At 38.4% G+C, this 57,671-nt stretch carries 52 protein-coding genes and 1 riboswitch (2 of these 53 cut by a window edge); of the genes, 32 read left to right on the forward strand and 20 right to left on the reverse strand.

Translation table 11 applies throughout. The annotated features are described in order from the left end of the window. The 11 genes from ACTJJF_RS17725 to ACTJJF_RS17775 form a co-directional block, all read left to right on the forward strand. Window positions 1–539: the 3' portion of a TetR/AcrR family transcriptional regulator gene (locus tag ACTJJF_RS17725; RefSeq protein ID WP_312299060.1), read on the forward strand. It extends 91 nt beyond the left edge of the window; the window shows 539 of its 630 coding nt (coding positions 92–630); its start codon lies beyond the left edge, outside the window; it ends in the stop codon at window positions 537–539. 103 nt (window positions 540–642) lie between these two features. Next, on the forward strand, window positions 643–1,638 hold the full coding sequence (locus tag ACTJJF_RS17730) for an outer membrane protein assembly factor BamD (RefSeq protein WP_123843727.1): 996 nt from the start codon (window positions 643–645) through the stop codon (window positions 1,636–1,638). Window positions 1,639–1,680: 42 nt separating this feature from the next. After that, entirely contained in the window at window positions 1,681–2,004 is a 324-nt protein-coding gene (locus ACTJJF_RS17735; RefSeq protein WP_027372958.1) for a DNA-directed RNA polymerase subunit omega, read from the forward strand. Between the two features lie 122 nt (window positions 2,005–2,126). Beyond that, window positions 2,127–3,332, forward strand: coding sequence for a bifunctional phosphopantothenoylcysteine decarboxylase/phosphopantothenate--cysteine ligase CoaBC (gene coaBC, locus ACTJJF_RS17740; RefSeq protein WP_440700508.1), 1,206 nt, complete (start codon window positions 2,127–2,129; stop codon window positions 3,330–3,332). A gap of 113 nt (window positions 3,333–3,445) precedes the next feature. Further along, window positions 3,446–4,351, forward strand: coding sequence for a DUF4835 family protein (locus tag ACTJJF_RS17745; protein WP_312299054.1), 906 nt, complete (start codon window positions 3,446–3,448; stop codon window positions 4,349–4,351). A 274-nt stretch (window positions 4,352–4,625) separates the two neighbouring features. After that, window positions 4,626–6,275: a DNA repair protein RecN gene (locus ACTJJF_RS17750; protein ID WP_312299053.1), complete on the forward strand. Its 1,650-nt coding sequence runs from the start codon at window positions 4,626–4,628 to the stop codon at window positions 6,273–6,275. Between the two features lie 116 nt (window positions 6,276–6,391). Further along, a complete protein-coding gene (locus ACTJJF_RS17755; protein WP_440700509.1) occupies window positions 6,392–7,858 on the forward strand; it encodes a DUF5687 family protein in 1,467 nt (488 codons plus the stop codon). A gap of 3 nt (window positions 7,859–7,861) precedes the next feature. Continuing rightward, window positions 7,862–8,581, forward strand: a complete 720-nt coding sequence (locus tag ACTJJF_RS17760) for an ABC transporter ATP-binding protein (protein WP_440700510.1) — start codon at window positions 7,862–7,864, stop codon at window positions 8,579–8,581. Between the two features lie 136 nt (window positions 8,582–8,717). Further along, entirely contained in the window at window positions 8,718–9,278 is a 561-nt protein-coding gene (locus ACTJJF_RS17765) for an RNA polymerase sigma factor (RefSeq protein ID WP_440700511.1), read from the forward strand. After that, window positions 9,265–9,876, forward strand: coding sequence for a hypothetical protein (locus ACTJJF_RS17770; protein WP_440700512.1), 612 nt, complete (start codon window positions 9,265–9,267; stop codon window positions 9,874–9,876). Before ACTJJF_RS17765 ends, ACTJJF_RS17770 begins: the two co-directional genes overlap by 14 nt. Window positions 9,877–9,907: 31 nt before the next feature. Beyond that, complete coding sequence (locus tag ACTJJF_RS17775) at window positions 9,908–10,945, forward strand: porin family protein (RefSeq protein ID WP_440700513.1); 1,038 nt, start codon at window positions 9,908–9,910, stop codon at window positions 10,943–10,945. 83 nt (window positions 10,946–11,028) lie between these two features. Here the strand turns inward: ACTJJF_RS17775 and fumC are convergent, their stop codons facing one another. Further along, window positions 11,029–12,423 carry a class II fumarate hydratase gene (gene fumC / locus ACTJJF_RS17780; RefSeq protein ID WP_440700514.1) on the reverse strand — a complete coding sequence of 465 codons (1,395 nt, stop codon included), beginning with the start codon at window positions 12,421–12,423 and terminating at the stop codon, window positions 11,029–11,031. 138 nt (window positions 12,424–12,561) lie between these two features. Between fumC and ACTJJF_RS17785 the strand changes: the two genes are divergently transcribed. Beyond that, window positions 12,562–14,169, forward strand: a complete 1,608-nt coding sequence (locus tag ACTJJF_RS17785) for a fumarate hydratase (RefSeq protein WP_440700515.1) — start codon at window positions 12,562–12,564, stop codon at window positions 14,167–14,169. 93 nt (window positions 14,170–14,262) lie between these two features. Continuing rightward, on the forward strand, window positions 14,263–14,547 hold the full coding sequence (locus ACTJJF_RS17790; protein ID WP_174715423.1) for a hypothetical protein: 285 nt from the start codon (window positions 14,263–14,265) through the stop codon (window positions 14,545–14,547). 202 nt (window positions 14,548–14,749) lie between these two features. On the opposite strand, the gene ACTJJF_RS17795 is transcribed toward ACTJJF_RS17790, so the two are convergent. Continuing rightward, window positions 14,750–15,622, reverse strand: coding sequence for a helix-turn-helix domain-containing protein (locus ACTJJF_RS17795; RefSeq protein ID WP_312299035.1), 873 nt, complete (start codon window positions 15,620–15,622; stop codon window positions 14,750–14,752). Window positions 15,623–15,776: 154 nt separating this feature from the next. Between ACTJJF_RS17795 and ACTJJF_RS17800 the strand changes: the two genes are divergently transcribed. The 8 genes from ACTJJF_RS17800 to scpA all read left to right on the forward strand — a co-directional run bounded on the left by ACTJJF_RS17800 (window position 15,777) and on the right by scpA (window position 30,339). Continuing rightward, complete coding sequence (locus ACTJJF_RS17800; RefSeq protein ID WP_440700516.1) at window positions 15,777–16,829, forward strand: T9SS type A sorting domain-containing protein; 1,053 nt, start codon at window positions 15,777–15,779, stop codon at window positions 16,827–16,829. Window positions 16,830–17,028: 199 nt separating this feature from the next. Next, window positions 17,029–19,863, forward strand: a complete 2,835-nt coding sequence (locus ACTJJF_RS17805; RefSeq protein WP_440700517.1) for an alpha-amylase family glycosyl hydrolase — start codon at window positions 17,029–17,031, stop codon at window positions 19,861–19,863. A 97-nt stretch (window positions 19,864–19,960) separates the two neighbouring features. Continuing rightward, a riboswitch (SAM riboswitch) is annotated at window positions 19,961–20,066 on the forward strand. A gap of 78 nt (window positions 20,067–20,144) precedes the next feature. Next, window positions 20,145–22,613, forward strand: a complete 2,469-nt coding sequence (locus ACTJJF_RS17810; protein ID WP_440700518.1) for a TonB-dependent receptor plug domain-containing protein — start codon at window positions 20,145–20,147, stop codon at window positions 22,611–22,613. A 7-nt stretch (window positions 22,614–22,620) separates the two neighbouring features. Next, window positions 22,621–23,928, forward strand: a complete 1,308-nt coding sequence (locus ACTJJF_RS17815) for an APC family permease (protein WP_440700519.1) — start codon at window positions 22,621–22,623, stop codon at window positions 23,926–23,928. 113 nt (window positions 23,929–24,041) lie between these two features. Continuing rightward, window positions 24,042–25,127 (forward strand): peptide chain release factor 1, encoded by a 1,086-nt coding sequence (gene prfA / locus ACTJJF_RS17820; RefSeq protein WP_065400860.1) that lies wholly within the window; start codon window positions 24,042–24,044, stop codon window positions 25,125–25,127. A gap of 77 nt (window positions 25,128–25,204) precedes the next feature. Continuing rightward, window positions 25,205–25,882, forward strand: a complete 678-nt coding sequence (locus ACTJJF_RS17825; RefSeq protein WP_440700520.1) for a hypothetical protein — start codon at window positions 25,205–25,207, stop codon at window positions 25,880–25,882. Between the two features lie 91 nt (window positions 25,883–25,973). Further along, on the forward strand, window positions 25,974–28,076 hold the full coding sequence (locus ACTJJF_RS17830) for a prolyl oligopeptidase family serine peptidase (RefSeq protein ID WP_409514637.1): 2,103 nt from the start codon (window positions 25,974–25,976) through the stop codon (window positions 28,074–28,076). Window positions 28,077–28,215: 139 nt separating this feature from the next. After that, on the forward strand, window positions 28,216–30,339 hold the full coding sequence (gene scpA, locus ACTJJF_RS17835; RefSeq protein WP_440700521.1) for a methylmalonyl-CoA mutase: 2,124 nt from the start codon (window positions 28,216–28,218) through the stop codon (window positions 30,337–30,339). A 76-nt stretch (window positions 30,340–30,415) separates the two neighbouring features. On the opposite strand, the gene ACTJJF_RS17840 is transcribed toward scpA, so the two are convergent. Continuing rightward, complete coding sequence (locus ACTJJF_RS17840; RefSeq protein WP_440700522.1) at window positions 30,416–31,261, reverse strand: hypothetical protein; 846 nt, start codon at window positions 31,259–31,261, stop codon at window positions 30,416–30,418. A 435-nt stretch (window positions 31,262–31,696) separates the two neighbouring features. Between ACTJJF_RS17840 and ACTJJF_RS17845 the strand changes: the two genes are divergently transcribed. The 5 genes from ACTJJF_RS17845 to ACTJJF_RS17865 all read left to right on the forward strand — a co-directional run bounded on the left by ACTJJF_RS17845 (window position 31,697) and on the right by ACTJJF_RS17865 (window position 35,775). Further along, window positions 31,697–32,449: a hypothetical protein gene (locus ACTJJF_RS17845; RefSeq protein ID WP_440700523.1), complete on the forward strand. Its 753-nt coding sequence runs from the start codon at window positions 31,697–31,699 to the stop codon at window positions 32,447–32,449. A gap of 15 nt (window positions 32,450–32,464) precedes the next feature. Continuing rightward, the gene (locus ACTJJF_RS17850; protein ID WP_440700524.1) at window positions 32,465–33,856 is read left to right on the forward strand and encodes an RtcB family protein; all 1,392 of its coding nucleotides are present in this window, start codon (window positions 32,465–32,467) and stop codon (window positions 33,854–33,856) included. A 165-nt stretch (window positions 33,857–34,021) separates the two neighbouring features. Beyond that, the gene (locus ACTJJF_RS17855) at window positions 34,022–34,567 is read left to right on the forward strand and encodes a nucleotidyltransferase domain-containing protein (RefSeq protein WP_440700525.1); all 546 of its coding nucleotides are present in this window, start codon (window positions 34,022–34,024) and stop codon (window positions 34,565–34,567) included. Window position 34,568: 1 nt separating this feature from the next. After that, on the forward strand, window positions 34,569–35,267 hold the full coding sequence (prfH, locus tag ACTJJF_RS17860; RefSeq protein ID WP_312299006.1) for a peptide chain release factor H: 699 nt from the start codon (window positions 34,569–34,571) through the stop codon (window positions 35,265–35,267). Further along, on the forward strand, window positions 35,254–35,775 hold the full coding sequence (locus tag ACTJJF_RS17865) for a hypothetical protein (RefSeq protein ID WP_440700526.1): 522 nt from the start codon (window positions 35,254–35,256) through the stop codon (window positions 35,773–35,775). The genes prfH and ACTJJF_RS17865 overlap by 14 nt, the downstream gene beginning before the upstream one ends. Window positions 35,776–35,865: 90 nt before the next feature. Here ACTJJF_RS17865 and ACTJJF_RS17870 read toward each other — a convergent pair whose 3' ends face one another. Continuing rightward, the gene (locus tag ACTJJF_RS17870) at window positions 35,866–36,153 is read right to left on the reverse strand and encodes a c-type cytochrome (RefSeq protein ID WP_440700527.1); all 288 of its coding nucleotides are present in this window, start codon (window positions 36,151–36,153) and stop codon (window positions 35,866–35,868) included. 24 nt (window positions 36,154–36,177) lie between these two features. Continuing rightward, window positions 36,178–36,471 (reverse strand): cytochrome C, encoded by a 294-nt coding sequence (locus tag ACTJJF_RS17875; RefSeq protein WP_440700528.1) that lies wholly within the window; start codon window positions 36,469–36,471, stop codon window positions 36,178–36,180. Window positions 36,472–36,668: 197 nt separating this feature from the next. Between ACTJJF_RS17875 and meaB the strand changes: the two genes are divergently transcribed. After that, window positions 36,669–37,661, forward strand: a complete 993-nt coding sequence (meaB, locus tag ACTJJF_RS17880; protein WP_440700529.1) for a methylmalonyl Co-A mutase-associated GTPase MeaB — start codon at window positions 36,669–36,671, stop codon at window positions 37,659–37,661. On the opposite strand, the gene ACTJJF_RS17885 is transcribed toward meaB, so the two are convergent. After that, window positions 37,658–38,206 carry a DUF4251 domain-containing protein gene (locus ACTJJF_RS17885; RefSeq protein ID WP_440700530.1) on the reverse strand — a complete coding sequence of 183 codons (549 nt, stop codon included), beginning with the start codon at window positions 38,204–38,206 and terminating at the stop codon, window positions 37,658–37,660. The genes meaB and ACTJJF_RS17885 overlap by 4 nt on opposite strands. 106 nt (window positions 38,207–38,312) lie before the next feature. Here ACTJJF_RS17885 and ACTJJF_RS17890 point away from each other — a divergent pair, with 106 nt between their 5' ends. Together ACTJJF_RS17890 and ACTJJF_RS17895 are read left to right on the forward strand one after the other, a co-directional pair. After that, a complete protein-coding gene (locus ACTJJF_RS17890) occupies window positions 38,313–39,119 on the forward strand; it encodes a M48 family metallopeptidase (protein ID WP_065400874.1) in 807 nt (268 codons plus the stop codon). Between the two features lie 87 nt (window positions 39,120–39,206). Beyond that, on the forward strand, window positions 39,207–39,518 hold the full coding sequence (locus tag ACTJJF_RS17895) for a hypothetical protein (RefSeq protein ID WP_167032387.1): 312 nt from the start codon (window positions 39,207–39,209) through the stop codon (window positions 39,516–39,518). 41 nt (window positions 39,519–39,559) lie between these two features. Here ACTJJF_RS17895 and ACTJJF_RS17900 read toward each other — a convergent pair whose 3' ends face one another. From ACTJJF_RS17900 to ACTJJF_RS17950, 11 genes are all read right to left on the reverse strand, one after another. Beyond that, window positions 39,560–40,171 (reverse strand): outer membrane beta-barrel protein, encoded by a 612-nt coding sequence (locus tag ACTJJF_RS17900; protein ID WP_312298986.1) that lies wholly within the window; start codon window positions 40,169–40,171, stop codon window positions 39,560–39,562. Then, window positions 40,155–40,964 (reverse strand): ABC transporter ATP-binding protein, encoded by an 810-nt coding sequence (locus ACTJJF_RS17905; protein ID WP_312298984.1) that lies wholly within the window; start codon window positions 40,962–40,964, stop codon window positions 40,155–40,157. The genes ACTJJF_RS17900 and ACTJJF_RS17905 overlap by 17 nt, the downstream gene beginning before the upstream one ends. Then, the gene (locus tag ACTJJF_RS17910; RefSeq protein ID WP_312298982.1) at window positions 40,964–41,716 is read right to left on the reverse strand and encodes an MlaE family ABC transporter permease; all 753 of its coding nucleotides are present in this window, start codon (window positions 41,714–41,716) and stop codon (window positions 40,964–40,966) included. Before ACTJJF_RS17910 ends, ACTJJF_RS17905 begins: the two co-directional genes overlap by 1 nt. Window positions 41,717–41,819: 103 nt before the next feature. After that, window positions 41,820–43,190, reverse strand: a complete 1,371-nt coding sequence (locus ACTJJF_RS17915; protein ID WP_312298980.1) for an exopolysaccharide biosynthesis polyprenyl glycosylphosphotransferase — start codon at window positions 43,188–43,190, stop codon at window positions 41,820–41,822. 42 nt (window positions 43,191–43,232) lie between these two features. After that, entirely contained in the window at window positions 43,233–43,862 is a 630-nt protein-coding gene (locus ACTJJF_RS17920) for a 7-carboxy-7-deazaguanine synthase QueE (protein WP_440700531.1), read from the reverse strand. A gap of 7 nt (window positions 43,863–43,869) precedes the next feature. Next, entirely contained in the window at window positions 43,870–44,754 is an 885-nt protein-coding gene (locus ACTJJF_RS17925) for a bifunctional 5,10-methylenetetrahydrofolate dehydrogenase/5,10-methenyltetrahydrofolate cyclohydrolase (protein WP_212649851.1), read from the reverse strand. Between the two features lie 52 nt (window positions 44,755–44,806). Beyond that, on the reverse strand, window positions 44,807–46,447 hold the full coding sequence (gene pgi, locus ACTJJF_RS17930; protein WP_440700532.1) for a glucose-6-phosphate isomerase: 1,641 nt from the start codon (window positions 46,445–46,447) through the stop codon (window positions 44,807–44,809). A 202-nt stretch (window positions 46,448–46,649) separates the two neighbouring features. Then, on the reverse strand, window positions 46,650–47,255 hold the full coding sequence (locus ACTJJF_RS17935) for a hypothetical protein (RefSeq protein ID WP_312298967.1): 606 nt from the start codon (window positions 47,253–47,255) through the stop codon (window positions 46,650–46,652). After that, window positions 47,245–47,754, reverse strand: a complete 510-nt coding sequence (locus tag ACTJJF_RS17940; protein ID WP_440700533.1) for an RNA polymerase sigma factor — start codon at window positions 47,752–47,754, stop codon at window positions 47,245–47,247. Before ACTJJF_RS17940 ends, ACTJJF_RS17935 begins: the two co-directional genes overlap by 11 nt. A gap of 24 nt (window positions 47,755–47,778) precedes the next feature. Next, a complete protein-coding gene (locus tag ACTJJF_RS17945; protein ID WP_312298962.1) occupies window positions 47,779–48,654 on the reverse strand; it encodes a TraB/GumN family protein in 876 nt (291 codons plus the stop codon). A gap of 174 nt (window positions 48,655–48,828) precedes the next feature. Continuing rightward, complete coding sequence (locus ACTJJF_RS17950; RefSeq protein ID WP_440700534.1) at window positions 48,829–49,719, reverse strand: DUF4349 domain-containing protein; 891 nt, start codon at window positions 49,717–49,719, stop codon at window positions 48,829–48,831. A gap of 208 nt (window positions 49,720–49,927) precedes the next feature. Between ACTJJF_RS17950 and ACTJJF_RS17955 the strand changes: the two genes are divergently transcribed. Continuing rightward, window positions 49,928–51,286: an acyl-CoA dehydrogenase family protein gene (locus ACTJJF_RS17955; RefSeq protein WP_440700535.1), complete on the forward strand. Its 1,359-nt coding sequence runs from the start codon at window positions 49,928–49,930 to the stop codon at window positions 51,284–51,286. Between the two features lie 38 nt (window positions 51,287–51,324). Here ACTJJF_RS17955 and ACTJJF_RS17960 read toward each other — a convergent pair whose 3' ends face one another. Next, window positions 51,325–51,702 carry a MauE/DoxX family redox-associated membrane protein gene (locus tag ACTJJF_RS17960; RefSeq protein WP_312298952.1) on the reverse strand — a complete coding sequence of 126 codons (378 nt, stop codon included), beginning with the start codon at window positions 51,700–51,702 and terminating at the stop codon, window positions 51,325–51,327. A 155-nt stretch (window positions 51,703–51,857) separates the two neighbouring features. Between ACTJJF_RS17960 and ACTJJF_RS17965 the strand changes: the two genes are divergently transcribed. Further along, on the forward strand, window positions 51,858–52,106 hold the full coding sequence (locus ACTJJF_RS17965; RefSeq protein WP_440700536.1) for a bacteriocin-like protein: 249 nt from the start codon (window positions 51,858–51,860) through the stop codon (window positions 52,104–52,106). A gap of 138 nt (window positions 52,107–52,244) precedes the next feature. Here ACTJJF_RS17965 and ACTJJF_RS17970 read toward each other — a convergent pair whose 3' ends face one another. Together ACTJJF_RS17970 and lon are read right to left on the reverse strand one after the other, a co-directional pair. After that, window positions 52,245–53,357, reverse strand: a complete 1,113-nt coding sequence (locus ACTJJF_RS17970) for an AI-2E family transporter (protein ID WP_440700537.1) — start codon at window positions 53,355–53,357, stop codon at window positions 52,245–52,247. Window positions 53,358–53,564: 207 nt separating this feature from the next. Further along, a complete protein-coding gene (gene lon, locus ACTJJF_RS17975; RefSeq protein ID WP_440700538.1) occupies window positions 53,565–55,970 on the reverse strand; it encodes an endopeptidase La in 2,406 nt (801 codons plus the stop codon). A gap of 260 nt (window positions 55,971–56,230) precedes the next feature. Here lon and ACTJJF_RS17980 point away from each other — a divergent pair, with 260 nt between their 5' ends. Then, window positions 56,231–57,671, forward strand: the 5' portion of a protein-coding gene (locus tag ACTJJF_RS17980) for a peptidylprolyl isomerase (RefSeq protein WP_440700539.1). Its footprint extends 713 nt past the window's final position; the window shows 1,441 of its 2,154 coding nt (coding positions 1–1,441); its start codon is at window positions 56,231–56,233; its stop codon lies off the right edge, out of view.

Genomic DNA, 57,671 nt, shown 5'->3' on the forward strand with positions numbered 1-57,671 from the left:
GGGATATCTGTTCCAAAGCAAATATTAATGTCGCCATGATCTCTTATTACTTCGGTTCTAAAGAGAAAATGATGTCTTACCTTTATCAGTACAGGGTTCTGAAGACCAGAGAAAACTTTTCAGAATTTGCGGATACCATTAAAGATGGAAAGCCTGAAATGCAGATGCGTGAAATGATCAAATACATCGTTTCCCAGCTGTTCAAATACAATTATTTCCATGGATTTGTGACCCAGGAACTTCGCCATACAGAAAACCTGAAAGATGAACTGCTGGATTTTTATCAGTTATTTGTAAAAAAACTGGATGAAGTCATTAAAAAAGGTGTCGCCTCCGGAGTTTTTACCTTCACTCCAAAGCCTGAAGATATTCTCACCATGATTATTGGTTCCACATTATTTGTGATCAGGAATAAAAACTTTTATGAGCTTTACGTTCCCAGTAAAAATGAAGAGACCTACAACAAAGAAGCGGAAAAAAAGGTGAGAATGAATCTTTTATTAAGTGTTTTTGCCATTTTGGGATACGCTGCAGACTAAAATTACGTTAAATATTCATAAAAAAAAATCTATTGACAAAAAAGTTATATTTTTGCAAATTAGTAAATCGGCTGTATAATCCGAAAACTGTTGAATTTTTTATATGAAAAAATATATTTTAGGTCTTTTTGCTGTAGCAGTGATTGCGTCTTGTGTAAGCCAGCAGGAAAGAGCAATGAGAAGTGCAGACAAAGATTTTATCTTAAAAGCGGCTAATGAAAACTTTGCTAAGAAAAAATGGAAAAATGCATTGGCACTTTATGACAGACTTGCTAATCTTGTAGCAGGAACAGATGATTTTCCTAATGTAGGCTTCAATACCGCATATGCCAACTATTATGACAAAAGTTATAAGCTGGCCGGTCATCAGTTTAAGAATTTTGCAGTGAATTTCCCAAAAGATCCGAGAGCAGAAGAAGCAGCTTATATGTCTGCATTGTGCTACTATGAAGGGTCTATGGATTATAATCTGGACCAGTCCAGTACCGAATTGGCTATTAATGAGCTTCAGGATTTCCTTACCAATTATCCGAATTCTGAAAGATCTAAAAATATCTCCCAGCTTATTGATGAGCTGGCTTATAAACTAGAATTTAAAGCATACGAAAACGGACGTCAGTACTTTAAAATGGGGGACTACAAAGCAGCAGGCGTAGCATTGGAAAATGTACTGGAAGACTTCCCAAGTACAAAACTTCGTCCGAAGATCTATGATTATATCATGAAATCCCGTTACGAGCTGGCGATGAAATCTGTTTATAATCTTAAGGAAGAGCGTATTGAAAGTGCCTTAACCTATACAAAACTGGTAGAGAAAGAACTGCCAAATACAGAATATTCAAAATCTGCTGTAGATCTCAGAGGAAAACTGGAGAAAGAAAAACAGAATTTTGCTGTGGTGAAGAAGCAGACAGAAGAAAGAATGGCTGCGTTAAATGCAAAACAGAAAAAACAGGCCGAAAAATTAGCTGAAGCCAATAAAACCGAACAGCAGATCAAAGATCAGATCAGTCATGAAAAGCAGGCAAAGCAGATGCAGAGGGATAGTGCAGCGCTTAAGACCCCTCCTCCTGCAGCGACTTTCAAAATTCAAAGATAATTCGTAAATTTGCCATCTTAAAATAAAAATAATTTTCTCAAAATGAGTGTAAAAGATACAAAAGCAGAAGTAAATACTATTACTTACGACAAAGATAAGATTGAAGATAAAGTAGGTTCAATCTATGAAGCTATTGTTATCATGGGAAAGAGAGCAGAGCAGATCAATGCGGAGATCCGTACGGAACTTCACAACAAATTGGATGAATTTGCCGTTCACAATTCTACATTAGAAGAGGTTTTCGAAAACAGAGAACAGATTGAGATCTCTAAACATTACGAAAAACTTCCAAAGCCAACTTCAATTGCTATCGAAGAATGGTTAAATGAAGATATCTATTTCAGAAAAACAGAAGACAGAAAGTAATCATCTGTGTTTTTTATAAACAAAGGTCATAAAGGAATGAAGTTCTTTTATGACCTTTGCTGTTTTAAAGCCTGATTGTGGGAAAAAATAAGTATTTTAGTATTTCAAAAAATTAAAACTAAATGAGTGTTTCCGGTAAAAAAATACTGATCGCCGTTTCCGGAGGAATTGCAGCTTACAAAATTCATTTTCTGATAAGGGATTTTGTGAAAAAAGGAGCAGAAGTACAGGTAATAATGACACCCGATTCAGAACATTTTGTAACAAAACTGAGTTTGTCTACCTTGTCTAAAAAGCCTGTTTATTCAGACTTTTATGGTGATAACGGAACCTGGAACAGTCATGTGGAGCTTGCATTATGGGCTGATGTGATGATTGTAGCTCCTTGTACGGCAAACACCCTGTCTAAAATGGTTCACGGTGCTTGCGATAATCTGGTAATTGCTACTTATATGTCTGCGAAATGTCCGGTTTTCATCGCACCGGCGATGGATTTGGATATGTATGCACATCCCTCTACAAAGAAAAATCTGGAACTGGCAGCAAGTTTCGGCCATATCATAATCCCGGCAGAAAGCGGAGAATTGGCAAGCGGTCTCATCGGACAGGGAAGAATGGCAGAGCCCACCACTATTTTTGCTACTGTTGAACGATTTTTTGCTGAAAGTGTACAGACCAGAAGCCTTGAAGGAAAAACTGTTTTAATTACAGCAGGACCCACTTATGAAGCGATTGATCCTGTAAGGTTTATCGGGAATCATTCTTCCGGAAAAATGGGCTTTTCCCTTGCTGAAGAGGCTTCAAAGAGAGGAGCAAAGGTGATTCTTATTTCAGGGCCAAGCGTCCAGACTCTAAACGATCCCAATGTGGAATTGTATAAAGTGACTTCCGCCAAAGAAATGCTGGCGAAAGTATTTGAGTTTTACGACAGAATCGATATCGGAATTGCAAGTGCAGCCGTAGCAGATTATGCACCGAAAGAAGTAGCCAAAGAAAAAATCAAGAAAAATGACGATAACCTTACCATTGAACTGGTAAAGAATCCGGATATCCTTAAAACAATGGGCGAAAAGAAAACCCATCAGTTTCTGGTCGGATTTGCCCTGGAAACCCAGAATGAGGAAGAAAATGCAAAAGGAAAACTGGAAAAGAAAAATCTGGATATGATTGTCCTGAACTCCCTGCGGGATGAAGGTGCCGGATTTAAAAATGATACCAACAAAATCAAGATATTTACCAAAACAGAAAAGAAAGAATTCGACCTGAAATCTAAAGATGATGTAGCCCGTGATATTCTCAATTTTGTTGAGTCTCAACTTTTAAAATAATTTTAATAAATTTCCGTTCTCAATTTTTAATAGACAGTGAAATCGTGAGAAAGGTAAATATCTATGAATACATTGCGATTACAGAGGTCATTTAAAAAACAATAAGTCTCCATATGAAAAAAATTATAAGTTTATTTTTTCTGTTTTTTCTGTATACTCAAAGTTTTTCTCAGGAATTGCTTGCTACAGTTCAGGTAAATTCCCAGCAGATAGGAGGAAGTAATCAGCAGGCCTTTAAAGCACTGGAAAAAAGTCTCAGAGATTTCATTAATAACACCAGCTGGACTGGGAAAAAACTTCAGAATTTTGAAAAAATAAAATGTGGATTTGCCATTGTTATTTCAGAAAGAGACGTGAACAAATTCAAAGGGTCTATCGTTGTTCAGGCAGTACGCCCTGTTTACAACACCAACTATGAAACTCCTCTTCTGAACCTTCAGGACCAGAGGTTTGCCTTTGAATATATTGAAAATGAAAACCTTATCTTCAATGAAAGACAGTTTTCAGGTAAAAACCTTACAGATGTGATCAGCTTCTACATTTACCTTATTCTGGGCTATGATGCAGACAGCTTTCAATCGATGGGAGGTACACAATGGTTTGCAAAAGCTCAGCAAATCGCTCAGAATTCACAGAACAGAAACTATGAAGGGTGGAATACCATCAATGAGCCGAGAAGCCGTACCATCCTGATCAATGAAATTATCAACCCGAACTGGAGCCAGCTACGCTCTACAATGTATACCTATCACAGAGCCGGATTGGATAATCTTTTCAATCAAGATCAGACTGCAGGCAAAAAAGTGATCTTTGATGCCCTGATGCAGTTGAAAATGTATGAAAACTCCTTTCAGCAGGCATTCTTTTTCAATCTTTTTATGGATACCAAAAGTGATGAGATCTTCAATATTTTCAATTCCGGAAATAACGGTGGCTTAATGCTTAACGATTTAAAGCAGACCATGATCATCCTTTCTCCGAAAAACATTGATAATAAATGGAATAAATGGAAGGTCTAGGATCTATGGATGATAACAGAAAATGTTTTCAGTTACGGCTATAATTTTAAAGTAACCCTTAAGGGCCTTCAATAGCTGTAAGGCTTTTTTGAACCGGAATTGAGATAACATGAATGATTTGCTGTAAAAGCGATTGTCATTTCAGGATTGGTGAAAGGGGATTCCTCTTTCAATAGAGGTATTTAAAAAATTTAATAGGATTGCCATACCCTGACTATTGAATACTGATTTCTAAAGTTCTATATTTGCATTTAAAGTAATCCGTCATTTATCAATGCTTTCGAGAATTTACATTAAAAATTTTGCTCTGATTGATACCCTTGATGTATCATTGAAAAATGGTTTACAGGTCATAACCGGTGAAACAGGAGCAGGAAAATCTATCATTTTAGGAGCACTTCGCCTGATTTTAGGCGAAAGAGCTGATGTAAAATCCATTGCGAAAGCAGAAGAAAAGAGCGTGGTGGAAACTGAGTTTAATCTTAACAATCAGTTTAAGAAATTTTTCATCGAAAACGATCTGGATTACGAGCATCAGACCATTATCAGAAGGGAAATTCTTCCTTCAGGAAAATCAAGGGCATTTATCAACGATGTTCCGGTGACGCTGGATGTTCTCCGGGAACTTTCTTCCCAGCTGATCGATATCCATTCGCAGTTTGAAACCTCCAATCTTTTTACCTCAGAATATCAGTTTAAAATTATTGACGGACTTTCCGAAAATAAAAAGATCATCGAAGAATATCAGCAGGAATTTTCTGACTTTCAGAATCTGAAGGTCCTTCTTAAAAAGTTGAAGGTACAGCTTTCAGAAGCCAATAAAGAAAGTGACTATAAAGAATTTCTACTCAATGAGCTGGAAGAACTGAAGCTTGATGATATAGATTTTGAAGATATTAAAAACCAGCTTTCCATTCAGGAAAATGCAGGCATGATCTCCGAAAATGTAGGGCAGATCTTGTCCCGCTTCCATCAGGAGGAAATCGGAATTCTTTCTTTCTTTAATGAAGCTAAAGCCAAACTTTCGAAGATTTCCGGGGTTTCTGCCAGCTTTGCAGAACTTGATCAAAGACTGGAAACCTCCTTTGTGGAATTAAAAGATATCATTTCCGAGTTGGAACATGAGGCTGAACGGGTTGAGATCAATCCTGAAAATTTACTATATCTTACAGATCTTAATAATAAAATCAATGCCTTATTCCTGAAGCATAATGTTTCGGATCTTGATGAACTGATAGACATCAGAAACCAGTTGGCCGGTGATCAGAAAGGAGCATCCGAGCTGGAATTACAGATTACAGAAACAGAAGAAAATATAACTGAAAAAGAAAAACAGTTACAGGTTCTTGCTGAAAAACTATCAAAAAACCGTAAAAAAAATATTCCTGTTTTTATAAAAAAAGCAGAAGGTCTTCTTAAAAAACTGGGGCTTGAGAAAGCAAAAGTAGATATAGAACTGCAGGATGCTCAGGAGTTCAACCCATTTGGAAAAGAGAATATTCAACTGTTATTTCAGGCCAATTCCGGGTTCCCGTTAAAGCCGATTCAGACTGCCATTTCAGGAGGTGAAAGATCAAGAGTAATGCTTGCTGTAAAGAAGATCATTGCAGAAAGTGATGAGCTTCCTACCCTTATTTTAGATGAGATTGACACCGGAGTTTCCGGTAAAGTAGCTGAGGAGATCGGAAATCTGATGCGTGAAATGTCTGAAGATATGCAGCTGATCGTGATTTCTCACCTGGCACAGGTGGCTGCAAAAGGAAATGACAACTATAAAGTAGTGAAGCAGGACATTGCAGGAAGAACACAATCTACCATCATCCCTTTAAATGATGAAGAAAAGCTGAATGAAATTGCACAGCTCCTTTCCGGAAGTAAGATAACGGAAGCAGCTTTGGCGCAGGCGAAAGAGCTTATAGGATAGAACCTAAACTGTAAACTTTCAATGATTACCGTATATATTCTTTGTTGATGGAATCATATTCGTGAGAAATTTGTAACGTTTTTAGCATTATACTTACTAATGTAGAAAACTAACATATGTTTCTGAAGTTCCTCAGGCTTGAAATCAAAAGCTTTTTCCGTGGCAGTTCTTTAGGGATCAATCTCGCCATGAAAATTTTCCGTTTTATAGGAATTCTTTATTTCATGGGATGTCTTGTAGGTGGTGCTTTTATTGTCTTTTTCTATGTACAGGAAGAATTGCATCAGGATCCTTTAAAGCTGGTGTCAAAATTCATGATCGTGGCATGGATTATTGATCTTATGGTGAAATACCTCTGGCAGGAAATTCCCACACAGAATATAAAGCCATTTCTTACGCTGAATATCAGAAAAAATACACTGGTCAATTATATGCTGATCAAAACTTTTCTTTCAGCATTCAGCTGGCTAAGCTCACTTTTCTTTATTACCTTTTCTGCCATTGCATTATTCAACGGATATAGCATTTCAGGCGTATTGGTATGGCTGACAGGAATTCTCTCGTTGCTTTATCTGAATAACTTTATCAATATTTTCTTTAACGGGAAAGAAATTCTGGCCACTGTAGTCGGAATATGTTTTTTGAGCATCGGGGCTCTGGCTTATTATAATATTGTTCCCGTTCTGTTTTACTCCGGATCAGTTTTCTACAGCTTTTATGAGAAACCTTATTATGCTTTGATTCCGGTTGCTTTATTTGCCGGTTTATGGGCTTTGTGCTTCAGGTATCTACGGAAAGAATTCTATCTGGATCAGGGACTTGAAGCCAAAAAAACCGTAGGAAAAACAGAAAATATTGCTTTTTTAAATAAGTACGGTGCTATCGGGACATTTATCAACAATGATATTAAAATGTTGAAACGTAACAAAGTCACGAAAGGAATCTTGCTGGGGAGCTTTATGTTTCTGTTTTACGGACTCTTAATGCTCACTTCACCTTTGTATAAAACACCGGCCATGATTATGGTGATGGGGCTTTTCGTTACAGGAGGCTTTCAGTTTTTATTCGGGCAGAGAGTTCCGGCCTTTGACAGCTCCTACTATCCTCTGATGATGACGTTGAATGTACCCTACAAAGAATATCTGAAGGCCAAATGGTGGCTGATGAATATAATAACAGGAGCCTCTATGATTATTGCTTTGTTCTATACATATTTTGGCTGGGAATTATATATTACCTTTCTAGCGGCAGGAGTATATAATATCGGGGTGAATTCTCAGTTTACGCTCTGGTCGGGAGCATTCAATAAAACCCAGATTGACCTTAATTCAAAAGAAAAAAGACTTGGCCAGAAAGGAAGCTTCAATATGGTTGCTTTGCTTCTGCTGATCCCTAAAATGTTACTTCCAATGGGCGTTTTTGCTTTGGCAAAATATTTCTTCGGAATTACAACAGGAGTGGTAAGTATTGCCATTATAGGACTTGCAGGCTTTTTGTTGAGAGAAAAGATCTTTGATATTATCGTAAAACATTATAAAAAAGAAAAATACAGCACATTGGATGCTTTTAAAAATAAAGAATAAGCCATGATCAGTATAAATAATCTATCCAAAACATACGGAACAGCAACGGTTCTGAAAATTGAACATCTTGAAATTCCAAACGGCGAAACCTTTGGCCTCGTAGGAAATAACGGGGCAGGCAAGACCACTCTTTTCAGCCTGATGCTGGATCTGATACAGGCTACAACAGGATTTGTAAGCATTGACGGCATAAAAGTCAGTGAATCTGAAGCCTGGAAAAATAAAGTTTCAGCCTTTGTAGACGATACCTTTCTCATTGGTTACCTGACACCAGAAGAATATTTCTATTTTATTGGTGAGCTGAGAGGTCAGAACAAAGCTTCCGTAGATGAATTTCTGAAACCTTTTCATGATTTTTTTAATGGAGAGATCCTTATATCTGGGAAGTATATCCGTGACCTTTCAAAAGGAAATCAGAAAAAAGTAGGTATTGTAGGGGCCATCATCGGAAACCCGGAAATCATTATTCTTGATGAACCTTTTGCCAATCTCGACCCGTCTACCCAGATCAAACTGAAAAATCTGATCCGGGAATTGTCTAAGCAGGATGGGGTGACCTTTCTGATCTCGAGTCACGACCTGTCTCATACCACAGAGGTTTGTAACAGAATTGTGGTGGTAAACAAAGGACAGATGGTAAAGGATATCCGGACCAACCCTGAAACGCTGAAAGATCTGGAACAGTACTTTGCAGATCAGGTTTCCGGATCAGAAATCGGATAAATAAAAGTATAGAGAGGTAGGAAAGCTTTGTTTTTTCTGCCTTTTTTAATGAATAGAACAGCTTTAGAGTAAAAAAATATTTTTTTGTGTAACCTTTTTCAATTTTTATTGTCTTTAGATTAGAAACAGCATTAGAATGAAACTTTTGTTCGGAAATAAAAAGGATGATCTGCTAAGCCGCCTGAAGAAACAGGATCCGGCAGCACAGAAACTTTTCTATGATCAGAATGTGAAAAAATTTCTGAGTATAAGCAAAAGCTATGTCAGTGACGGGTATCAGGCTGAAGATTGTCTCATTAAAGCATTCTGTAAAATCTTTAAACATATAGAAAGCTTCAGGGGAGAATCAAACCTGGAGAGTTGGGCAAGACGGATTGTTGTAAACGAATGCCTGAATTTTATCAAAAGCCATAAAACGGTATTCTATCTGGATGAGATCAATCAGTCTTTTCATGAGGATTTTCACGAGCCGGACATTGATTTTGATTTTAATGCGCAGGAACTGCTGGATCAGCTGCCGGATGCGTACAGGATGGTTTTCAATCTTTATGTGCTGGAAGAGTATTCCCATCAGGAAATTGCCGATACTTTGCAGATCTCAACGGCGGTGAGCAAAACACAATTGTTCCGGGCAAAGGAAAAATTAAGAAAGATTTACTTTCAACAACAAAAAAAAATGAAAAATGAACACATCTAAAGATAACCTTGAGTTCCAGATCAAAAAACAGATCGATGAACGGGAAATTGCCCCTTCACGGGATCTTTGGTCTGAAATTGAGCTTCAGAATACAATGAATGCCCAATCTAAATTTAAAATAAACCGGTTGCTGATGGCAGCGTGCCTGATATTAACTTTCAGCCTCGGAACCGTTCTGTATTTCCTTAGCGGAACTTCTGAAACCCAGCCGCAGATCGTAGAAACAGCTGTACATTCAATTGATCAGCAACATATTATAAAAGAACCTGCACAGAATAACGTTGCTCTGACGAATAAGAAAAACGGAAAAAAAGAAGTGAAAAAAATAACTTCTCCACAGGAAACAGAAACCATTTCCGCACTGGCTATTGACGAAAAGAAAGTGATCCTTAAAGACGCCGCTTCCGATAAAAAGCTTGTTCCTATTCAGATTTCTAACCCGAAAATCATAGCTAAAGCCGATTCTGCGAAAATTCCAGGCAAAAAGAAAAAATATGTAGACCCTTCTACGCTGCTCTTTTCAGTAGAACATAAAGACGTCATTGAAAAAACGAAAGACGGAAGCAATGTTGCCACAATAGAGCTGAATGCCAAATAATTTATCCGTTAAATAATTAAAAATTAATACTATGATCAAGAAATTAATCCTGATGGGACTGGTGTGCTTTTTCTCAGCATCATTCCATGCACAAAAGACATTGAACATCAATCTGTCTAAAAAGGATACTGAGGTAAGTCCTATTGTGAAAGAAAAGGTAGAGGAATATGCTGCTAAGATCAACGCTATCATTCAGGAAGAAAAGAAGCTGATGGAGGCTGAACTTGAGGTTTTGAAAGCCAGAAATCTTGATAAAGCCGATTTTGACAGAGAAAAAGCTCAGATTGCAGACCGTTATTCTGAAAAAATGGATAAGAGAATTGAAGAACTGGGATTTGATCTGGATGATGTTATTCAGAAACAGGTAAGATATTCACTTTTAAATACGGATGTTACTTCTAACGAGGAGCTTAAAGAAAAGCTTTTAAAGAAATTCCGCCCTACCAGAAGCTTTAGCGGGTACTTTTCTTATGGGATCATGACATTAACGAACAATCTTTCCGATAATGAACTCGATAAAAACATTGGTTATGCCAACAATCTTGAATTTGGATTGAAATTGAATTATCAGCTTAGCAGAACAAGTCCATGGGCTGTTATTTCCGGGCTGGGGTTTTCATGGAGAACCATCAGAGCGGATAATAATATGTTTTTTACAAAAGATCCCGGATATGGCGTTGCTCTTAGCCAATATAACGGGAATCTGGATAAAAGTAAGTTGAGAACAGGTTATATCATAGTTCCGCTTGGGATACAGTATAATTTTTCAAAGCTTAAAAACGCAGGGATGGATATCCAGTATCGCAGCTATGGCAGAGGATTTAAAATAGGAGCCAATCTATATGGAGGGGTAAAAATGTCTACCAATAATATTGTAAAAGGAAATGACGGGGAGATCAGAGACAGGGGAAATTATCAGGTAAATCCTTTTGTATACGGAGCACAGCTTACCTTCTCTTATAATGGTTTCAGCCTTTTTGTGAAAAAAGATTTCAGTAATTTCTTTAAAGACAGCTATTTTAAAAATGATAAAGCCCTGATCTTTGGTTTAGCTATCGGATTAGATTAAATAATAGCATTCATATTAACTGAAAACTCCGGAGCCATTTTGGCTCCGGAGTTTTATTATAATCTATGAATAAATCAGGTATTTTATTTCAGGCTTCCCACCATATCTTCAGGTTTTACCCATTCATCAAACTGTTCTGTCGTGACAAGACCCAGATTGATGGCTTCTTCTTTAAGTGTTGTACCGTTTTTATGAGCTGTTTTGGCAATCTTTGCTGCGTTTTCATAGCCGATATGAGTATTCAGAGCTGTAACAAGCATTAAGGATTTGTCTACCAGTTCTTTAATTCTCTCGTGATTAGGTTCGATACCTACAGCACAGTGATCATTGAATGAAATACATGCATCAGCGATCAATTGAGCAGACTGTAAGAAATTGTAAGCCATTACAGGTTTAAAAACGTTCAGTTCATAATTCCCCTGAGTTCCTGCAAAAGAAATAGTAGTGTCATTTCCGAGAACCTGTGCACAAACCATTGTTAATGCTTCGTTCTGAGTAGGATTTACTTTCCCCGGCATAATAGAAGATCCCGGTTCGTTTTCAGGAATAAAGATTTCTCCGATTCCCGAACGTGGTCCTGAAGCAAGCAATCTGATATCCTGAGCGATTTTGAATAATGAAACAGCAAGTTGTTTTAAAGCGCCGTGACTTTCAACAATGGCGTCATGAGCAGCCAGTGCCTCAAATTTATTTTCAGCGGTAATGAAAGGAAGATTTGTAAACCTGGCAATATATTCAGCTACTTTTACATCGTAGCTGTTAGGTGTGTTCAACCCCGTACCTACAGCGGTTCCGCCTAATGCAAGTTCGGAAAGGTGAGGCAAAGTATTCTTTAAAGCTCTCAAGCCAAACTCCAGCTGGGCAACATATCCTGAAAATTCCTGTCCCAGAGTAAGCGGTGTAGCATCCATCAGGTGGGTTCTACCGATCTTTACCACATCTTTGAATGCCTGAGACTTTTCAGCAAGGGTATTTTTCAGCTTTTCTACAGCAGGGATCGTAACTTCCACTACTTTTTTATAAGCAGCAATGTGCATTGCCGTAGGATAGGTGTCATTGGATGACTGAGATTTATTTACATCATCATTGGGGTGAACCTCAGATTTTTCTCCTAAAGTTCCGCCGTTATTCACATGGGCCCTGTTTGAAATTACTTCATTGACATTCATATTGGATTGCGTCCCCGAGCCGGTCTGCCAGATTACCAGAGGGAACTGATCATCGAGTTTACCTTCAAGAATTTCCTCACAAACTTTAGCGATCATATCCCTTTTCTCTGCGGGAAGCACCCCAAGATCGGTGTTGGTAAATGCTGCTGCCTTTTTCAGATAAGCAAAGGCCTCAATAATTTCGTGCGGCATAGAACCTTCCGGCCCGATTTTAAAATTGTTTCTGGAACGTTCCGTCTGTGCACCCCAAAGCTTGTCTGCAGGAACCTGCACTTCTCCCATGGTGTCTTTTTCGATTCTGTAATTCATTGTGATTGAAATTTTTATAAAGTTACTGATAACCGAAGAATTCCGCAATTTATAATCATTATAAATATCAATTGAAATGACTGATTTTACTCATATTTTTTTAATGGAAGCCGTATTTTTGTACAAACAAAAAATTGAATGGAATTTAGATATCAGGATCCGTATCCAATTCAGAAAGATGATACGGTGTACAAAAAGCTTACATCAGATTATGTAAAGGTTGAAAAACTTGGTGACAGAGAAATTTTAACTGTTGATCCAAAAGGATTGGAATTATTGGCTGAGGAAGCTATGGCAGACGTTTCATTCATGTTACGTTCCTCTCATTTGGAGAGTCTTAAAAGAATTATTGATGATCCGGAAGCTACGGATAATGACAGATTCGTTGCTTATAACCTTTTACAGAATGCTGCGGTAGCTGCTGAAGGAGCTCTACCTTCATGTCAGGATACAGGAACTGCAATTGTAATGGGTAAAAAAGGGGAAAACGTTTATACAGGAGTAGATGACGGTGAATACCTGAGCAAAGGGATTTACAATACCTATCAGAAAAGAAACCTAAGATATTCGCAGGTGGTTCCTTTAACCATGTTTGACGAGAAGAATTCAGGGTCAAACCTTCCGGCACAGATCGATATCTATGCCAAAAAAGGAGATTATTATGAATTCTTATTCTTAACGAAAGGAGGAGGTTCTGCCAATAAAACATTCTTATACCAGAAGACCAAGTCTTTACTGAACGAAAAATCTCTTGAAGAATTCATCAAAGAAAAGATCTCAGATCTTGGGACGGCAGCCTGCCCGCCTTACCACTTAGCTTTGGTGATCGGGGGAACTTCTGCAGAAGCCAACCTTGCTGCTGTAAAGAAAGCTTCCGCAAAATATTATGACAATCTTCCGACAGAAGGAAACGAAGCCGGCCAGGCATTCAGAGATCTTGAATGGGAAGCAAAAGTGCAGAAGATATGCCAGGAAAGTGCTATCGGAGCACAGTTTGGAGGGAAATACCTTACGCATGACGTAAGAGTGATCAGACTTCCGAGACATGCTGCATCATGCCCTGTAGGAATGGGAGTATCCTGTTCTGCAGACAGAAACATCAAAGGGAAAATTACTAAAGAAGGAATCTTCCTTGAGCAGCTGGAGCAGGATCCTAAGAGATTCTTGCCGGATACTCCTCCACATTTGGAAGAAGCCGTTGAGGTTAACCTGAATAAACCAATGCCGGAAATTCTTGCTGAACTTTCAAAATATCCGATCAAAACCAGATTAAAACTGAACGGAACATTGATCGTAGCAAGAGATATTGCTCACGCAAAAATCAAAGAAATTATCGACAGCGGGAAACCAATGCCGGAATATTTCAAAAACCACCCGATCTATTATGCAGGACCTGCAAAAACTCCGGAAGGAATGGCTTCAGGAAGTTTCGGACCTACAACTGCCGGAAGAATGGATGTATATGTAGATGAATTCCAGAGCCATGGAGGAAGTATGATCATGCTGGCCAAAGGAAACAGAAGCAAAGATGTGACCAATGCCTGCAACAAATACGGAGGTTTCTACCTTGGATCTATCGGTGGGCCTGCAGCAATTCTTGCCAAAGATAATATTGTGTCTGTAGATGTGGTAGACTTCCCGGAATTAGGAATGGAAGCAGTAAGAAAAATCGAGGTAAAAGACTTCCCGGCATTCATCATTACTGATGATAAAGGAAATGATTTCTTCGCAGATCTTGCTCATTAATTAGTTTAAAATTAAAATAAATAATAAAATAGAGCACTGATCTTTTGTGTAAAAAGGAAAAAAGCTTTATTTTTGCCTAAAATCTTTAAGAGAATGATAACGATATTATCAGCATTTTGGCCGTTCTACCAGTTCCTATGGACTGTTTTCTTCATCACTATGTTCTTAGTGGGATTCTGGTGTATTTTCATGTTCTTCGGATTAGTAATCCCAATGTGGTTAACTGAAGGTTTGAAAGAATATTTCGGAAAAGTAAAACCTTTCGATCCAGAAGATATCAGAAGAAAGCTTATTACGGAGCAGGAAGGTGTAGAAACAATCTACAGTCAGCCTAAAGGAAACGGACCTTTCATTCACGATCACGGACATCATCATTAATTGATTGTCATTGCTTTTTCACCTGAATTCTGAAAAAGTAATATCAAAGCAAAACAACATATATAAAACCGCTTAAGCAATTAGGCGGTTTTTCTTATATAAATGAAAAGCTGTAGATTGTCATTTTAAACTGGCCGGAAAGTTTAGTCAATAAATTTCCTCTTGCAGTTCAGTCTTTCCAACATAACCAGACCAATACAGACTATTTATTATTTCTTAGATTTTCAGGGGATATCCCGAACTTCTTTTTGAAAGCACGGGTAAAATTCTGGAGATATTCATATCCGCATTCAATCGCAATTTCCTTGATCATAATATCTTTGTCCGTTATCATTTTTTTAGCCTTCATCATTCGGAGTTCTGACATATAATGAGCAATAGTGGTATGATATTGAGCCTTAAATTCCTTTCTTATGCTGTTTTCATTCATCCCCATGAGCTTTCCGATCTCTTCTGCTTTTATATTTCTGTGGTAATTTTCATCGATGAATTTTCTGATCATTTCAGGCGTTTTTGGAGTCGCTTCCAATGCGTTTTTTTCATTGAATTGTTCAAAAATAAGGATGAGCAGCTTGATGATTTTAGCTTCTATAAATAATTTCTGCAAAATTCCTTTCTTGGCAGAGTTCAGAATTTCATTGAGGATTATATGCATTTCAACCGTCATATCAGGTGGGGTTTCCTTATGAAGAAATATGAAGTTGTTTTGAGTCATATTCTTCAGAAGTTCTGCATTTTCATGGCTGAGTTCCGGTTTAATCAGATTTAAAACAAATGAATAGCTGAAGTGGATCTGTAAGTAATTAAGGGGAGCCTGATCGGTCGTCCATAGTTCCGCTATAGTTTTCTCAGGAGAAAAATGTAAAATATATTGATTCTTTCTGAATAGAATTGTTGTACTGCAATCCCTGGTTTCCATATGAATATCGGAACTTAACAAAAAGAGAATTACAAAGCCAGGCTTTCTCTTAAGTCTGGAAGACTTTAAAAGATATTCATTATCCGAATCATTCTGCATTACAATTTCAATATCCTCCGATCTGAAGACCATTCTATTGTTTGCATTCTCTCTCATACAACATATTTTACTAAATCAGGTACAAATCAAAAAGCACTTCCTGGCCTATCAGGATAACCAAAAAGTGGAAAATGATAACCCGGTATTAATCCGGAGCGGTACTTTTGCGCAAAATTAAATTAAATTTAGAATAAATAAAAATAATGTTCATATGATTGAAGATTTATATTTTACCATACGAAAGTTATGTAGCGGAATAATGCTGGTAATCATAGCCGGAAATGCATTACAGGCACAGGGAACAGGAGCTCCGCAAAACTGTAATAATGCAGATCCGGGAAATAATACCGGTGATGTAGGATGTGTGAATTTTATTTATCAGGGACAGCCCGTAACATATACAACAGTAAGAGCAGGAGACGGAAATATATGGTTGCAGCAGAATCTGGGAAGCCTGCAGGTAGCCAATATGGCAGAAGATGAAAAGGCATATGGGGATTTCTTCCAGTGGGGAAGATGGGATGACGGGCATCAGCTGAGAAACTCTCCTTTGACATCAGCTCCACAATTGAATGCTCCGGATGGATTGGCAGGTACACAGTCATTTATCACAGGTTCACCGGCATGGTGGGAGGTGAATGCCACTACAGATGCCTGGACAGGAAAAGACCTAACCGAAATTACGAATACAACAGGGGTAGATCCGTGTAAGGCAATAGGCCCGGATTGGAAAATGCCATCCCAGGTAGAATGGAAAACGATTGTAGGTGTTGAAAGCATTACCAGTCCGTCAAAAGCATATGGAAGCCATTTAAAACTTCCGGCTGCAGGAAGCCGAAGTCATATAGACGGAACATTTTCTTTTGTTGGAAAAAGAGGATATTACTGGAGTTCAGATCCGACTGGAATTGGAGGGAAGTATCTCTATATTGGAACCACCATTTCAAATGCGGCAGCAGGAGCACCAAAAGGGCAGGGAGCATCCGTAAGATGCATTAAACCGGCAGCTTCATTAAGCACTTCAGAGATCAGACTGAATAAGCAGATTTCAGGAGTGTATCCGAATCCTGTAAAAGATATTCTTTCCATTAAAACAGAATCGTCTATCGAAAAGGTAAATGTTATGAATGCAACAGGACAGAAAATGAAAGTTGAGTTTTCATATAACAGGGTTAATATGAGCGGGCTGAATGCCGGATTGTATTGGGTAGAGATAACACTTAAAAATGGAGAAATTATTTCTAAAAAGATTATAAAAAACTAATCCTTTGCCGGGTTGGAATCAATATATCGGAAGATTTTTCGTTCATGTAAAAATATAGTTCATTACAATTACTTTTATTGGAAGGCTCATGAAATTTTCATGGGTCTTTTTTTATTGATCATATAAAGATTTGTTGAGAACAGCTTAAAAATAGAGCCTGAAAAAGAAAATTAATCCTATATTCGATAAAAATAAAGATATGGAAAAATTATATTCTGTTATTTTTCTGCTCATTGCAACTGTTGCTTTCGGACAGATCAATTATACCATTGCACCCAATCCTTTTAATGAAACCGATGCCATTACCTTAACCATACCGGGAGATCAGATTGATGAAACGGCCTGGGGTGTTTCCAATAATTCAATTTATATCTGGTCATGGTCTTTTGATACCAATTACCAGAACAGCCAGGACTGTCCTACAAATGGCAGCTGGAATAATTCCAATGACCTGAATAAACTGAGTTATAATGCAGGAACTGATACCTATTCCCTGACATTGACCCCCACAGCATTTTTCGGGCGAACCGGAATCGGAAGATTTGGATTTTTATTAAAAGATAAAACAGGAAGTCATCAGACCTCACCGGATATCTTTGTGAATGTAGGTATTTTAAATCTGAATCTGACCAATCCGCTTGCTAACAGCCTTACTTCAGTGCCGGCAGGAAATACCATTAATATTACTGCTTCCACCAATGTCAATGCAACATTTCAGTTAAAGGCTAATGGAACGCTAGTGAATTCTACTACTTCTCCGTCACAGTCTTTTTCTTATAACTATACTGTTTCACAGGATGCTGACATGGAATTGGTTGCCACGCAGGGAAGCAACTCCAAAACAGCGACATTTACTTTACAGACCCCCAGAAATGTAGTATCCGAAGCTATTCCGAACTGGATCAGACAAGGGATCAATTATCATCCTACCGATCAGACCATCATAGGTCTTGCTTTATACGCTCCCGGGAAAAATTTTGTACATGTGATCGGAAGCTTCAATAGCTGGACGGTAAACGATACTTACCTGATGAAAAGAGATACTGCAAATCCTGACCTCTACTGGATAGAGCTTAATGGTCTAACTCCGCAGCAGTTATACTCCTTCCAATACAGAACAAACGACCTGAAAAAAGTAGCAGATCCCTATTCTCCACAAATCTTATCTTCCTATGATGATCAGTGGATCTCACCTTCTACTTATCCGAATTTATCGGCATTTCCGGCAGGGCAGGGCTTTGAGGTTTCGACTTTTAAAACAGGGCAGACTCCTTACAACTGGCAGGTTACCAATTTCCAGAGACCCGCCAAAGAAGATCTTATTGTCTATGAATTATTATTAAGAGACTTTACTCAGGAAAAAAACTGGCAATCACTGATCAATAAAATTTCTTACCTGAAGAATTTAAAAATCAATGCAATAGAGCTGCTTCCTGTCATGGAATTTGATGGTAATCTTTCATGGGGATATAATACCTCTTTCCATTATGCGCTGGATAAGGCGTATGGAACTCCTGAAAAATTTAAAGAATTTGTAGACCTGTGCCATCAGAACGGAATTGCCGTTATTCTTGATGTTGCATTTAACCACGCAACTGGCCGTTCACCTTTGGTAAGACTCTGGAATATTGATCCTGATGGAGACGGCTATGGTGATGTTGCTCCAGATAACCCTTATTTCAATCAGGTTCCGAAACATTCTTATAATGTATTTAATGATTTTAACCATACCAGCCCTTCAACGCAATATTACGTTGAAAGATGTCTCCAGCAATGGCTCACCGAATACCGTATTGACGGGTTCCGTTGGGATCTTACCAAAGGATTTACCCAAAGCTGTTCTGAAAACGATGAAGCCTGTACCAATGCTTATCAGCAGGACAGAGTAGACATCATGAAGCATTATGCAGACAGACAATGGGCTATAGACCCGAATTCATACATGATTTTTGAACATCTGGGAACAGATGCTGAAGAGCAGCAGTGGGCAAATTACAGAGTGGCGGAAGGAAAAGGAGTAATGCTTTGGAACAAACAGACAGACCCTTACAATCAAAATACGATGGGGTATAAAGAAAACAGCAATTATGACCGGATGAATCACAGTCTTCATGGCTTTAATGAAATGCGTGCTGTAGGCTATGGAGAAAGTCACGATGAAGAAAGGCTGATGTTTAAAAATCTCGCTTACGGTGCTGTTAATGGAGGTTATAATGTGAAAAACCTCAATACCGCTCTGGAAAGAATGAAAGCATTTGGAGCCACATTCTTTACCATTCCCGGTCCGAAAATGATCTGGCAGTTTGGAGAATTAGGATATGAATTCAGTATCAACAGATGTGCGAACGGTACAATCGACAGCGGATGCAGGACAGATGAAAAACCTGTTGCATTCACATTAGGCTATGATACGGATGCAGCAAGAAAATCTGTATATGATACCTGGGCAAAGATTATCAACATCAGAAACAGTCATCAGGTTTTTAAATCCAAAACCTATACTATAGAATCTAATAATCTCACCAATGATCCGGACGGGCTTATTACAAGAATTTATGTGTATGATAATACGATCAGTGGAGTGAAGAATGTAGTGGTACTGGCAAACTACAGTACTTCCGTGCAAAATGTGATTCCTTATTTACCTTATACAGGACAATGGCAGAACCTGATGGATGATACCATTCTGAATATGACATCTACTACAACTCTGGTTACACTGCAACCCGGAGAATTCAGAATTCTTGGAAATTACACCGGATCTTTATCTACTACAGATGTGAATGCAGAACACAGATTATCTCTTCAGATTGCTGATAATCCTGTAAAAGACGGTAATGTCAAATTGATTTATCACAAAGCTAAAAACGGCGAAATTATCATTTCAGAAATGAGTGGTAAAAAACTGGATACTTTCAAACTGAATAATGAAACCGGAAGCTATGAGCTGAAAGTAAATTATCCGGCAGGAATTTACCTGGTACAGTTGAAATCAGAAACAGGAATGGCTATTCAAAAAATGATCATAAAATAATACAAAGGCAAATTGGCGAAACAGCTGATTTGCCTATTTTCTTTGTCGGAATGAGTCCTTTTTTGCATATTTGAAAAATTAGTCTACCTTTGCACTAGAGTTATCAAGAAAGGTGGAGGGATTTGGCCCAATGAAACCTTAGCAACCAACACAATTCCAGAAGTGTAAAGGTGCTAATTCCAACCCAATGGGGGAGATAAGTGAAGTCAATATTCTTATATGAATTCCATTTCTTGAAGTCTTGTGTATCTGCATATTGATCTGCAGAAGAATATTATTTAATGGCAAGAACAAAGATGAAAAAATTAAGTACAGTTGTAGTATTGCTGGGGACAATTTTAGTGGCTGCTCAGGAGCAGGAGGAAAAAGGAAAACAAATCGAAGACATTATCATTGTTGGAAACCGCAGCGTTAAAAGAACAAAGCTGGAGACACCGGTTCCTGTAGACGTTATCAACATCAGCAAAGTGCAAAGGTCGTCTCCGCAAATGACGGCTCAGGATCTTTTAAACTATGTCATCCCCTCGTTTAATTCTGTAAGACAGTCTGCTTCTGACGGAACAGAGCATATTGATCCCGTAACTTTAAGGGGAATGGGGCCGGATCAGGTTTTGGTATTGCTGAATGGAAAAAGAAGACATACAACATCTTTGGTAAACTATCAGAATACGGTAGGAAACGGATCTGTAGGAACGGATTTAAGTACCATCCCTGTCATCGCTATTGAAAAAATTGAAGTGCTAAGAGACGGTGCTGCCGCACAATATGGTTCTGATGCTATTGCAGGGGTTATCAATATTATCCTGAAAAAGAATGCAGGGGCTTCCGCAAGCTTAACCTACGGATTAAGTGGAAGAAATGATGGCGATACTTATCAGGCAGGCGTGAATTATGGAACTTCTTTGGGGAAAAATGACGGTTTTATCAATCTTTCATTGCAATTAAGCCATAGAGAAAAAACAACAAGAACCCAGAACCATGATCTTGATATTTTCGGAAATAATTTCGCTTATGAATTTGCAGGTGATGCTGAGGCTGTAAAAGCTGCCAGAGCTGCAGATGATGCAAAAATTAAAGAAAGGGGACTCACAAGAGACGACTTTAATTTCCAGATCGGAGACGCCCAGATCAGACAGGGGCAGTTGTTTTTCAATTCAGAATATCCTTTAAACGAACATTTTAAATTCTATTCCTTTGGAGGATTCAGTATTAAAGAAGGAAAAGGATATGGTTTCAGAAGGCTTCCGAGTGAAGGCTTTAATATTGTAAAAGAAATTTATCCCAATGGTTTCCAGGCAGTCTTAAATTCTCAGATCTATGATATTTCCTATGCTGCAGGCGCAAAATATAATGTAAATGATTGGTTGATTGACCTGAGCAATACTTTTGGCAGTAACACCTTTAATTATAATGTAAACAATACCAATAATGCATCTTTAGGTATCAAATCGCCAACCCGTTTTTATGCAGGAGCCCACAGTTTTCTGCAAAATACTGTTAACCTTGATGTTTCAAAAAACATAAAAAACGTCAATATCGCATTCGGTGGAGAATTCAGGTTTGAGCAATACCAGATCAAAGCAGGAGATGAAGCTTCCTATACACAATATGATGAAAATGGAAATATTGCAACAAAAGATTCTAAAGTAATTGGAGCAGGAGGTTCACAATCTTTTATAGGCTTCTCACCGGACAATGCTTTGAAAAAAGACAGACACTCAACAGCAGTATATGCAGAGGTTTCCTATGATCTGGATAAAAAGCTGAATATTGATGCAGCGGCCAGATTTGAAAACTATTCAGATTTTGGGAATACTTTAAACGGAAAGCTGGCAGTAAGATACGAGTTTATAAAAAATTATGCAGTAAGAGCAGCGGTAGGAACAGGATTCAGGGCACCATCACTTCAGCAACAGTATTTCAATAACTCATATGCCGATATCTCTACTTCCGGTTCCGGAATTGTGAGGAAAGGAATTTTTAATAATGACAGCCAGGCAGCACAGGTTCTGGGATTTGATAAATTAAAGCAGGAAACATCCATTAATGGAAGTGCCGGATTTACCTTGCAGCCAGCTAAAGGCCTGTTTATTACGGTAGACGGCTATATCATTAAAGTGAAAGACAGAATTGTAATTACCAGCAATATCACAGACTCTAGGCTGGCTGATCCTCAAGTGGTAGGAGAAGGAAATTCAGTGGAAAGTGGAAGATTCTTTGCCAATGCAATTGATACCGAAACCAAAGGAGTGGATATAGTGGTTTCCTATGACTGGAAGCTGGCCGGTGGTAGTTTAAATATTAATCTTGCAGGAAATTACACCGAAACAAAAATTACAGATTTCCATTTTCCTGAAAACCTGGGAACTCCCCAAAATGAATTCTTTGGTCCGGATCAGATCAATATTATTGAAACCCTATCCCCAAAAACAAAAGCATCTTTGGGGCTTACGTACGGAGTAGGTAAATTCAGTTTTCTCGTGAGAAATACCTATTTTGGTAAAGTAATTAGAGACGGTTTTCCTTTCGGAGAAGTTCAGGAGTTTTCTCCAAAAGTGGTTACCGATATCAGTGTAGGGTATGATATTACAAAGAATATCAATTTTACGGTAGGGGCAAACAACATATTTGACGTTTTTCCGGATCTTCAGATCTATAAAAATTCGTATTATGGAGTGTTCAAATATGCGCCTGTTCAGATGGGTACATTGGGAAACTATTTCTTCGGAAGGCTTAATTTTAATTTTTAAAGAGTAAATGAGTACTTCTTCACATCAGATCGGCTGGAAAACAGCTGCAGCCATTGTAGTTTCCAATATGATAGGAACGGGGATTTTTACAACCCTGGGATTTCAGTTATCAGATATTACCAATACATACAGTATTTTCCTGTTATGGACAATCGGAGGAATCCTGGCACTGTTCGGAGCGTTTTGTTATGCTGAATTAGGTTCCCACTTTAAAGGAAACGGAGGAGACTTTATTTATCTTAAAGAAACGTATCATCCACTGTTCGGATATCTGATCAGCTGGATTTCTTTAATTATCGGATTTTCATCACCCGTTGCACTGGCAGCACTGGCCATGTCAAAATATCTTTCAGTATTTGATTACAGCTTTGGTAATGGTTTTGCCATTGCTGCCATTTTTGTGGTTGCAGTCATGTTATCTTTCAGTGTAAAGGCTTCCGGAAGGTTTCATAATTTTTTTACTTTTATCAAAGTTGCATTTATTGTTATTCTTATCGTGCTGGGAGTTGGGCTTTCGGGATCTCCTCATACGGGAGACAGCCTTAATTTCAGTGACGGCTGGCAACATGAGATAATGCTTCCTGCTTTTGCCACCTCTCTGGTGTTTGTCACCTATTCTTATACCGGATGGAATTCTGCCTCCTATATTGCCGGGGAAATAAAAGATGTACAGAAAAATCTCCCCAAATCTCTGATTATCGGGACTGTTTTTGTTACGGTAAGCTATATTCTGATCAATTATATAATGCTGAAACACGCTCCGGTAAGCCAGCTGGCAGGAAAAGAAGACGTTATGGGAGAAGCAGCGGTCAATATGTTGGGATTGTCTTTTGGAAAGATCGTCAATGTTTTTATCGCCTTACAGCTGATTGCAACCATAAGCGGATATTTGTGGGTAGGATCACGGATGACTCAGGCTTTTGCAAAGGATAGCTATCTGTGGAAACCTCTTTCGAAAGGAAATGAAAAAGGAATTCCTGTAAGAGCTATTTTCGCTCATGCTGTCATTGCTGCCATTATTATTTTAACAGGAAGCTTTAAGGAGATATTCGTTTATACGGCTTTTATCCTTCAGCTGTTTGCCAGCCTGGCGATTTCTACCGTGTATTTTCTTAAAAAAGAAGACCGGAAGATATTCAGATCCAATGCCTTTTACATTTTTCCAACTGTCTTTTTGCTGTTCAGTGGATATATCCTCTATTTTACACTGGTTCATAATCCCCAAGAAAGTATGATCGGGCTGGGAATTGTAGCGGTGGGAATAGTTTTATATTTAATTGACAGAAGATGTATGAACCAGACTAAAGATGATTAAAAGCTTAAAAGTTGAATAACAGATCCGGTTTTACAGTTCTGCCTAGCGTTCAAAAATTTATACTTTAATTTTGAATTAATAATTCTTATCTTTGCACCCACAAAAATTCCATAATGTCTAAATCATTAATTCCAAAATTAGAAGCTATAAAACAAAGATATAATGAGGTGGCAGACCTTATTATACAGCCTGATGTCATTTCAGACCAAAAAAGATATTCTTCTTTGAACAAAGAATATAGTGATTTGGGAAAAATTGTAAGAGTTTACGATCAATATAAAGGAGCTTTGGATTCTATTGCAGAATCTGATGAAATCATAGCAGATGGTTCAGACAGAGATCTGGTAGATCTTGCTAAAGAAGAAAAGCTTGAAGCCCAATCCAGAATTCCTGGTCTGGAAGAAGAATTAAAAGTACTGTTGATTCCAAAAGACCCTGCTGATGACAAAAACGTTATCGTAGAATTACGTGCCGGTACCGGAGGTGATGAAGCTGCGATTTTCGTAGAAGATGTCTACAGAATGTACACCATGTACTTCAAGGCTAAAGGATGGAGACATGAAGTGACGGATTCCAATGAAGCCGCAAAAGGGTACAAAGAATTGATCATGAAGGTAGAAGGAGAAGGTGTTTACGGAATCATGAAGTTTGAGTCCGGAGTTCACCGTGTACAGCGTGTTCCTGAAACAGAATCTCAGGGAAGAGTTCATACTTCTGCCATTACTGTGGCTGTTTTGCCGGAAGCAGAAGAAGTGGATTTCGAATTGAATCCTGCAGACATTGAAATGCAGACTTCCCGTTCAGGAGGTGCCGGAGGTCAGAACGTAAACAAGGTTGAAACTAAAGTACAGCTGACGCACAAGCCTTCAGGACTTGTAGTCGTATGTCAGCAAGCCCGTTCTCAGCTGGCAAACCGTGAGTTGGCAATGGAAATGCTAAGAACCAAGCTTTACGATATCGAACTGCAAAAAGTACAGGGAGATATTGCTGCACAGCGTAAATCTATGGTTTCTACAGGTGACCGTTCTGCAAAAATTAAAACATACAACTACCCTCAGGGAAGAGTTACAGACCATAGAATCAATAAATCTATGTATAACCTGGACGCTTACATGAATGGAGATATTTCTGAAATGATTGATGCCGTAATCATGGCGGAAAATGCAGAGAAGATGAAAGGGGAAGAAGAGAATTATTAAGATTAAAACAAATAAAAGCAAAGCCTCTGACTTTTCAGGGGCTTTGTTTTTCCAAATAACAGAACAAAATAGACACTATGAAAAATTACAAAATTATTTTGCTGTTGCTGCTTACCATGATGGGACAGCACCTTATGGCTCAGACTGAAGTAAAGAAACCTAAAGAAGCTTTTGAATTGTTCTTCGGAACTTTCGTAAATAATGACGAGGCTGCTTTAAATAAGCTTAACGATTATTTAAGGCCTACCGTAGAGGGGCAGAATGCTTATCAGGTCAATTTCAAAGAAACTTCAGAAGAAATGAAGAATGGCAGTGTAGATAGTTTTCTGGCTGCGTTCCCTAAAGCTACGGCTGCCTCCTGTAAAAAAGAAGCAGAAGAATATTTTACAGCGATGCTAGCAAATTTTAAAACCGGAAAACTGACGGTTAAAGACGTAAAAGTTGTTCCTAATGAATATATGGAAGGAGAGAAAATTGCTGAAGTTACTTATTCCGTAAGTTTTAAAGTGCCGTCAAAACTTACTCCCGGCCCAACTGGTGATACAAAAAAAGTAAAAGCCGAGGAATTGAAAAAATATTTGATTCAGGCAGCTCAGGATTTTAAAAATGCTGACAAAACAGTCACAACAGATCAGACATTTAGTTTATATGAGCTGAAAGAAGGTGGTAAAATATACTATTGGAACGGAAGCCCGGATCAGATTGTGAGTAATCTGACTGATTTCTACTTTGAAAGTTTCGGATCCAACGAATAGTTGATGATCACAGATTAAGAGTTATAAGCCCCGGATTTTGGGGCTTTTTTTATTTCACATACTTTACGTATTTTTGAGAAAACCGTTCACTATGAATTTTAAACCTATGTTATTAACTGCTGGAGTTTTATTTTCAGCATCTTTTTATTCTCAAAAAATGAATTATCCTAAAGCTATAAAAGGAAATCAGACAGATACGTATTTCGGAAAAGCGGTGTCAGATCCGTACAGAGACCTTGAAAATGACTCCGATGCTACAAAAAAATGGGTAGATGAAGAAGTAGCCTACAGCCAGAATTACCTTTCAAAAATTCCATTCAGGGATAAAATTAAAAACCAGCTGAAAGATATCTGGAATTATGAAAAAATTTCAGCTCCTTTTGAAAGAGGTGACTATACCTATTATTCCAAAAATGACGGTTTACAGGCTCAGTCCGTTTTATACAGAACAAACAAGAAGACGAAAGCTACAGAAGTATTTTTAGATCCGAATAAGTTTTCAGAAAAAGGAACCACTTCACTTGCCACCTTATCATTTAACGAAAAAGGAAATCTTGCAGCTTATGCTATTTCTGAAGGGGGAAGTGACTGGAACAAAATCATTATCATTGACGCTGTTACCAAGAAACAGATTGATGAAACCATACTGGATGTGAAATTCAGTGGTATAGCATGGCAGAATGATGAAGGATTCTATTATTCAAGCTATGATAAACCGAAAGAAGGAACCGTACTTTCAGGAATGACCGATAAACATAAAGTGTATTTCCATAAACTTGGGACCAAACAATCTGAAGATAAACTGATCTTTGGTGGTGAGAAAACTCCGAGAAGATACTTAGGAGCAAGCGTTTCGGAAGACCAGAGATACCTGATCATTTCTGCTGCCAATGCAACCAATGGTAACGAATTGTACATAAAAGATCTTAAAAAAGGAGGAGACTTTGTACAGATTACAAAAGGATTTGACATCAATGCCTACATTGTGGATACTGAAGGGGATAACCTTTTTATTGCTACAGATAAAGATGCTCCTAATATGCGTCTGGTAAAAACTACCATTGCCAATCCCGCTCCTGAAACCTGGAAAGACGTAATTCCACAGACTGAAAATGTATTGGGAATTTCTTCCGGGGGAGGATATTTCTTTGCTACGTATATGATTGATGCTATTGACCAGGTAAAACAGTTTGATAAAACAGGAAAACTTATCAGGGAAATTACCCTTCCCGGAAAAGGTAATATTGCCGGTTTTGGAGGGAAGGAAAAAGAAAAAGATCTTTACTATTCTTTCAGTAACTATATCACTCCGGGAACTACCTATAAATTTAATGTAGATTCCGGTAAATCAGAAGTGTATCAGAAACCAAAAGTGAAATTCAATCCTGATGATTACGTTTCTGAGCAGGTATTCTATACTTCAAAGGATGGTACAAAGATTCCGATGATGATCAACTATAAAAAAGGAATCAAGCTTGATGGGAAAAACCCTACGATTCTGTATTCTTATGGCGGTTTCAATATCAGTTTACAGCCTTCTTTCTCCGTAGTGAATGCAATCTGGATGGAAAATGGCGGTATATATGCTGTTCCTAACATCCGTGGGGGAGGTGAGTATGGTAAAAAATGGCATGATGCAGGAACAAAGCAGCAGAAGAAAAATGTTTTTGATGATTTTATTGCCGCAGGAGAATATCTGCAGAGCAAAGGGTATACTTCTAAAGACTACATGGCACTTTCAGGAAGATCAAACGGAGGCCTGTTAGTAGGAGCAACCATGACGATACGTCCGGATCTGGCCAGAGTCGCATTCCCGGGAGTTGGAGTTCTGGATATGCTGAGGTATAATAAATTCACTGCCGGAGCAGGATGGGCCTATGATTACGGAACTGCAGAAGACAGTAAGGAGATGTTTGAGTATCTTAAATCATATTCTCCGGTACATAACGTAAAAGCAGGAACCTGCTACCCATCCACCATGATTATTACCAGTGATCATGATGACAGGGTAGTGCCTGCACACTCATTCAAGTTTGGGGCAGAACTTCAGGAAAAACAGGGCTGTAAAAATCCTGTTTTATTAAGAATTGAAAAAAATGCAGGGCATGGTGCCGGAAGAGCAACAGATCAGGTAATCAGTGAAAATGCAGATCTTATATCATTTGCTTTATATGAGATGGGAATAAAGAAATAGTATTTAAATAGTAATAAATTTAAAGAAACGGCCGATTTTATTGAAAATTGGCCGTTTTTTACTACATGGTTTTGAATGTTAACAGATGTTTCATGTTTCGCTCAAAAAAATTAACTTTACGGAGACAAAAATAATTGGAATGCGAAAGACTATTTCTGTGAAAAAGCCGGATTTTAAAGTGTTACCTCAGGAGAGGGAAATCTATAACTTTGAAAAAGACGGACTTGAACTTAAATCATCTTATGAAAAAAAAGATGTGAAAGATGAATCATTAACACAGACTTCTCCAGGAATTGAACCCTATCTGAGAGGACCGTATTCCACCATGTATGTACAAAAACCATGGACGATCCGCCAGTATGCCGGTTTCTCTACCGCAGAAGAATCCAATGCCTTTTACAGAAGAAACCTTGCAGCAGGACAGAAAGGACTTTCAGTTGCATTTGATCTTGCTACACACAGAGGATATGACTCAGATCACTCAAGAGTGGTAGGTGATGTAGGAAAAGCAGGGGTAGCCATCGATTCTGTGGAAGATATGAAAATCCTTTTCAATGAAATTCCATTAGATCAGATTTCAGTTTCCATGACGATGAATGGAGCTGTACTTCCGATTTTGTCTTTCTATATCGTAGCTGCTGAAGAACAGGGCGTAAAACAGGAACAGCTTTCAGGAACCATCCAGAATGATATTCTGAAAGAGTTCATGGTAAGAAACACCTATATTTATCCGCCTGCTCCTTCTATGAAGATCATTGCGGACATCTTCGAATATACCTCACAAAATATCCCGAAATTCAACTCTATTTCCATATCCGGATACCATATGCAGGAAGCAGGAGCTACTCCCGTACTGGAAATGGCTTATACCTTAGCTGATGGCCTTGAATATGTAAGAACAGGAATCAAAGCAGGAATGAATGTTGACGATTTCGCACCAAGACTATCCTTCTTCTGGGCGATCGGGATGAACCACTTCATGGAAATTGCAAAAATGCGTGCTGCAAGATATATCTGGGCTAACCTTTTAAAACAGTTTAACCCTCAGAACCCCAAATCCCTGGCCTTAAGAACCCATTCACAAACCTCGGGATGGTCTCTGACAGAACAGGAACCTTTCAATAATATCACAAGAACAGCCATTGAAGCGTTATCTTCCGCATTAGGAGGAACGCAGTCGTTGCATACCAATGCCCTGGATGAGGCTATTGCCCTTCCTACAGACTATTCGGCAAAGATTGCAAGAAATACACAGATCATCCTTCAGCAGGAAAGCGGCATATGTGATGTTGTAGATCCGATGGGCGGAAGCAACCTGGTAGAAAGCCTTACCCAACAGATGATTGAAGAAGCAATGCGATACATTGATGAGGTTGAGCAGGAAGGAGGAATGACCAAAGCCATTGAAGCCGGAATTCCAAAAATGAGAATTGAAGAGGCTGCTGCCAAAAAACAGGCAAAAATTGATAGTGGAGAAGAATTCATTATCGGAGTCAATTCATTCAGATCATCATTAAAACAGGATGCGATAGAGATTCTTGACATTGATAACACGGAAGTTCGCAGAAAACAGATTGAAAGACTGAACAATATAAAGGAAGAAAGAAATTCAGAAGCCGTTACACAGATACTCAATGATATCCGTGAAAGTGCAAAAACCGGAAAAGGAAACCTTCTGGCATTGTGCATCGAAGCAGCAAGAAGAAGAGTTACCCTTGGCGAAATGAGTGATGCCATGGAAGAAACCTTTGGAAGATACAAAGCCAACATTAAAACAATCTCTGGAGTATATGCCATGAATGCCGGAAAAAACGAATATTTTGAAAAAGCCCTTCATCTGACCCAAAAGTTTGAAGAAGAAGAAGGACGCCGCCCGAGAATAATGGTTGCAAAAATGGGACAGGATGGGCACGACAGAGGTGCCAAAGTGGTAGCAACAGCATTCGCAGATATGGGATTTGACGTCGATGTTGCCCCGTTGTTCCAGACTCCGGAAGAAGTGGCCAAACAAGCCATTGAAAACGATATTCATATTCTGGGTGTATCTTCACTGGCAGCAGGACACAAAACACTGGTGCCACAGGTTGTAGAAGAGCTGTCAAAACTGGGAGCAGACGATGTTACCATTGTGGTAGGTGGTGTAATTCCGCAACAGGATTATGAATTCCTGTACGCCAATGGAGCAGACTTTATTTTCGGTCCCGGAACCAACCTTCCAAAATGTGCCGTAGAAATCCTGGAAAAGCTACTGGCTAAAATCTGAACGTAAATCAAGAATAAAAATAAAGGCTGTTTCTCAATATAGGAAACAGCCTTATTTATTGCCAATCCTTTATATATTACTTTTTCAACGGCTTAATATTACCGTCATCCATGATCTGATAATACGTATTGGTGGTTTTTTGCGTATTTCCGTCAAGCTTTTGTTCCATTGTGACCATAATTTGTCCGGTTTTGCTGATCTCATAGCTGCTGAACTCCTCAATTTTATCATCTTTTCCGGGATCATACCAGAGACCTTCCACGTAAAGTTCCCCTATAATTTTGTTGTTAAGTACAGTAAGAAGAGAGTAGCGGTAATCGAAATCACCACAATCCATCGGAACAAGAATCAGGTCCATATTTTTATATCGGGTTAGAGGAAAATACCTGAACATTGGATTTCCGCAACTGTACTGCTCCGAACCTTCTACAAGAAAATCTGTTTCAAGCCACTTTACATCCACCTGGGGAAGACTTTCAACAGGTAAGCTGTATATTCCTTTTTTCAGGTAAGATTCTGTTTCCACAGGCTGATTCTGGCGTTTTCTCCATTCCTCGATAGTAAGGGTTTCTCCGGAAACCGGTTCTGCAATCTTCAACATATTACAATCTTTGCTTGAAGCATAAAAAATATGATAAGTTTCAAAACGATCAGGCCCATTATAGCCGGCAGAAATAGAATATTCCCAGCCATCTTTCACTTTTGTACTGTCCGTCAGAAAAGCAATCCCGCTTTTTCCTTTTGTCAGTGAATCCAGGAATTTTGCCTGAGCTTTCATTTCATCCAATTCAAGAATCTTTTTCATAAAATGAGACGAATTGCAGGTGTTGACAGTTGTTTTTACCTCTTCTTTTTTTACTGGTGCTTCCTTCTTACATGCTATCAATACCAAAGGAAGTAAACCTAATAAAAGTTTACGCATACATTCTTTTTCACAAAAATAAGATTTAAAAAGAATTGGAGATTAAAAAAATAATTTTATATTTGCACCTGAAAATCAAGTTTAACCAATTAAAAACAACGAAGCAATGTTCAGAACAAATCAGAATTCTACAGTTGGATTACCGCTTATGGTGGTAAGGCTTCGTGGTTTGGTACACTCATAGAATAACAGTACAATGAAATATCAGAACCCGAAGTCGTAGAGATTTCGGGTTTTTTATTGCGCAATATTTCAAAACTCAAATTTAGTTTCCCCGAAATCTTTTTCGTGTCATAAAAGGACAAAAGAGGCTGAGGTTTTATTACTCAGAATCGTTAACGTCCATTATCGTTTAATCTGTCAACTAAAATACTAGTTGAATAAACAAACAGATAGAAGACAGTTTCCGTTTTAGGATTCTGTACCTGATATCTTATGTCTTACATGGAAAATGATAACCTTCTGTCTTACCGGCTGAGAAGCTTGAGAAGCAGAAAAAGAACAATAAAAAAAGATGTAGAAAAACAGATCAGAAAAAAGCATGAACGTAGTAGGGAACTTTGGAAAATAAGAAGAGATCTTCCATTGATTCCATTAGAAAAGCCTTATCAAAAAGGATTCGTAAGATTTTTTGTCGTAAGGGATGACGTAAAACGGTCCAAAGATGGAGATTTTTTCGAAGAAATTTTAAGGAAAATCAATACTTATATGTATTCTGAAAACCGAAAATTTCTGAAAAAGAAAAGAAAGTTCGGAAGAAAAATATATGTACAAAGAGAGCAGAAGCTCAAGTATATTACTTCATTTTCCTGGAATGATCCGAAATTGGGACTTACCGACCGGGAAAGGCAGTACTTCGAAAAGAAAGATGAATATTGTCCTATCCGTAGGATATTTGGAACCTACTACAAATTTATCGAACCATGGAGATTTAGGCTGAGGGTAAAACCTAATATGATTACCCATTACAAACCCCTGGATCTGGAACTGGAAAAAGAATATGCACAGCTTGAATCCTATTTGGGACAGCACAAAGTGGTGGGAATTCTTCAGAAAACAATTCACGGGAAATCCAATCCATGGAAAGCGAAATACCAGTCTGATCAGAAAGGAAGTATAAAATACTTTCATTACACAATGTCTGCAACAGAGATTGCAGAAAACTTTCTGGACGATGAGTCCATATAATTTAAAACAAAAACAATGGGAAATTTAAAACTAAAAGGAAAAGATATATTAAAACTGGGCTATCCCAATAACCAAAGCGTAAACGTAGCACTGGAAGTCATGAAAAGAAATTTTGCAACCAAGAATATTCATCACGTAAAATCTCTTTTAAAGGAAATTCTGCTGAATCCGGAAGATTTTGAAAAAGATCTCACCTTCGGGCAAATTGCAGAAACCCTGCTTTCATCCAAAAAAACAGAAAAGAGAATGCTGAATTCACAGCGTGCTTCATTTCAGATTTTTGGAAGCAACATTTCAGAAGAAGCAAAAAACCAGCTGTACACCGCTTTGAAATTGCCAATTTCCACACAGGGAGCATTAATGCCTGATGCCCATAGCGGCTACGGACTTCCGATCGGAGGAGTGCTTGCCGTAGAGAATGCGGTAATTCCTTACGGCGTGGGAATGGATATCGGATGCAGAATGAGCCTCAGTATTTTGGATACACCGGTTTCATATCTTGACGGTGCAAGAGATAAATATGAAAAAGCGCTTGCAGAACATACAAAATTCGGGATGTATGAGACCCATAAATCTCATATTGATCACGAAATCTTCGAGAGGGATACCTTCGATCTGATTCCTGTCCTGAGAAGATTAAAAGAAAAAGCAATCAAACAGATGGGATCCTCCGGAGGCGGAAATCATTTTGTAGAATTCGGGGAAGTGGAAATCACCGAAGAAGATGAGCAGATTGGCTTACCGAAAGGAAAATACCTGGGAATACTGTCGCACAGCGGATCCAGAGGACTAGGAGCCGAAATTGCCCAGTATTATTCAAGAGTGGCTGCAGAGCAGTGTCCGCTGCCAAAAGAAGCACAGAGCTTTGCCTGGCTGGATCTGAGCACCCATCTTGGTTTAGAATACTGGACGGCCATGAATCTTGCCGGAGACTATGCCTCAGCATGTCATGATGATATCCACAGAAGACTTGTAAAAGCTGTTGGCGGAAGAGTAAAAGCCAGAATAGAGAACCATCACAACTTTGCGTGGAAGGAAATTCACAACGGTAAAGAAGTGATCGTTCACAGAAAAGGAGCCACTCCTGCCAATGAGAATGAACTGGGAATGATCCCAGGCTCTATGACGGCCAAGGGATTCATCGTCCGTGGAAAAGGAAATCCGGATGCTCTGAACTCTGCGTCACATGGTGCAGGAAGAGCCCATTCAAGAGGAGAATGCAGGAGCCTTTTTACACAGCATGACATCAAAAAAGAGCTTAAGCTGAAGAATGTCACCCTGATGGGCGGGAATGCAGAAGAAGCACCTATGGCCTACAAAGACATCAATGAAGTGATGAACGCACAAAGCGAGCTGGTAGATATCCTGGGAACATTTCAGCCGAGAATTGTAAGGATGGACAAATAGTCAATGGAGTATTCAGGAGCCTGATCCCGCTTTCCGCACTCGCTATTTTTCTTTTTGCAAAAGAAAAATGAGCTCAGACAATTGCTGCAATCGGGGCTAAGAGATAACCTTACAGGTTTTCATATGCCTGTGAGGTTTATTAAAAACAAATTAAAAAACAGAAAAATGGGAGCACCCCACAATAAAAAAAGATACGGAGAGGTCTGGCCGGAATTCAGAATCCGGTTCGGTCTCGAAATTTTAGAAAAATTAAAAGAAAAAGTCATTATATCAGGAGGATGGGCATGGCACTTTATGTCAGAGAAAGGACATACAGAATACAAACATGCCCATGATCATAAGGATATTGATGTTTTTGTCAGAAAGGAGAATGTGGCTGAGGTAGTAATGATTCTGCAGCAGGAAGGATTTCAGAAAGTCTGGACCCGCTATGATCATCTGCCAAGTAAGGAAAACTTCCGCAGATATGAAAAAACGGCAGAACTGGAAAATGATAAATTTCACAGGATTACCATAGACTTCTTCGAAAGGAATGACCTTGAAACCATTGAAGCGAATGGATTTACCGTAGTGAAACCTGAAGTTCTGCTTTCATTCTACAGAAACATTCATTCCAGTGATAAATGTTGGGCGGTAATGGCTGCCAAAAATTTATTGGAAAAGGGAATAGATCCGTCAGGACATCCCCTGTTAAGTAAAATGCCGGAATAACATGGAAAAATTAATACAGATCACTTCAGGAAGAGGTCCTCTTGAATGCCAGTGGGTAGTTGCCAAAGTACTGAAGACCTTTCTGGAAGAGGCAAAAGAAAATAAAATAGACTGTGAGATTATTCATCGTGAAAACGGAGATGAAAATCTTACCCTTAAATCTGTTACCCTGCTTTTAAAAGGAAAAGAGCTAACCGGATTTTTAAAGAACTGGATAGGAAGTGTCTGCTGGACAGGAAAAAGTACCTTCAGAAAGCTGCATAAAAGAAGCAACTGGTTTATTGGAATTTTTGAGATAGAAAATCTTGAAAAAACAGATTTTAATGAAAAAGATATAAAATTCCAGACCACCAGAAGCCAGGGAAGTGGCGGGCAAAACGTAAACAAAGTGAACACTGCCGTTCGTGCCACACACCTCCTGACAGGAGAGTCTGTATTCGTACAGGATTCCCGGTCACAGCTGGAGAATAAAAAACTTTCCGTCATCAGGCTGAAAGAAAAAGTGATGGCAGTATACATCCGGAAACTTGAAAATACAATGAAAGAAACCTGGAATCTTCATCTGCAGGTGCAGCGTGGAAATCCCGTCCGTACATTTTCCGGAACAGATTTTAAAAGAAATTATATAGACAAATCCTTCAAAAAACAGAGAAATGTCTTGAAAAATGAATTAAAAAACTACAAAAATGACCTTAACTAAAAGTAAATATTATTTTGAGGCTTTGGACAATTATCCATATAGCCTTCCGAATTGCCTGGAAGCACTCAATTATGCCTTGTCCTACGATCCGGAAGATGCAGACAGCCTTTGCCTGATGGGCAGAATATACAGTGAGATGCTTATAGATTATGAGAAAGCCAAACTCTACTTTGAAGAGGCTATACAATGCAATATCACCAACCTGAATACCCCGCAATATTATATCAGATGTCTGCTGGATAATGAAGATCTGGAAGAAGCAGAAAAGATGATTGAATATTCTCTGAAAATGAAAGGAATAGATAAATGCAGAATCCTTATTCAGAAATCTCTGCTTTTTGAGATCAGACTGGAGTATAAAAAAGCATTAGCCCCTTTAAAAGAAGCCAAAACCTTTGCCTATGATCAGGCTATGATTGATTTTCTGAAAAACAGAGAAAAATTTGTGAAAGCAAAAATGCCTGAAAAGCAAAAGAGAAAGGCAACTAAAAAGGCAAAAGCTAAATAAGTTTTATTAATAAAAAGCCACGAATGCGTTCAGAAAACCATAATTGCATTCGTGGCTAAAAGAATTGAGCGGTCTTTATACTGAAGACTGCTATTTTTTATTTACAGAGATCAGATAATCATAAACCATCTGATGCTGATCATCATTAAGTTTGGCTTTAGGCGCCATTCTGCTTAAGGTTTTGATCCATCCCTGGTCGTCATGTTTGGTAGGCTCCGGCAGTTTGTGACATTTTGCACAAGAGTTTTCAAAAATGGTTTTTCCCTGGGCCAGTTGCTCGGATGAGGTATACTTAGGCCCTGTTACTGCCACACTTTTTGGTCTGCAGGAAACCAGAAATGCCGATGCTGCGATACCGCTTAAGATTAATTTTTTCATACCTATATTTTTGTTTGTTGATGATTACTTCTTCACAGAAACAATATAATCGTAAACCCATTTGTGCTGGTTATCATTCAGTTTCGCTTTAGGTGCCATAGAATTCATGATGCCTACCCATTGTACCGGGTTGTGCGAGGTAGGGTCCGGTAGCTTATGGCATTTTCCGCATGAATTTTCAAAAATAGTTTTTCCCTGAGCAATCTCTTCAGCAGTAGACGTAGATGTTCCGGCTGTAGCAGAAGTTGTTGATGCTTTTGGTGTACAGGAAACTAATAGAATGGCAGTGAATGATGCTGCAGCGATGAGTTTTTTCATGTTTCTTATTTAGATATTTAACAAATGTAATAAATTCCTCAAGCCGTTGTTACAGGGAGTATATAGTTTTAATTTAGAAGAAATAAAAATTGAATCAGGAATACATGATGAAAATATAAATGGTAAAAAGGAGTATTTGTTCCGTGATTGCTGACGAACTATTGATCATTCCCATTATAATTATTAATTTTGAATCAATGAAATTTTCTACAGAAGAGCTAATAGAGGGAATACGATCGGGAAACAAACGCCTGATCGCAAAAGCTATTACATTGGTCGAAAGTAAAAAAGCTGAGCACAGGGTACAGGCAGAAGATCTTTTGAAAAAAATAATGCCTTTTACAGGCCATTCTGTGCGGGTAGGAGTGACGGGAGTTCCTGGTGCCGGAAAATCAACCTTTATAGAAAGTTTCGGAAGGCTGGCTATTGCGGAAGGTAAAAAAGTGGCTGTTCTGGCTATTGATCCAAGTTCTTCAATCAATAAGGGCAGTATTTTGGGTGATAAAACCAGAATGGAAGAGCTGGCTAAAGAAGAGAATGCCTTTATACGGCCTTCCCCAAGTTCAGGATTCCTGGGCGGAGTTGCCAATACTACCTTTGAAACCATGATGATCTGTGAAGCAGCCGGCTATGATTACATCCTGATAGAAACAGTAGGAGTAGGGCAGTCTGAAGTTCTTGTTGCAGATATTACCGATGTTTTCCTTTTTCTTAAAATCATTGGAGGCGGTGATGAACTGCAGGGAATAAAGCGTGGAATTATGGAAATGGTAGACCTTATTTTCATCAATAAAGTAGATCAGGATAACCTTCAGAAAGCAAAAAGTACAAGACTGGAGCTGAAAAGGGCTTTAGATTTTATTCCGCCTAAAGAAAAAGAATGGAAAATCCCTGTTTTATTGGGTTCAGCTTTACATAATGAGGGCCTTAAAGAAATTTATGATACCATTTCCGGCTTTATCGATCTGAAAAAGAAAAGCGGCCGTTTTGAAGAAGTTCGTATACACCAGGCTGAAAAACGGTTTGAATATTGGGTGCAGGAATATATTTTATCTCTTATGAAAAAAAGCAACGAGGTGGAAGAAGCATATATGATGCATAAAAAAAATGCTTCAGAGATGGTTTCAAACCCAAGCACTGAAGCAAAATTATTTGTTGAAAAATTTTTATCCGGTCAGAACAGGGATTAAGGTTTTTCCTTTTCCTGTTTTTCCTCATTTTTTGAAACATATCCGTCATAGGTAATGGGCTGTCTGTCATTACTTCTCATCGATACGAAAGCCTTACCGTTTTTGAAGATTTCAATATTGATCTCCTGTACACTTTTTACATCATTAGGCCTGATCCTGAAGATCCAGGTTCCTTTTTTATTCTGAGATTTGCTTACCGTGAAATCTTTTGAAGTAAATCTATAGCTGTTGCTGCTGGTATTTCCATAGGTAGGGTTGAACAATCTTCCGAAATAAGGCAATGCAACATCCAGATTATTCTTACTGAGTTCAATCGTATAGCTTCCGTCAAGATTCAACATTCTGGTCATAGTAGAATTGGGCATCGAGCTCATCACATTAATAACATCATAATTCGTAGGATTGGCTCTCTGTGCATGGAAGGTAAACTCCTGAGAATCTGCTAAAGCATTGACTACCTGAGAATCTGCAGAACCCTGGGATGCACAGCTCTGAAAAAAGAACAGGAACCCAAAAACCATAAGAAGTGAAATATACTTTTTCATGATTGATATAATTATTAATTTTAAACAGCAAAATGTATGCAAATTTATTCATTATGAAATATTTTGGAATAAAAATTGTTAAGGTTGAATTATTAACACTCAAACTATGAAAGTTACACATCTATTAGGAATAGGAGCTATTGCTCTGTCGGCCGCTGCCTGTACTACAAATCCCATTACGGGAAGGTCTTCGTTACAGCTGGCCAACAATTCGGAAATATTAACAATGTCTTCGCAGGAATACAGAACGACATTGTCTAAAGGTAAAGTGATTACCGGGACAGCAGATGCAAAGAGAGTGGTAAGCGTAGGAAACAGAATCAAGAATGCTGCAGAAAGATATTATCAGAATATTGGAAGGTCTGCAGATCTTGCCAACTATAGCTGGGAGTTTAATCTTCTGCAAAGCAACGAACTGAATGCATGGTGTATGCCCGGAGGTAAGGTAGCGGTTTATACCGGAATTCTGCCGATAACAAAAGATGATAACGGACTTGCCGTAGTAATGGGACACGAAGTTTCCCACGCACTGGCAGGTCACGGAAACGAAAGAATTTCCCAGGCAATGGTGGCTCAGTATGGAGGAGCTATTCTTGGAGGAACAATTTCCAACTCGCAATGGGCCAATATTTTCCAGAAGGTATATCCTATCGGTTCACAGGTTGCTCTTTTGAAATATGGAAGAGGGCAGGAGTCTGAAGCTGACGAAATGGGACTTTACCTGATGTCTATGGCAGGATATGATCCAAGAGCAGCAATTCCTTTCTGGAACAGAATGGAGTCTGCATCTTCAGGGGCAAGACAGCCGGAATTCTTATCTACCCACCCAAGTCCGGAAACAAGAATTTCAGATATTAATAAAGACTTGCCAAAAGCTTTGGAATATTATAAGGCTGCGGGAGGAAAAATATAATTAGAATTTTAATCTTGAGTAAAGCCTTATTAAATTTTTAGTAAATTTGATAGGGCTTTTTTAATGTAAACACCTAAACACAATATTATGAAGAGTTTATCAATTACCGGACTTATTCTTTTAGCAGTATCAGCTTTGCTTTTTTATCTGACGACAGATTTTGCCGTAGAACAGATTAAGATTTCCCACATCATGGGAATGATGGCTGGAGTTGGAATAGGGCTTATCATTGGAGGAATGGTAGGTTATCTGAGTAAAGGAAGCGCTATAAAAGCGGAACAGAAGAAAAAAGAATTCAAGCAGCTGCAGAAAGAAAAAGAAGAACTGGAAAAACAGGCTGCAGATATTGCAAAGCGTCAGGCCGAGCTTGAAAATCAAAATAAAAACCCTCAGATATAGATATCCGGGGGTTTTAACAAGTTGTTATTTTCAAATATTCGTTAGAATTTATATCCTAAACCTACCATAAACAAGTTAGGTCTGTTGTCATATCTGATTTCCGAACCGGAAACTCTGTTGATGAAGTTTCTTTCGTCTTTACTGAAAGCTCCTTCATATCTTGCATTTACAATAAGCTTTTTAATTTCAAGCTGAGCTCCGAACTGATATCCTACAGTGAAATTGTTTTTAGCATTTTCTTTAAAATCATTATAGGTATTGTCTTTGCTTAAATTGAAGCTTCCTACAGGGCCTACAAAAACCCCAAGCATATTTCCTAAAAGGTTATATCCCAAAAGCACCGGTACATCAATACGGTTACTTTTCACATCAAATGTAGTATTTTCTGTAGTGAATTCATTTTTGAAGTGGGTATAATATACCTCCGGCATTAAGAACAATGAAGTTGGAAGTCCTACTTTCATTGAAAGTCCAACATTGAAACCTACATTGTTTTTTCCCGTTCCTTCAATAGCATCGTTCACAGTTCCTTTAATGTTGGACCATGAAGGTGAGCCTGTAGGAAATATTAAATTGGCTTTACCTGCCAGTGAGATCTGTGCAGAAGCCCACATTGAAAACCCTACTAACGCTATACTAAGTGCCTTTTTCATTATCGTCTATTTTTGTATTTTCAATCGTTTTATTATTCTCAAGTAAATATTCTCTCAGTTCTTTAAACAGTTCTGAAGAATAAACGAAATCAATCAGATTTTTATTGCCTGCCGTGATCAGAATGTCTTTGTTTCCTTCCCATTCCTTGAGTCCTAATCTCAGGTATACAATTTTCTCACCAATCGTCATTACAGAGTTCATGTCGTGAGTGTTGATGATTGTTGTGGTATTATATTCTTTTGTAATTTCATAAAGAAGATCATCAATAATCTTTGAAGTATAAGGATCAAGCCCGGAGTTGGGCTCATCACAGAACAGATATTTGGGATTGTTGACAATAGCTCTTGCTATGGCAACCCTTTTCTGCATTCCCCCTGAAATTTCTGAAGGGTATTTTTTATCGGCTTTATCAAGGTGTACTCTTCCTATTACTTCGAAAACTCTTTTCTTTTTTTCTCTGTAGGTAAGGTTGGTAAACATGTCCAGAGGAAACATAATGTTTTCTTCTACCGTGAGCGAGTCAAACAAAGCACTTCCCTGAAATACCGTCCCGATTTCTGAACGCAGGTGCTGCTTTTCATCCCTGGTCATGGTGTTGATGTCCTTGCCATCAAATAGGATCTCTCCGGATGAAGGCATATACACATTCAGAAGACTTTTAAGGAAAACGGTTTTTCCTGATCCACTCTGCCCAATGATTAAGTTTACTTTTCCTTTATCAAATGAAGTTGAAATTCCCTTAAGTACTTCAACATCTCCAAAACTTTTCTTAAGATCTTTTACCTCAATCATCAGCTTAATATTAATTGGGTTAAAATTAATTCGGAAATGATAATGAATACCATCGTCCATACCACCGCCTGCGTACTGGCTCTACCTACTTCCAGTGATCCTCCTTTGACAAAATATCCGAAATAAGAAGGTACTGTTGCAATAATGAATGCAAAAACTATGGTTTTGGTAAATGCATAATAGATAAACAGGTTAGGCATATACATCTGAATCCCTACAATATAATCGTTCTCCGTCCAGTTTCCGGTTAAAATCCCTGCAATATAACCTCCGCCAATACCAAATACAATACTGATGGCAATAAGAAGGGGATTAAAAAGAATACAGGCAATAATTTTTGGAAATATCAGAAAGTTGGGTGAGTTGACCCCCATGATGTCCAATGCATCAATCTGCTCAGAAACTCTCATGGTCCCGATACTGGAAGCAATATAAGAGCCTACTTTACCCGCCAGAATCAAACTGATAATTGTAGGGGCAAATTCCAGCACCAGTACGGCTTTCGTAGCATACCCTACAAATGAAGGAGGAATGGGAAACGAAGATGCATCAAAGTTGTTGAACATCTGGATAGCCACTACGGCCCCCACAAATATTGAAGTGAAGACTACAAGTCCGAAAGAATTTACTCCCAAATCATTAATTTCTCTCATGAACAGCTTCCAGAAAACCCTCATTTTCTGAGGCTTCTGCAGGGATTTGCCCAAAAGCATAATATATTCCCCTACTGCTGTGAAAAACTTTTTTAACATACTGCTAAATTAGACTTTTTTATTGAATTAGGCTAAGGTCAAAAACAAGACCAAGACATAGAAAAATGTTAAAATTATCTGAGTCTTTCCCAAAGCCTGAACTTTATTTTGCGTTTTTATCTCCTGCAATTACCAGGAGAACGGTTTTTAAAACAATAACCAGATCGAGTACAAAACTCCAGTTTCTTACGTAGAACGCATCGGCAAGAACCCGTTTTTTCATTTCCACTTCCACATCTCCAAAATCACCTCTCAATCCGCTTACCTGTGCCAATCCTGTAATACCGGGACTTACCATACTTCTCAAGCTGTATCTTCCGATTTTAGGTTTATAATAATTATCAACCGCCAGCATATGAGGACGTGGTCCCACTACAGACATTTCTCCTTTTAATACATTGATGAATTGAGGAAGCTCATCAAGACTGGTTTTTCTTAAAAATTTTCCCACTTTCGTAATCCTGGAATCGTTGGCTGATGTGGTTTTAGTGGCAGATTCATCATTCACCACCATGGTTCTGAATTTAAAGCAGCTGAATACCTCTTCATGAAAGCCATACCTTTTCTGTAAAAAGAAAACAGGGCCTTTGGAAGTCGTCTTGATCAGCAGTGCAATAATTGGGAATGCCCACGAACAGATAAAAACCAGTACAATCAATGAAAAAAAGAGATCAAAGGTTCTTTTCATCAGAAAATTAGAATAGTAATCCAACGGATATCTTGCCTGGTTGAGAATGGGCTGTGTCTGTATATATCCAAGATCATAAAGGAAAAAATCACTTTGTGTGATACTCGGAATTAATGAAACATGAACCTTACTGTCTTCTGCCAGCTTGAAAATTTCAGTTTCGGTGTTTTCATCGTATGAGTTTTCTGTAGATAGAAACAGGGTATGTATTCCGTTCTTTTTCCAGAAACTTACTAATTCATCCGTTCTGATCTCGGCATTATTATATTCAAATATCCTGTACCCATAATCCCTTCGGTCTTCAAATATATTTTTCAGGATTTGAGTGGAATCATTGTTTCCTAAAAACATTACGTTTCTGTAATTGATCCCTAAGGAACGGAAGTACTTTATAGCAAAGTAAATCAATGATTTTGCGAGAAAAATAAACGCAAAAAGATAAAATGAAAGCCAGTAGATATCCGAATTGAAAAACACATTATTACTTACCTTTCCTATAAGCAGAACGCCAAGTATAAAAAAAAGGAAATGAATTAAAAGGCGTTCAAGAAACAAAGTATACGTAAGGTTCCTCGGGATATTGTAAATTTTTGTCCTACCGCTGAGAAGCACCCAGAACAAAAACAACAAAATGAGTGAGAAAATATTCTGATACCAGGTTTCTTTATGGTATTTTAAACTTTCGTTCCTGCTTATAAAAAAGAATATAAAGATAGATGCAATAACCATGAGGTCAAGCAAAATGATGATCGATTTCAGGTATCTAGAGTATCGAATTCTCTGCATCTATCGGTATTATAACGGAACAGCTAGCTAAGGTACATATTTTTACGGGATATTCAGATATTTATGAGTCTGAACCGAAGCCTGCCATTCAGGATGTTCCAGAATAAAATCTGTAATCTTAGGATACATGTCATTTCTTTTGCTCCACTCACTCTGAAGATAAAGCTTACAGTGATCAGAAACTTTTGCTGCCTGCTCCTGTGCAAATGTGAAGTCATGCTGATTGAAAATGATGACCTTAAGCTCATTGGCCTGCAGGTAAATTTCTTCTTTAGGAAGCCCTGTTTTCTTTGGAGACAGGGTGATCCAGTCCAGATGTCCGCTCATAGGATAAGCACCGGATGTCTCAATATGAACGGTGCATCCCAATTCTTTCAGTCTGGATGTCAGGATATCTAAGTTCCACATCAGAGGTTCCCCACCTGTCAAAACGATGGTTTTACAGTGGCTTGCTGCGGTTTCTGCAATTTCCGTAGCATTCATCAGTGGATGAAGCTCAGGATCCCAGCTTTCTTTTACATCACACCAGTGGCAGCCCACATCACAGCCTCCTAGCCTAATGAAATAAGCTGCCTTTCCTGTGTGTGCCCCTTCTCCCTGTAAAGTGTAAAAATGCTCCATTACAGGGAGCATTTTACCTTCTTTTAATAAAATATCTTGTTCTTTATTCATTTTAAAATTAGTCGTTATAGACCGAAGTTTTGTAGGCAATGATGGTGTTTTTCATCAACATTGCTCTCGTCATTGGGCCTACTCCTCCAGGTACCGGTGTGATCCAGCTTGCCTTAGCAGCACAACTGTCGAAATCTACGTCACCGGCAAGGTGATAGCCTTTCGGAGAGTCATCATCTACTCTTGTGATTCCCACGTCAACGATTACAGCGCCATCTTTGATCATATCTCCTTTTAAGAAATGAGGATCTCCTAAAGCAGTGATAACGATATCGGCCTTTTTCGTGTATTCTTCGATGTCTTTTGTATATGAGTGTGTAAGGGTTACGGTAGAGTTCCCCGGGAAATCTTTTCTTCCCATAAGGATGCTCATCGGTCTTCCTACAATTTTACTTCTTCCGATGATGACACAGTCTTTTCCTTTGGTTTCGATATTGTATCTTTCCAATAGAGTTAAGATCCCGAAGGGAGTGGCAGGCAGGAAAGTATCCATTTCCAAAGCCATTTTCCCGAAGTTTTCCGGATGGAATCCGTCTACATCTTTTCTAGGGTCAATAGCATTGATGATTTTCTCCTGGTCAACCTGATCCGGTAGAGGAAGCTGAACGATAAATCCGTCAACAGCCTTAGACTTGTTTAATTCATCAATTTTTTCCAATAGTTCAGATTCTGAAACCGTGCTTGGAAATTTAATTAAGCTGGATTGAAATCCCACTTCTTCGCAGTCTTTTACCTTAGCGTTTACATAAGCTTTACTTGCTCCGTTGTTCCCAACAAGAATAGCTACCAGGTGCGGAGCTCTTCTTTTCCCTGCAAGAATCTTTTCCACTTCAGTTTTGATCTCTGCTTTTATTTCTTTGGACACTTTAAGCCCGTCAAGAATTTCTGCCATTTTTACTTTTTTACTTTTATAGATTTACTTTTTACTTTCTTTTTATTTCTTACTATTTGAATTTTTTATAGTAAGTGATCAATCCGTTCGTAGAACTGTCATGAGAGCTGATCTCTTCATTGTTTTCAAGTTCCGGAAGGATCTTATTGGCTAATACTTTTCCTAATTCTACCCCAAACTGGTCGAAGCTGAAAATATTCCAGATCACTCCCTGTACAAAAATTTTATGTTCGTACATTGCAATTAGCTGTCCCAGTGAAAAAGGAGTTAATTCCTTGAATAGTATAGAGTTAGTAGGTGTGTTTCCGTGGAAGACCTTAAAGTTGACCAGCCTGTCAATTTCTTCGTCAGATTTTCCTGCATTTCTAAGTTCTTCTACCACTTCCTCTTCCAGCTTTCCGAAAGCAAGGGCCTCTGTCTGTGCAAAGAAATTAGCCAGCAGTTTATCCTGGTGGTCAGAAACTTTATTACAGCTTTTGGCATAGGCAATGAAATCAGCCGGGATCAGTTCTGTACCCTGGTGAATCAACTGATAGAATGCGTGCTGTCCGTTTGTACCAGGTTCACCCCAGATAATCGGTCCTGTTTCATATTCTACAAATTCACCGTTTCTGTCTACACATTTTCCGTTGCTTTCCATATCTCCCTGCTGAAGATAGGCGGCAAATCTGTCCAGGTATTGAGAGTAAGGTAAGATCGCATAGCTTGTTGCTGCATAGAAATTTCGGTACCAGATACCCAGAAGTCCCATCAATACGGGTACATTTTCAGAGAAGTCAGCCGTCTGAAAATGTTGGTCAGTATCGTAAGCTCCTCTTAAAAGCTGTTCAAAATTTTCATATCCTACAGCCAGTACAATACTTAATCCGATAGCACTCCAGAGAGAGTATCTTCCACCTACCCAGTCCCAGAATTCAAAAATGTTTTCTTCTGCGATTCCGAACTTTTTAACTTCCTGAATATTAGTGGATAAAGCTACAAAATGTTTTTCCACATCTTCCTGCTTTCCTGCTTTCAGGAACCAGTCTTTGGCAGAATTTGCATTCGTCATGGTTTCCTGTGTTGTGAACGTTTTGGAAGCAATGATGAATAATGTGGTTTCAGGATTTAAGTTTTTTACCACTTCTGCGATATGATTTCCGTCTACGTTAGAAACGAAATGTACATTTAGCCTTGTTTTGAAATGCTTTAAAGCTGAGCAGACCATCACAGGCCCTAAATCTGATCCTCCGATTCCGATGTTCACCACATCAGTGATTTCTTTTCCGCTGAAACCTTTATGCGCTCCGGAAATGATCTTTTCAGAGAAAGCTTTCATATGGTCCAGAACCTTTTTGATCTGTGGCTTGATATTTTCACCATCCACAAGGATCTCTTTATCGGAAAAATCTCTCAATGCGGTATGCAAAACAGCTCTTCCTTCCGTTTCATTGATCTTATCGCCGGAGAACATTCTGGAAATAGCATCCTTTAGCTGGCATTCTTCAGCGAGCTGCAATAAAAGGTCTTTTGTTCTTGAATCGATTAAGTTTTTAGAATAATCAAAAAGATAGTTGTCCTTTTGCATGGAAAATTCATTAAAACGGTTCGGATTATACTGGAAAAGACTTCTCAGATCAAAGTCATTTCCGGCAAAGTGTTCATCAAGAGCTTTCCAGCTGTCAGTTTGTATAGGATTTATTTTTGCTAGCATATTTCAGGAATTTGAATGGTTCAGAGCATCATTAACCGGATCAGAATATTTTTTAATCCATAATGCTTTATTTCTGATGTGCAAATTTAAGGAAAAATAAAACCTCTGATAAATTTGAAGATAATAAATAATGTTTTTTTAAAGAACAAAACCTCAGAGATGGTCTGAGGAATGGTCTTTATTCTTTTAAAATCCGTTGAAATCATTCATCCATTTCATTCAGAATGTTTTCCAGTTTTTTTGCACTTCGCCCATAGATATACTTTGTCCATAGAACTATACTTGTGATGATCCCTAAAGTTCCTATTAAAACCGCAATGATCAAAGCTTGCTGGTAAGACCCGGTGAGATCTGAGAGAGATTTTCCGTGCTCCTTCATCGTGTTATAGATTACCAGACCTATCGTTACAAGGAAATGAGGTAATAATAAAAAACCAAAGGACTGGTATCTTTCCATATTCAGTCTCAGCTCGTGGTATATTTTCCATAGACTGTTTTTGGTATTTCCCGTATAGAGTTCCGTCTGTCTGTAAAATTTGTAAAATCCTAATAAATAATAGGATGAAATAACTGTCATCACTGTATAGGATACATAATAAATAAGGTATTGCGATGTTGGAAATTTGAACTGCAGCGGGAAGAACCCGATAAGAATAATAGCAATGACCTGCATTGGGAATTCTTTTTTCATACTCTTCTGAATCTTTGAAACAGGATGTTTGCTTTCTCTTAGCTGTTCTATAGTATCCGGAATCTGAACATTGCTGCCTTCTTTATTCCATTGTTCTTTTAACTGATCAAAATTCATAGCCTGATTTTTTTATGATTTGTTGTATTTTTTCTTTTGTTCTGTTGAGTTTTACACGGGCATTGCCTTCACTGAGCCCAAGGTTGCTTCCGATTTCTTTATGAGACATTCCTTCCATGAAGTAAAAGATGACGGCTTTCTCCAGAGCATTCAGCTCCTGTACGGCATTGTAAAAAATTTCCAGCTGCCGGTCTTTAGTAGGATTATAGTCCTCCTGTTGTACTTCAAAATGATATGGAGCTTCAGTGTGGTTGCTGGTCCGGTTTTTTTCTTTTTTCAGATAAGTAATCGCTGTATTGATAGCGACACGGTACATCCATGTGGAGAATTCACTGTTTCCTTTGAAGTTCTGGTAAGATTTCCACAGCTGGATCAGAATCTCCTGCTGCAGATCTTCCCTGTCTTCTATTGAATCTGCATAGATGCGGGAAGCTTTGTATAAAATGCCTTTGTGCTGATTGACAAGCTTTAAAAAGGTGGCTTCGGTTGGGTTGCTCACGATCGTTTCACGGTTGGGTTATCGTTATAAACTGGATACAGGTTTTACAGTGTACCCTTTTGATTTCAGAAGACTGATCAGACCGCTATCTCCCCAAAGGTGACCGCTTCCTACGGCAAAGAATGTACTTTGTTTTTTCATCATTTCCGGCATTTTTTCTGCCCAGTTTTTATTTCTGTCTGTCAGAACCAGTTTTTCCTGCCTTTTATTCATGAACTTGGGATCTTTAATCAGCTTATCCAGATTTTTCAGATCTTCGTTTTTAAATGCTTCAGTCATCTTTTTGGCTGCAATAGCATATTCGTTCCCCTGTTTCAACTGAGATATTGATTCTTTAAGGTCGTAGGCCTGGCTTATGGCATAAGTCTGTTCATCTACTTTTTCCAGACCACTTATGATTTTTTTGTTCTTCAAAGCTGTTTTAAGCAATTCTATTTCATACATTTTCACTTCATTCTGAGGGCATGGGACTGCTTTTGTCGCAACTAGAGAATAAAGAGCTGCTGAGCTATGAGAGTCAATGTTTTTAAGGGTAGTTCCGTAGTCAGCAAGTATTTTATCTAAATCTTCCGCCTCTTCAGGAGTTAATTGTTCCGATATTTTTTTATCCGCATTCATCATTTTTTGGATTGAAGTCATTTCGTTTGGATCCGTATAATTGATTTCCATCACGAAACTCTCAGATTGATTAAGGGCGTTCCACACTTTAGGCTTAATATCAAAATCCCTGTTGCATAAGATATGAAAAGTTCCGGCAATATAAGACGGCTTGGAAAGACCGTTGCCTGATACTTCCCAAAGCAGACTGTTGTCATTATGGGTATTTGTGTTTTGTGCTTTTGCAGTTATAAAGTTCATTGATAATAATGCTGCGAGACCTAATTTTATTACATTTTTCATAGTATTGATTTTTTTGATTTTCTGTTCTTTTAAACAGTAGGTAAAACAGACATTAGAATCGTTACAGTTTTTTTTGAAAAAAATAAAAACCTCCTGTTTGCAGGAGGCTGTAAAATCTAAAATTATGATGATAACCAATTGGTTAGATGCTTTTATTCTTTGATAGCCGGTCTTTCATTTTTTTGATGATTTTCTTTTTCTTAAGAAATAAATAATGGCGGCAGCAATTAATACTAGAGGCCAGATATTGATCAGGGCCACAATGATTCTCTGGATCAGGTAAAACCCGTATACAAAGCCATCCTTGGCATCGTAGATGAAATTGTATTTGTATTTATTATCAATGCTGTTGGTATTGGTGATGGCAATTTCTGCAATGCGCAGCTTAGGTTCTTTGATGTAGATGTCAACAGTACTGTATTTCAGATGATCAGCCATATTCATACTGGATAGTTTTTGAAGATTCCCTTCAGCAATATTATCATTGTTCAGGGTTACTTTGTCTTTATTGGTTTTCAGTTTATTGATTTCTTCAGAAGTTTTCTCTGTTCTTTTTCCTTCCAGCTCAGAATATTTGATATTGGCGGTTACATCTTCAGCATTGATGGATCTTGAATTCAGAAATAATTTGTTACTGTTGATTGCCGTTAAGAGATCGTCCAGTTTTTCTGTAGGAACACGTACCTGCATGCTGTTTTCCGTTTGGTATTTTTTCACCAGCATTGCTTCTTCATCGGAGGTATTATAAGTATCCTGAGCCACAACATTGCTTCTAAGATTGCTGTTGGTAACAAATCCTCCAAGTTCCTTAACTGATTTTTCAATAGCAATCGTTGCATTATACACATCTTTCACTTCCATGTTTACATCGGCTGTTTTAATGAACTGCTTGTCTTTTACCTGCATACCTGCAACTGATGAGATACTGTCTGACACAATAGCTGCAGAAGAATCTGCCGTTGCATAAGCTTCAAGATCATTTGCTGCTACTTCTCCTTTTTTACATGAGTAAATGCATGATAAAATAACAGCTGCCAGGGATAATTTAATGTAAGTAGTTTTCATAGTGTAAATATTTAAATGTTTTGCTTGATTCAAAGTTCCGGCAGGATCTTTTGTAATGCTTGAAAATCGAAAGTAAAAAACTTGTAAACGAAAAATTCTGTTTTAATTATCTGTAAATGAATGTTTTGTAAAATATTGCTATTGTTTTCTGTTTGCTTTCGGAGTAATTTTTGCTTATCTTTTACAAACCAAACTTCAATTTATCACTATGTCAAATACATTTTCCAAAATCAGAAACGCTATAGAATTATTCAGATCCATTGATTTCGATCAGCTAAGTTCCATATCTGAAAAAGTAGATTTACCTAAACTCATGCAGAATTTTTCAAAGCTGGACGATAAACAGCTGTCCGGATTGATGAAAATGCTTGATCCGGAAAAGAAAAAGAAAGAGCTGCCTCCTATTGATGGTGATTTTTACGATATCTATCACACCCTGAGCCCTGAACAAAGAGAAATTCAGCTTAAAGTAAGAGACTTCATGGAAAAAGAAGTTAAACCTCTCGTCAATCATTATTGGCTGAGAGATGAATTTCCGTTTGAGCTGATTCCGAAATTTCAGAAACTGAATATTTGCGGAGTCACTTATGAAGGTTACGGCTGTCCGGGAATGCCTTTTCTGATGGAAGGGGTCATTGCGATGGAAATGGCAAGAATTGATGCGTCTATTGCTACATTTTTCGGGGTACAGTCAGGATTGGCGATGGGGTCCATTTATATCTGCGGTTCCGAGGAGCAGAAGCAGAAATGGCTTCCCCAGATGCAGAAGTTTGAGAAAATAGGCGCTTTCGGACTTACAGAGCCAGAAGTAGGATCCGGAGCTGCAGGCGGGCTTACGGTAACCTGTAAAAAAACACCTGAAGGCTGGGTGCTGAACGGACAGAAAAAATGGATAGGAAATGCCACTTTCGCAGACCTTGTGATTATCTGGGCAAGAGATCTGGACAGTGGTGAGGTGAAAGGATTTATTGTAGAAAAAGATAATCCCGGTTATTCCGTAGAGAAAATTAAAGGAAAAATGGCACTGAGAATCGTTCAGAACGGGCTCATCACCTTAAAAGACTGTATGGTTACAGAAGAAAACCGTTTGCAGAACGCCAACTCATTTAAAGATACAGGAAAAGTACTCCGGATGACACGGGCAGGAGTGGCATGGATGGCTACAGGTTGTGCGAGAGGAGCTTATGAAAGTGCCTTAGACTATACCCGGAAAAGAGAACAGTTTGGAAGACCGATAGCTTCTTTTCAAATGATTCAGGGGCATCTGGTGGAAATGCTTTCTAATCTTACCGCAATGCAGACTATGGTCTTCAGGCTATCCGAAATGCAGGATGAAGGAATTTTGAAAGACGAACATGCCTCATTGGCCAAAGTCTTCTGTACCCTGAGAACAAGAGATATTGTTTCCAGAGCAAGAGAAGTAATGGGCGGAAACGGTATCCTGCTCGAATATGATGTAGCAAGATTCGTAGCAGATGCTGAAGCCATTTACTCTTATGAAGGAACAAAAGAAATCAACTCACTCATTGTAGGACGGTCGATTACAGGATTCAGTGCATTTGTATGATGGGTTGAAAATAGGTAGTAACCTGCCACCTTATAGAGCTACCCAACCAGATTTCTGTACTTCTCTCTGTTATCAATAAGAATCCAGATATTGATCAGAATCAGAATAACAGACATGGCTATTCCTACCTGGGATGGATCCCTGTATACATTTTGAAGAAATATTCCGGCCATCACAGGGAGAATGATAATGGCCCCCAATGCTCTGGTTTTTGGAAAGATGAACAGAAGTCCGCCTATAATTTCCACTACGCCCACTAATGGCATCAGCCATCCGATTTCGGTAAAGGCAGCGTATATTTTGATCTGCTCGTCCGTCATTTTAGGGACTGGTGCGTAAGGGAAAAATTTGTTCACGCCTGCATTGATAAAGGTAAGAGCAAACAAGAGACAGATAATGAATTTTATGATTTTCATAATTAAATATTTTATATCAAATGTACTATAAAAATGAAATCACACTATTTATTTTTAGTAAATAATGTGAGATATAGTGTTAATGATGTGTTAATGTTGGTTTTGTTTTAATTTAAATTCTATCTTTGAGGTACAAACTAAACTAATAATAAATTATGTTGAAAAACCTTAAAAAACTCAATCGTACAGACCTGAGAGACATTCAGGGAGGAGGAGGTATCGGAAAATGCGATATCGGTCCTGTTGGATGCCCATGTAAAATTCCACCCGGAGATCCGTGTTTAGGAGGAGGACCTGGAGGAGGAGGCCCTGATTTAGGCTACTGCCCGGATATTCAATCGTATATTCTTTGTACGGAAACCTGCCCGAATGGAATGAGTCCTTATTGCGCTCTCCCAGCATAAATAATAAAAGACTGTCTTGAAAAAGGCAGTCTTTTTATTTTAAGTTCAAAAAGTAAAAGTTGGGATGAGTTTAAGCGGAACGAAATTTAAAATCAATTCATTGCTCCTTATTTATTACTCATTACTCATTACTCATCTTTAGTCCATTTCTTTCAGGGTAATATTCTTGGAGATCTTGTAGCTTTTTTTCTTCTTATTAGGTTTTTCTTCTTCACCCAGCAATTTTCCCCAAGGTCTCAGGTCATCCACTCTCTCACAAATGATCTTGATAATGGCAATAGCCGGAATACACAGAAACATTCCCGCAATTCCCCAAAGATGTTCCCCTAAAAGAATTCCCACGAAAGAAAATAAAGCATTGATCTTTACCCTTGATCCTACCACAAATGGCAGCACGATATTTCCGTCCACTGCATGAATTCCGATATATCCGATGGCTACATAAATACAGGTTGACGGACTTGCCGTAGCAAAAGCAATAAAGCACGAAATCACAAGGGACATAAAAATTCCCAGATAAGGTATAACGTTTAACAGGCCGGTGAGTACCGCCAGAAGAATAGCATATTTTACTCCTAAAATGGTAAGGACAATTGATGTAAGGATGGATACGATAATCACCTGAAGGCAAAGCCCGAAAATATATTTCTTGGTCATCACCCTGATTTCACTCACAGCTTCCTGCACACTGGCCTTGTGTCTTTCATTAAAAACAGTAACGATGAAATTGTTCAGAAGTCTTCTGTAATTTAAAATAAAGATGAAAAACAGAATAAAGAATAGGATGAAACCAAACCCGGTTGAAAAAATACCGAAGGTAAATCCCAATATCGCACCTGAAGAAGATAAGAGTTTATTCAGTCCCTGATTGATATAATCTACCTGCTCATCAACTTTCACATTGAATGTTTTGGAAACCCAATGCTGTAGGCTATTGAATACAGTTGTGAACTGCTCCCTGAGATGGGGAAGGTCCTTGCTGAAGTCAGAAAGCTGCGAGCTGAAGAAATAAATTAACCCGCTTAAAATGATCAGCATGATAAAAACCGAAGTCATGGTAGACATAGACCTTGGAAACCTTAGCTTTCTTTCCATAAAGGTTGCTGCCGGTAAAAACAGCATGGCCATAAGGAAGGCAAGAAAAAAAGGAGCCAATATACTTTGTCCTAACGCCAGAAGGTAGCCGAGACCGATAACGGAAACCACCACCAGGGTAAGCTTGACAAGAAAAGGAAGTCGAAGAAAATTCATAATTTAAAATCTGCAGTGTGGAATAAAAATAAGAAAACCCTTCGAATTGAAAAATTTTTTAATCAATCAGTGTGGTTTTTCTTTCATTTATCAAATTTTATTCCATCAGGAGTTCAATAATAAAGATTTACCTTAATAAAAACAGAAACACGTTCCGGTGATCAGAACGTGTTTCCTTATTGAGAAGTTAATATGTTATAAAAGATGTTATTTTTCAATGGCAATGTCAATCACTTCTTCCATTCTGTTGACGTAGTGTACCTTCAGATTCTTTAAATAATCTTTTTTGATCTCTTCCACATCTTTTCTGTTGGCTTCACAAAGAATCACATCTTTGATTCCTGCTCTCGTAGCGGCAAGGAGCTTTTCCTTGATTCCCCCTACAGGAAGAACTTTTCCTCTTAAAGTAATTTCACCCGTCATGGCAAGGTGAGGTTTTACCTTTTTATTTTTAAAAGAAGATACCATTGAAGTCAGCATGGCAATACCTGCGGAAGGTCCGTCTTTAGGAGTTGCTCCTTCAGGAACGTGTACGTGGATGTTCTTTTTATCCAGCTCCTCCTGTGGAATTCCCAGCTCGTCATGCCTTGCTTTGATATATTCCAGAGCAATGGTTGCCGATTCTTTCATTACCGTTCCTAAGTTTCCGGTCATGGTAAGTGCACCTTTTCCGTTGCTTAAAATACTTTCAATATAAAGAATGTCTCCTCCTACACTGGTCCAGGCAAGACCTGTTACTACTCCGGGTACTCCTGTTATTTCGGATAAACTTTTCGGTCTTGGTACCCCCAGAATTTCATCTACTTTTTCAAGGGAAATTTTCGGATCATATTCTTTTACCAAAGCCGTCTGAAGTGCTACCCATCTTGCAATGGCGGCAATTCTCTTTTCCAGAGTTCTTACGCCGCTTTCAGAAGTATGGGCTTCTATGATATGCTTAAGTTCGGCATTTCCAAGTTTAAATGATTTGGTATCCAAGCCATTCTCTTCCTGCTGTTTCTTAATAAGGTGTCTTTTGGCAATTTCAATTTTTTCCTCTAATGTATAGCCGGCAATCTGGATAATTTCCGTTCTGTCTAAAAGAGGAGTTTGTATCGTTGAAAGTGAATTGGCTGTTGCAATAAACATCACTTTTGATAAATCATAACCCATTTCAAGGAAATTGTCATAGAATGACTTATTCTGTTCAGGATCAAGAACCTCAAGCAATGCAGAACTTGGATCACCATGTAGACCCTGACCGATTTTATCAATCTCATCAAGAACAATTACAGGATTTGATGTGCCGGATTTTTTAATAGACTGAAGAATTCTTCCGGCCATGGCACCAATATATGTTTTTCTGTGCCCACGGATTTCACTCTCATCATGAAGGCCACCTAAAGATAACCGTACATATTTTCTTCCTAAAGCATCAGCAATAGATTTACCTAATGATGTTTTACCCACTCCCGGAGGTCCTACCAGCAAGAGAATCGGCGACTTCATATTGTTCTTTAATTTTAAAACAGCCATGTGCTCTAAAATTCTTTTCTTGATATCCTCCAGCCCGAAATGTGCTTTGTCAAGTACTTTTTCTGCCTTTGCAATATCAAAAATATCTTTGGTATAGTTCTCCCATGGAAGATCGGTAAAGAAATCCAGATAATTTCTCTGAACATTATAATCCGGAGAATTAGGATTCTGACGTTGCAGCCTGTTGATCTCTTTCTGGAAATGTTCTTCCACCTCCTGGCTCCATTTTTTAGCCTTCGCTTTATTGATAAGGTCTTCAACATCGCCTTCAGGGCCACCGCCCAGTTCCTCCTGGATGGTTCTGATCTGCTGATTCAGAAAATATTCTCTCTGCTGCTTATCAAGATCTTTGGAAGTCTTCTGATGGATCTGGTTTCTGAGTTCAAGCTTTCTGAAATCCTCATGCATCATTTCATAGCACTTATTGGCTCTTTCCATCAGGCTTTTCTCTTCAAGGAGCTTTTGTTTGGCTATTGAAGTGAAATTGGCATTGGTACAGATGAAATTCAGAAGATCGTCATTATTGTTGATATTCTTGATAGCAAAATTGGCTGCGTTGGGAATATTCGGGTCCAGCTCAATGATTTTTAAAGCAAGATCTTTGATATTTTCCAGCAGGGCTTCATATTCCTCCTGGTTTTTGGGCCTTGTATCTTTTAATTTTGAAATTTCAGCTTTGAAATAAGGCTGGGTTTCGATGATTTTTTTGATTTTGAATCTGTGGAAACCTTTTGTAATTGCTGTAATATTTCCTTCAGGAAGTTTGATGATCTTAATGATCTTTGCCAGCGTTCCGGTAGTATAAATATCTTTCTCTGCAGGCTGTTCAAGATCTGAATTTTTCTGGCTTACAATTCCAATGAAATCTCCGTTTTTCTGAGCCTCTTCAAGAAGTTGTATCGAGGTTTTTCTCCCTGCGGTAATAGGAATTACCACGTTAGGGAACATTACCATATTTCTTACAGGAAGTATAGGGAATATTTTCTGTTCGGAATTCTGATCAGTCTCCGAAAAGTCGGAAAGATTGATCTCTTCAGCTACGATATCAAATCCGTCGCTGATCATTTCTTCTAAACTAATATCTTCAAATTCTGTCATAGTCAATCGAATGACAAATTGTCATTTTCGTTTTTTATCGTTAAAAGGATTTTTTATAATATGCACTGAAAACCCGTAGCATATTTATAATGTTTTAAAATGCACAATACTTATGCCATTTGTTTTTTGCTAAAAAATACGGCCAAAATTTCCTTTTTTAAATAATCTTTGGATTAAAAATCAAAATAAAGAACTTCTGTTTCTGTAATTTCTTAAAAATGTGTATTTTCGCAAACTGATAAAAAACTATAATTTATAAAATGGCAATTTTAGGACAGATTAGGAGTAAGCCTTGGCTTTTAATGGGAGTAATAGCCTTAGCGCTTTTGGCGTTCCTGGTGAACCCCGATAGTATCGATAAGGTTTTTGGTAAAAATCCTGACGTTTTAGGAAAAGTAAATGGTGAGAAAATCACCCGCGAAGAGTTTAATGATCAGCTTTTCGTGTTGCAGCAGCAGGCTGAGCAGCAAGGTCGTCCGAAAAACGGTCTTGAGGAGCAGGCGTGGCAGTTACTTGTACAATCCAAACTTATCAAGCAGCAATTTGAGAAATTGGGCTTTGAAATGACAGATGATTATTTCTGGAATCAGATCCAGTATGATCAGATGTTTGCTCAGAATCAGCAGTTCTTTGATGAGAAGGGTAACTTTAAAACTCAAGAGCTTAAAAAAGAAATTGAAACATTACAGAATACCAACCCTCAGGGATATGCTCAATGGTTAAAAACAAGAAAAACAATTGAGTACAGACTGATGGCAAGACAAGTGTTTACCAATCTTTCTGCAGGTATCACTACCGGTAAGAAAGAAGCTGAAGAATTGATGAAGCAGAGAGATCAGCTTGCAGATATCGACTTCGTAAAAGTAGATTATGCAGCTTATCTTCAGAAAACAAAGATCAATGTGACAACACAGGATCTTGCTGATTACATCAAAAAGCACCCTGTAATGTTCAAAGCTGAGCCTAGCAGAAATATCGGTATCGTATTTTTCCCGTCTAAACCTAGTGCAGCAGATGATGCAGCAGCTTTGAAAGAAATTACAAAATTATATTCAGGAGGTACAGATGCAAGCGGAGGTACAGAAAACTTCCAGAATACGAAAAACGATTCAATGTTTGTAATGGCTAATTCTGATATGCCTTTCAACCCTCAGTATGTAACACCGGCTCAGTTGCCGGCTACTATTCAGGCACAGATTCCTGCAGCAGCCGTAGGGCAGACTTTCGGTCCGTACAAAGAGCAGGATTTCTATGTAGTTTCTAAACTGGTTGGTAAAAAGACTTCTGATTCCACTTTATCAAGACACATCCTTATCGCTTTCAAGGGAAGCCCTGCAGGTGAAGGAGTGACAAGATCTAAAGAACAGGCAAAAAAACTGGCAGACTCTATCGGTGCTATTGTAAAAGCAACACCGGCTAAGTTTACAGAATTCCTTAAACTTTCTAATGATCCCAATTCAGCAGCTCAGGGAGGTAGCTTAGGTTGGACAACTCCGGAAACTCCTTTTGTACCGGAATTCCTTACTTATCTTGCCAATAACCCTAAAGGTGCTACAGGAGTAGTAGAAACACAGTTCGGTTACCATATCATCAATATTGAAGATAAAAAATCAGGGTCAATGGGGTATAAAGTTGCTAACCTTGTGAAAGCAATCAAACCTTCAGATGCTACTGAAGCTGAAACAGACAAAAAATCAAGAA

This window comes from Chryseobacterium sp. 22458, assembly GCF_052044975.1.
In the GTDB taxonomy this organism is placed as follows: domain Bacteria; phylum Bacteroidota; class Bacteroidia; order Flavobacteriales; family Weeksellaceae; genus Chryseobacterium.

What these genes read in the sequence shown, in the direction of transcription:
- ACTJJF_RS17845 (WP_440700523.1), top strand. Translation starts at nt 31,697, where the DNA reads ATGTCTTACATGGAAAATGATAACCTTCTGTCTTACCGGCTGAGAAGC.
- ACTJJF_RS17950 (WP_440700534.1), bottom strand. Translation starts at nt 49,719, where the DNA reads ATGAAAACTACTTACATTAAATTATCCCTGGCAGCTGTTATTTTATCA.
- ACTJJF_RS17760 (WP_440700510.1), top strand. Translation starts at nt 7,862, where the DNA reads ATGATCAGTATAAATAATCTATCCAAAACATACGGAACAGCAACGGTT.
- ACTJJF_RS17895 (WP_167032387.1), top strand. Translation starts at nt 39,207, where the DNA reads ATGAAGAGTTTATCAATTACCGGACTTATTCTTTTAGCAGTATCAGCT.
- ACTJJF_RS17910 (WP_312298982.1), bottom strand. Translation starts at nt 41,716, where the DNA reads ATGTTAAAAAAGTTTTTCACAGCAGTAGGGGAATATATTATGCTTTTG.
- ACTJJF_RS17890 (WP_065400874.1), top strand. Translation starts at nt 38,313, where the DNA reads ATGAAAGTTACACATCTATTAGGAATAGGAGCTATTGCTCTGTCGGCC.
- ACTJJF_RS17935 (WP_312298967.1), bottom strand. Translation starts at nt 47,255, where the DNA reads ATGAATTTTGATCAGTTAAAAGAACAATGGAATAAAGAAGGCAGCAAT.
- coaBC (WP_440700508.1), top strand. Translation starts at nt 2,127, where the DNA reads ATGAGTGTTTCCGGTAAAAAAATACTGATCGCCGTTTCCGGAGGAATT.
- ACTJJF_RS17750 (WP_312299053.1), top strand. Translation starts at nt 4,626, where the DNA reads ATGCTTTCGAGAATTTACATTAAAAATTTTGCTCTGATTGATACCCTT.
- ACTJJF_RS17795 (WP_312299035.1), bottom strand. Translation starts at nt 15,622, where the DNA reads ATGAGAGAGAATGCAAACAATAGAATGGTCTTCAGATCGGAGGATATT.
- ACTJJF_RS17850 (WP_440700524.1), top strand. Translation starts at nt 32,465, where the DNA reads ATGGGAAATTTAAAACTAAAAGGAAAAGATATATTAAAACTGGGCTAT.
- ACTJJF_RS17825 (WP_440700520.1), top strand. Translation starts at nt 25,205, where the DNA reads ATGAAAAATTACAAAATTATTTTGCTGTTGCTGCTTACCATGATGGGA.
- ACTJJF_RS17745 (WP_312299054.1), top strand. Translation starts at nt 3,446, where the DNA reads ATGAAAAAAATTATAAGTTTATTTTTTCTGTTTTTTCTGTATACTCAA.
- prfA (WP_065400860.1), top strand. Translation starts at nt 24,042, where the DNA reads ATGTCTAAATCATTAATTCCAAAATTAGAAGCTATAAAACAAAGATAT.
- scpA (WP_440700521.1), top strand. Translation starts at nt 28,216, where the DNA reads ATGCGAAAGACTATTTCTGTGAAAAAGCCGGATTTTAAAGTGTTACCT.
- ACTJJF_RS17900 (WP_312298986.1), bottom strand. Translation starts at nt 40,171, where the DNA reads ATGAAAAAGGCACTTAGTATAGCGTTAGTAGGGTTTTCAATGTGGGCT.
- ACTJJF_RS17875 (WP_440700528.1), bottom strand. Translation starts at nt 36,471, where the DNA reads ATGAAAAAACTCATCGCTGCAGCATCATTCACTGCCATTCTATTAGTT.
- lon (WP_440700538.1), bottom strand. Translation starts at nt 55,970, where the DNA reads ATGACAGAATTTGAAGATATTAGTTTAGAAGAAATGATCAGCGACGGA.
- ACTJJF_RS17945 (WP_312298962.1), bottom strand. Translation starts at nt 48,654, where the DNA reads ATGAAAAATGTAATAAAATTAGGTCTCGCAGCATTATTATCAATGAAC.
- ACTJJF_RS17830 (WP_409514637.1), top strand. Translation starts at nt 25,974, where the DNA reads ATGAATTTTAAACCTATGTTATTAACTGCTGGAGTTTTATTTTCAGCA.
- prfH (WP_312299006.1), top strand. Translation starts at nt 34,569, where the DNA reads ATGGAAAAATTAATACAGATCACTTCAGGAAGAGGTCCTCTTGAATGC.
- ACTJJF_RS17800 (WP_440700516.1), top strand. Translation starts at nt 15,777, where the DNA reads ATGATTGAAGATTTATATTTTACCATACGAAAGTTATGTAGCGGAATA.
- ACTJJF_RS17730 (WP_123843727.1), top strand. Translation starts at nt 643, where the DNA reads ATGAAAAAATATATTTTAGGTCTTTTTGCTGTAGCAGTGATTGCGTCT.
- ACTJJF_RS17970 (WP_440700537.1), bottom strand. Translation starts at nt 53,357, where the DNA reads ATGAATTTTCTTCGACTTCCTTTTCTTGTCAAGCTTACCCTGGTGGTG.
- ACTJJF_RS17870 (WP_440700527.1), bottom strand. Translation starts at nt 36,153, where the DNA reads ATGAAAAAATTAATCTTAAGCGGTATCGCAGCATCGGCATTTCTGGTT.
- ACTJJF_RS17735 (WP_027372958.1), top strand. Translation starts at nt 1,681, where the DNA reads ATGAGTGTAAAAGATACAAAAGCAGAAGTAAATACTATTACTTACGAC.
- ACTJJF_RS17960 (WP_312298952.1), bottom strand. Translation starts at nt 51,702, where the DNA reads ATGAAAATCATAAAATTCATTATCTGTCTCTTGTTTGCTCTTACCTTT.
- fumC (WP_440700514.1), bottom strand. Translation starts at nt 12,423, where the DNA reads ATGAATTACAGAATCGAAAAAGACACCATGGGAGAAGTGCAGGTTCCT.
- ACTJJF_RS17765 (WP_440700511.1), top strand. Translation starts at nt 8,718, where the DNA reads ATGAAACTTTTGTTCGGAAATAAAAAGGATGATCTGCTAAGCCGCCTG.
- meaB (WP_440700529.1), top strand. Translation starts at nt 36,669, where the DNA reads ATGAAATTTTCTACAGAAGAGCTAATAGAGGGAATACGATCGGGAAAC.
- ACTJJF_RS17965 (WP_440700536.1), top strand. Translation starts at nt 51,858, where the DNA reads ATGTTGAAAAACCTTAAAAAACTCAATCGTACAGACCTGAGAGACATT.
- ACTJJF_RS17855 (WP_440700525.1), top strand. Translation starts at nt 34,022, where the DNA reads ATGGGAGCACCCCACAATAAAAAAAGATACGGAGAGGTCTGGCCGGAA.
- ACTJJF_RS17815 (WP_440700519.1), top strand. Translation starts at nt 22,621, where the DNA reads ATGAGTACTTCTTCACATCAGATCGGCTGGAAAACAGCTGCAGCCATT.
- ACTJJF_RS17840 (WP_440700522.1), bottom strand. Translation starts at nt 31,261, where the DNA reads ATGCGTAAACTTTTATTAGGTTTACTTCCTTTGGTATTGATAGCATGT.
- ACTJJF_RS17775 (WP_440700513.1), top strand. Translation starts at nt 9,908, where the DNA reads ATGATCAAGAAATTAATCCTGATGGGACTGGTGTGCTTTTTCTCAGCA.
- ACTJJF_RS17790 (WP_174715423.1), top strand. Translation starts at nt 14,263, where the DNA reads ATGATAACGATATTATCAGCATTTTGGCCGTTCTACCAGTTCCTATGG.
- ACTJJF_RS17955 (WP_440700535.1), top strand. Translation starts at nt 49,928, where the DNA reads ATGTCAAATACATTTTCCAAAATCAGAAACGCTATAGAATTATTCAGA.
- ACTJJF_RS17805 (WP_440700517.1), top strand. Translation starts at nt 17,029, where the DNA reads ATGGAAAAATTATATTCTGTTATTTTTCTGCTCATTGCAACTGTTGCT.
- ACTJJF_RS17885 (WP_440700530.1), bottom strand. Translation starts at nt 38,206, where the DNA reads ATGAAAAAGTATATTTCACTTCTTATGGTTTTTGGGTTCCTGTTCTTT.
- ACTJJF_RS17770 (WP_440700512.1), top strand. Translation starts at nt 9,265, where the DNA reads ATGAACACATCTAAAGATAACCTTGAGTTCCAGATCAAAAAACAGATC.
- ACTJJF_RS17920 (WP_440700531.1), bottom strand. Translation starts at nt 43,862, where the DNA reads ATGAATAAAGAACAAGATATTTTATTAAAAGAAGGTAAAATGCTCCCT.
- ACTJJF_RS17915 (WP_312298980.1), bottom strand. Translation starts at nt 43,190, where the DNA reads ATGCAGAGAATTCGATACTCTAGATACCTGAAATCGATCATCATTTTG.
- ACTJJF_RS17925 (WP_212649851.1), bottom strand. Translation starts at nt 44,754, where the DNA reads ATGGCAGAAATTCTTGACGGGCTTAAAGTGTCCAAAGAAATAAAAGCA.
- ACTJJF_RS17905 (WP_312298984.1), bottom strand. Translation starts at nt 40,964, where the DNA reads ATGATTGAGGTAAAAGATCTTAAGAAAAGTTTTGGAGATGTTGAAGTA.
- ACTJJF_RS17755 (WP_440700509.1), top strand. Translation starts at nt 6,392, where the DNA reads ATGTTTCTGAAGTTCCTCAGGCTTGAAATCAAAAGCTTTTTCCGTGGC.
- ACTJJF_RS17785 (WP_440700515.1), top strand. Translation starts at nt 12,562, where the DNA reads ATGGAATTTAGATATCAGGATCCGTATCCAATTCAGAAAGATGATACG.
- pgi (WP_440700532.1), bottom strand. Translation starts at nt 46,447, where the DNA reads ATGCTAGCAAAAATAAATCCTATACAAACTGACAGCTGGAAAGCTCTT.
- ACTJJF_RS17810 (WP_440700518.1), top strand. Translation starts at nt 20,145, where the DNA reads ATGGCAAGAACAAAGATGAAAAAATTAAGTACAGTTGTAGTATTGCTG.
- ACTJJF_RS17865 (WP_440700526.1), top strand. Translation starts at nt 35,254, where the DNA reads ATGACCTTAACTAAAAGTAAATATTATTTTGAGGCTTTGGACAATTAT.